Raw genomic sequence first — 56,579 nt, 5'->3', positions numbered from 1 at the left:
TCGCTTCTACTTCCTGGAGACCAATACGCGTCTGCAGGTGGAACATCCGGTCACGGAGTTGACGACCGGGACCGACCTCGTGGCCTGGCAACTGCGTGTCGCGATGGGTGAGCACCTCGATGTCGAGGAGCCCGGTACTCGCGGACACGCGATCGAGGTGCGCCTCTACGCCGAGGACCCTTCTGCGGGATGGCAACCGCAGTCGGGAACCATGCACCGCATCGAGATCGACGCACAGTCGCATTTCGGACCACTCGACCGTCCGGGGGTGCGTGTGGACGCGGGTATCGAATCAGGCTCGGAGATCTCGACGTTCTACGACCCGATGCTGGCCAAGGTCATCAGTTGGGCGCCGACACGTGGTCGTGCCGCTGCGATTCTCGCCAGAACGCTGTCCGACGCCGCGCTACACGGCCCGACGACCAACCGCGACATGCTGGTGAACACCCTGCGGGAGTCGACATTCCTCAGTGGCGACACCGACACCGGATACCTCGAGCAGATCGGCCTCGACGTCTTGTCGACGCCGCTGGCCGACGAGTCGACGGTGACGCTGGCCGCCGTAGCAGCCACGCTGGCGGAGGTGGCCGTCAACCGGGAACGCGCCCGCGTTCAACGAAGTCTGCCCGCAGGCTGGCGGAACATGCCGTCGCAATACTCGCGCAAGATCTTCCGCACCGACGACGACGTCGAGCACGAGGTCCGATACCGGTGCACGCGTAGTGGTGGCGTCGAGCTTCCCGACCTTGCCGACGCCGAGGTGGTGTCGGCGAGCACAGGGCAGGTCGTGCTCTCCCACAACGGGATTCGACGGACCTTCGACGTCGCGCGATACGGCGACGACGTCTACGTCGACACAGCCGGGGCGTCGGTGCACTTCCGGCGGCCACCGCGCTTCGTCGATCCCAGCGCAGTTGCGCGACCGGGTTCGCTCCTCGCGCCGATGCCGGGTTCGGTGATCCGCGTTGCGGTTTCCGAGGGCGACCGGGTCACAGCCGGTCAGCCGTTGATCTGGCTCGAGGCGATGAAGATGGAGCACACCGTCGCGGCGCCCGCCGACGGTGTTGTCAGCACGCTCGCCGTCGAACCGGGACGCCAGCTCGCCGTCGGCGACGTGCTCGCGATCATCACCGATGAGGCCGACAGCGACAGCGCCACAGAGCATTCCAGCACACTCACACCTCAGGAGACATCCGCATGAGTTTCGTCGAAACGGCCGAACGGGCCGATCTGCGCGCCTCGGTGGCCGCACTGGCCACCAAGTACGGGCAGGACTACTTCCGCGAGTGCGCCCGAGAGGGCCGAAAGACCGACGAGTTGTGGTCGGAGGCAGGCAAGCTGGGCTTCATCGGGGTGAATCTCCCCGAGGAGTACGGCGGTGGCGGCGCAGGCATGTACGAGTTGTCGATCGTGATGGAGGAGATCGCAGCGGCGGGCACCGGCCTGCTGATGCTGGTTGTCTCACCGGCCATCTGTGGCAACATCATTGCGCGGTTCGGCACCGACGAGCAGCGCGACCGGTGGCTGCCGGGGCTTGCCGACGGATCGATCACCATGGCCTTCGGTATCACCGAGCCCGACGCCGGATCGAACTCGCACCAGATCACCACCACGGCGTCGCGCGACGGATCGGACTGGGTTCTCAACGGGCGCAAGGTGTACATCTCCGGAGTCGATCAGGCAGATGCTGTGCTCATCGTCGGTCGGAGCGAGGATGCGAAGACCGGCAAGTTGCGGCCCGCGCTGTTCATCGTGCCCACGGACGCACCGGGGTTCGAGTACAAGATGATCGACATGGAACTGGTGAACCCGGAGAAGCAGTTCGGGCTCTACCTCGACGATGTGCGCCTACCTGCTGACGCACTCGTCGGCTCTCCGGACGTGGCACTCAGCCAACTCTTCGCCGGGCTGAACCCCGAACGCATCATGGCGGCGGCGTCTGCGGTGGGGATGGGACGCTTCGCGCTGGGCAAGGCCGTCGACTACGTGAAGGAGCGCACGGTCTGGAAGACCCCGATCGGCGCGCACCAGGCCATCGCACATCCGCTGGCGCAGGGGAAGATTGAACTCGAGATGGCCAAGCTCATGATGCAGAAGGCCGCCACACTCTACGACGCGGGTGACGACTGGGGCGCTGCCGAGCCGGCCAACATGGCGAAGTATGCGGCCGCCGAGGCGTGCGTCAAGATCGTCGACCAGGCTGTTCAGTCAATGGGTGGCAACGGTCTGACAACCGAATACGGTGTGGCGCCGCTGCTTTCGCTCGCACGGATTGCGCGTGTGGCACCGGTCAGTCGCGAGATGGTGCTGAACTTCGTTGCGCAGACCAGCCTCGGACTGCCGAAGTCGTACTGACACCTCCATTCCGATCCGTCATTCACGTCAGACCAAACTCTGACCGAGCACCACAGGAAGGCGCAGGTCGATGACCGCCACAGACAGCGAAGTCGTACACATCGGGATCGACGCCGGCGTCATGACGCTCACACTCGACTCGCCGGGCAACCGCAATGCGTTGAGTCGCGCGCTCGTGACCCAACTGTCGTCGGGGCTGACGAGGGCGGCGACCGACGAGGACGTGCGGGCCGTCGTGCTGACACATGCGGGCGGAACCTTCTGTGCGGGCGCTGATCTCGGCGAGGCGCTCAAGCGTGGCGCCTCTGCCGAGGAGGCGTCTGCCGAGGCGACGTCGTCGATGGTCGAGTTGATGCGCACGATCCTCGAGCTGCCCAAACCGGTGATCGCACACGTGGACGGGCATGTCAGGGCAGGAGGTTTCGGCCTGCTCGGTGCCACCGACATCGCACTCGCCGGACCGAAGAGCACCTTCGCGCTGACCGAGACACGGCTCGGCCTTGCACCATCGGTGATCTCGCTCGTGCTGGTACCGAAGATGACGGCTCGAGGTGCTGGTCGATACTTCCTGACCGGCGAGAAGTTCGACGCCTCGATCGCGGCGTCGATCGGAGTCGTCACTCAAGCCTGTGACAGCACAGAGGCTCTCGCGCAGTCACTGGGGGAGATCCTCGACGGCATCCGACGTGCGTCGCCGGTCGGACTCGCCGCGTCGAAGGAACTCACCACCGCGACGGTGCGCGACGAGTTCGCGCGGTTGGCGCAGCGTCGTGCGCAGGAATCGGCGGCATTGTTCTCGGGTGACGACGCACGGGCGGGGATGGAAGCGTTTCTGTCGAAGCGTCGGCCGCCGTGGGATCTGACCGTCACGCAAGCCGATACCCGAGCAACGAGAACATGACGTCTCCGCGTACGACGGCAAACCGTGAACCCCAGCAGGAGCGCTCGCGCCAAACGCGGGAACGGCTGCTGCGCTCGGCGATACAGGTTCTGGCTCACGAGGGATGGGCGTCGGCCACGGTGGCCGCGGTCGCCCAGCGCGCGGGGGTGTCCAGAGGTGCTGCGCAGCACCACTTTCCCACACGCGAGGCATTGATCTCGGCGACGCTCGAGCAGATCTTCGACGACCTCACCCTCAACGCCGACACGCTGATCCGGCCCGACGCGGACGAGTCACGGCGCGTGCGAATCGCTGTCGAACAGGCCGTGAGCATCTACACCGGGACCGAATTCAAGGCTTCGTTGCAGATCTGGGCGGCGGCCGCGTCGGATCCCGCGCTGCGCGAACTGATTCTGCCGATGGAGGCCAAGTTCGCCCGAGCGGCGCATCGGGTGACTGTTGCCGCGCTCGACCCCGATGGCACGAATCCGCGGGCGCACCGTGCTGCACAGGTGACACTCGACCTCGCCCGCGGTCTCGGACTCGCGGACACGCTGTCGGACGATTCACGACGCCGCGCGCAGGTGGTCGACACCTGGGTGGAGATGGTCACCGATGCGCTCGACGTCGACTCTCAGGACAGGTGAGATCAGCGGACCGGCTCGTCGTGCAGTCGGTTGCTCGTGCCGCGTGTGCCGAGCCAGTACACGCCCGCTGAGAGTGCGGTCATCCCGATGAACACGACGACCACGCCGAGCGTCATCGACAGGTACCCCTGGCTTCGTGGATCGATGAACGGGTACGGGTACCAGTCGACGATGGGACCTCGCGTCAAGGTGTAGATGCCATAGAAGAGTGGAAAAGCCAGCCACGTCAACCAGGACAGGGCGGGCAGCGACCTGGGTCGGAAGAGTGCCCAGTCGAGGAGCAGAACGAGCGGGATCAGGCGGTGCAGCACGGTGTTGGTCCACTCGCCGGAGAGATTGACGTCGATGTCCGACAACAGAAGTGCGTAGACGATCGCGGTGATCAGCATCGCGGTGGTGACGCCGCCGCGAAACCACTGCCACCACAACCCGGTTGGTGCCAACAGTGCACCGCCGAGGAGCACGATCGCCGCGGCCACGTTGCTCAGGATTGTGAAGTAGCTGAAGTAGTTGGCGAAGCCGAAACCGTCGGACGCGGTGACCGGGACGTACGCGATCGCAGCGATGCCAACGGCAGCGGCCACGAAGCGAAGGATACGGATCCACAGCTGACGGTCACCTCTGCTCACACAACGCATTGTGCCAGTCGGGCTTTCTGTATCGGACGGGAGATGCAGCTAGATTCGTTACATGATTCGCAACGTGGTGGTGGGTCGGCTGCGGTCAGCGGACGGCGATGCGGCCGAGAGCGATCGCAGGCAACTCGACGAGGGGCTGGCCGGAATCGGTGCGCTGCAATTACCGGGCCTGCTGGCGAACCGTGTCGGCTTGGATGTGGGATTACGTGCTGGCGGTTGGAGTTTCGCGATCACCAACGACTGGGTCGACACCGATGCCTATCGGCGCTACGACGCTGATCCCGAACACAACCGCTACCGCGCGATGATCGTGGAGGTCTGCGAGCAGGTCGCCCGCGTGCAGTTCGAGATCTAGTCGCTCGGTGTCGATGCGCGACGCCGCGTGCTGCGCTGTGCGAGCGCGCCGTCGACCTGTGCTGTGATCGCGTCGCGGATGTCGAAGTCGGCGGAGTGGCCGGCCCAGTCGGGTAGTAGTCGGCTGACCGCCGGAAACTCGGTCAGGTCGCTGTCGTCGATCGATTGGTGCCATGACACCTCGTCGGGAGACCGCCTGGAAAGCGTGTCCTGCCACTGCAATTCCGAGGCGACGAGGTACCAGACGGCTCGCCAGGTGTCCAGCGCTGCGCCGTCGTCGAGCCCGAGTTCGGATGCGGCCGAGAGGAAGGAGTCGGCGAGGGCGAGTGCAGGCGTGCCGACGATGATGCCCTCGCGCAGGATCGACACGACCCACCCTATGCTGCGCATCTTCTCGTACATGTCGACCGCAACTGCGATCATGCGGTCACGAGGAGCGCCCGTCGGTTCGGCCCACGGGATGCGCGCCGCGACGTCGTTGAGTGCCAGACCGAGCAGTGCTGCCTTGTTCGGAACGTAGTTGTAGAGCGTCATCGGCTTGGTGCCCATGTCGGAGGCAAGGCGTCGCATGCTCAACGACTGCGGACCGTCCTGCTCGAGGATGCGGATGGCTGCCTCGACAATCTCGTCGAGTTGGAGGGACCGGGCTGCAGGCATCGTCCCATCATCCCATCGCCGTGCTCTTGGCGAGGTGCCGCTGAGACGCTACGATCACGTACTAGTACGTAAACGTACACGTACGCGAACAGATCCGAGCCGCGGGAAGAGGCGAATCAATGGCAGATCAGGAGACGGCTCGGGTTGCACATGGTCGTGTTGCGCAGGGTCGCGGTGCACTCATGGCCACCGTGTTCCTGCTGCAATTCCTTGTGGCGATGGACATTTCGCTCGTCAACATCGCGTTGCCCGCCATGCGCGCCGATCTCGGATTCACCGACGCGGGTTTGCAGTGGGTGGTCACCGCGTACCTGTTGACCTTCGCAGGGTTCATGCTCCTCGGCGGGAGGATCGGCGATCTGTGGGGGCGTCGAACCTCGGTTCTCGTCGGGTTGTCCGTCTTCGCGGTGGCGAGCATCGTCGGCGGATGTGCCGGGAGCGCAGGGGTTCTCGTCGCTGCGCGGGCGGTGCAGGGTGTCGCGGGAGCGCTGTTGGCTCCGGCGTCGTTGGCGCTGGTGGCCACCATCGACGACCCAGCCGTTCGCGCACGTGCGATGGGCCTGTGGGGTGGTGCCGGTGCAGCGGGAGGTGCGCTGGGCGTGGTGCTCAGTGGTGTACTCACGCAGTGGTGGTCGTGGCGAGCGGTTCTCCTCGTCAACGTCCCGATCATCGTGATCGCGATGGTCGCTGCGCTGCGCGGAATCTCGCGTCGCGACGTCGGACGTACTGCGCGGCTCGATGTTCCCGGCGCGGTCACCGTGACCCTCGGCGTTGCTGCCCTTGTCTATGCCGTGAGCGCTGGTGGCGATCGCGGGTGGGGATCGTGGCAGGCAGTCGGCGGATTCGTCGCGGCTGCAGTGCTATTGGCGATCTTCGTGGCGATCGAGCGATCGGCGTCGCATCCGTTAATGCCCCCGGGCCTGATGCGAAAACGAAGCGTGCTGGGCGCCAACGTGTTCGGATTCATGGTCGCCGCGGGGCAGCTCGCAGCCTTCTACTTCTGCTCGCTCTACATCCAAACCGTTTGGGGTGTCGAGAGTGCGCTGACGGGAGTGCTCTTCCTACCGTTCTGTGTCTTCGTCGTCGTGGGAATCTCGGTGGCACAACGACTTTCCGCGCGCATCGGAGCGCGGATGGCGATCGTGGCTTTCGGTGTTGTTGCCGCCATTGGCCTCGGGCTGTTCGCGACGATGCCTGCTCACTTCGACTTCTGGCTCGGAATCTTGCTGCCGTCCGCGGTGACGGCTGTCGGGATCGGCGGCTCGATGGTGCTGATCGGAGCGGTCGCAACCGAAGGGGTGTCACCCGACGACGTCGGCGTGGCCTCGGGCGTGGTGAACAGTTCGCGGCAACTCGGCGGCACCATCGGACTGGCGGTCCTGGTGGCCGTGGCCAGCGGGTACGCGTTGCCACGCGAGGGTTTTCAGGCGGGCTTCCTGCTCGGCGCGGTCCTGCTGGTGGTCGGAAGCCTTGCGGCGTGGCTCATCCTGCCGCGGCGTCGGAGACGCGATTCCGCGGGAGCGTCGGCGTAGCGCACGGTCGGCGTTCTAGAGCGCCCAGTCGACGCTCTCGAGCGCCCAGTCGACGGTTCGGAGCGCACGGTCGAAGCTCTTGAGCGCACAGTCGACGGTTTGGAGCGCCCAGTCGACGCCCTGAGGCGCCCAGTCGATGCGGGTATCAGTTCTTCCGCGCGGCGATGACGCGGGCGGTGGCGGCGGGGTCGGGGCGGTGTCCCACGGACTCGGGGACGCGTACGAGTTCGGCGCCGCTGATCGCTTCGGCCAGGCGTGGCGCGGCCGCTTCGAGGAGCGGGAAGGTGTCGGAGCCGAGGAGGATCGTGACCGGCATGGTGACGGTGAGCATCTGCGGCGTCGGTTGCGAGAGGTCGCGGGCGAGCGTCGCGTCGTAGACCACCGACTGTGCGATCGCCACCAGGCCGTCGAACATCGGACTGTCCCGGATCTGCTCGACGATCGCGGGTGGGAGGCCGACGCCTTCGAGTTGGAACGTCGTCACGGCGTCGGCGCGCCGGCCCTCGTCGACCATCTGTTGGAGCCTGTCGGGGAGGTCGGTTGCGGGGTCGTCCTCGCCGAATCGGAACGGAGGTTCGGAGAGGAAGAGGTGGTTGATCGGTACGCCGCGCGACGCGGCGAACAGTGCGAGGATCGCGCCCGACGAGTGCCCGAGCACAGCGGCCGTGCCGCCTGTTGCGGAGATGACGGCGGCCAGATCCTCGGCCTCGCGATCCGGAGAGTACGGCCGGGTGTCGCCACTGTCTCCGCGGGCGCGTCGATCGAAGACGACGCCGGTGAAGCCCGCGTCGGCGAGTGCCTGCGCCAGCGGCGCGGCGTCGGACGCTTTCGACATCGCACCGTTGACCACGACGACCACGGGGCCGGTGCCAATCGTGTCGTACGCGATGGGTGTGCCGTCTTCAGATGTGACGTGGGCCATATCACCATTCAACCAAAATCAGCCCCGCTCGACGTCGAGGAGATACTCGCGGAGACGATCGCGGTGCCTGCTCACCCACCAGACCCCGAACCGATGTGCGCCGTACCAGATCGCTGCGGTGACCAGGACAGCCAGCATCGCGCACAGCGCGAACTCGGTGTCGGTCTGTGCGGTGTCCCATCCCTGGCGGTTCGTGAGCTTCCAGATGGCGACCGGGGCGACGACGATCAGGGCGAACGCGAGCGGGAAGATCAGATTCGGCATGGCGATCAACAGCCCCCAGCGGACGATCACCTGACGGAAACGCCGCCTGTTCTGCCAGCGCCACCGGAGAGAGCGCTGATGGTAGGGAAACGTGACGCCGACGAGGCCGCTCACCGCGAGCGCACCGAAAGGCACCACCGCGACCGCGAGTATGACCTCGATGGCGAACCGCCAGTGCGTGTGTTGCGTCAGCGCGATTGCCACCGCGATAACGGTGCACAGCGGACCGATGATCAACCAGACGGCCAGTACCTTCGCGCGCAGCAGTGCGGTGAGTTCGGCGGGATCGTCGATCGCGGCGAGAGCTCGTTCCGGGTCGCTGGTCAGCACGTTGGTGACGAACGCGTCGGTGTACATCCATCCCGCGAGCGCATACGGCAGACCCTCAGGACCGGTGAAGGTGAAGAACCACGATCGGGGAACGACGTACCAGAGGAACAGCACGATCGCTGCGCTCGACGCCACGGACAACAGGAGATCGCCGGGATGCCGCACGATATGCGTGACTTCGGCTCGGATCGCGGCACGCGTGGTGGGTGTGACCGCCTGCATGCGGTGAGGATAGTTGGTCGAGCTGCGAATTTCCGGCGGCCGTCTCAGGTTCCGTCGGCCGCGGGAATGCCCACATCACCGTCGGCGTCGGGTTCACCGGAATCGACGTCCCCAGCAGCGCTGCGATGAGTGCGGATGACTTCCACCGACTTGACCGTCGCCGCGAGAAGTGGGGCTCCGAGGACCATGCCGAGCAACCCGGCGGCGGTGCCTGCCACCATCGTCGCGAGCAATACGGCCATCGGGTGAAGCTGCAACGACGAGCCGAGTGCCCACGAACTGACGGCGCTCTGCACGGTGCCGTTGGAGATGACGAAGGTGATGGCGAGAATCAGTGCGGCAGTGGGGCCGTTGGAACCCAGTGCGATCAACACCACGAACGCCCCGGTGATCCAGGCGCCGACGAACGGGATGAAGGATAGGAAGAAGTAGAGCACGAAGATCGGAATTGCCAGCGGCACACCAAGAATCACCAGCGGGACCATGAAGATCGGTGCCGTCAGCACAGCCGTGAGCGCTGTGCCCCTGAAGTAGCCGCGAACCGATTGTCGGGTCACGGTGACGACCCCGTTGATCTCGGCCGGATCCGCGCCGGTCATGCGTGCCAGGAATGCGGGAAAACGGTCGGCATCGCGCAGCGCGAAGAAGAGGAAGAAGAGTGCGAAGAAGATGCCGATCAGCAGCGTGATGGCGCCATAGAACGTACTACTGAGCGATGCGAGAGCACCGAGCCCCACCTCGCGTGTGTGACTCTCGAGCGCGGTGCGCGCGTCCTCGAGCCACCGCGGGTCGATGTCGAGTTCGCCTACCCAGTGTGTGAACGAGCGCCAGCCGAGCAGCGCTTGACCGTAGATGTCCGACCACTGGTCGACGACGCCCCAGATCACGATCGTGATCGTCCCGGCGCCGACGAGGATCGCGACGAGCAGCGCGAGGAAGACCGCGACTGTGGATGGCACGCCCATGCGGGTCAGTCGAGCGACGAGCGGTTCGAGTACCACGCTGATGATCACCGCGACGACGAGCGGGATCAGGATTCCACTCACCGCACCCAGCGCAAGCGAAACGACGACTACGAGGGCAATGATGCCGAGTACGCACCAACTGGCCACCCCGATACGACGCAGATTCAGCGTCGCCTTCGGACCGGGATTCGCAGTAGCTGACGTGGCAGATGGCTCTTTCACCCCAGCAGGCTATCGGCAGCGCGCCGAATCGGCGCCTCAAATGGAACGGCCCGGCCGCGTCGGGGTGTCCGTCGCGGCCGGGCCGGGTAGGGGGTGGAGTCACGGCGGGGCGAGCCCGTGACACCAGGGGGGTGATCAGTCGTCGTGGATGATCACACCGCGAATGTTCTTGCCGTCGCGCAGATCCTGGTAACCCTCGTTGACCTGCTCGAGTGTGTAGGTCTGGGTGACCAGTTCGTCGAGCTTGAGCTGGCCGGCGTCGTAAAGGCGGAGCAGGCGGACGATGTCGTACTGCGGATTGGCCGAACCGAACAACGAGCCCTTGATGGTCTTCTCGTTGAGGGTGAGGTCGATGCCAGGCCAATGCACCGTGAACTTCGCGGGACTCGAGAGTCCGACGATCACGACCTGGCCGCCCTTGCCGATGGAGCCGATCGCCGCGGACACCACGTCTTCGTCGACGGTGCCGACGGTGACGATCGCGGCGTCTGCACCCTGACCCCAGGACAGTTCGGTGATCTTCTCCTGAGCCTCTGCTGCAGATGCGAAAGCGTGTGTGGCGCCGAACTTCACGGCGGTGTCACGTTTGAACGCGACAGGGTCGACGACGACGACGTACTTGGCTCCGGCGTGCACAGCGCCCTGCACCGCGTTGATTCCGATGCCGCCGATGCCGTAGATGACCACGATGTCGCCCGCGCGGACGTTGCCCGCGTAGACCGCCGAACCCCACCCGGTCGGCACACCGCAGCCGACGAGGACGGCCTTGTCCAGCGGCAGCCAGTCGTCGACCTTGACCACGGAGTGCTCGCTGATGGTCGCGCGCTCGCTGAACGTGCCCAGCATGCACATGCCGCCGAAGTCCTGGCCGCCGCCGTGGAAGCGGAACGTACCGTCGGGCAGCATGCCTTCGAGGATGGTGGCGCCCATGTCGCACAACGACTGTCGGCCCGTCGAGCAGTAGCGGCATGTGCCGCAACTCGGTACGAACGAGCAGACCACGTGATCGCCCGGCTTGACCTTGGTGACGCCGGGCCCGATCTCCTCGATGATGCCCGACCCCTCGTGGCCGCCGACCATCGGATAGCGCGGCGGCAGGTCGCCATCGGTGAGGTGCAGGTCGGAGTGGCACAGGCCAGCGGCGGTGTACTTGATCAGTACCTCGCCTTCCTTCGGGCCGTCGAGGTCGAGTTCCATGATCTCGAACGGCTTGCCCGCGTCGAGCAGTACGGCGGCTTTGGTTTTCACGGCTATATCTCCTTGTGAATCAGTGGTGGATCAGGGTGTCGAATCAGAGCGCGACGTTGACGGCCTTGGTCTGGGTGTAGAGCTCGATGGCCGACTGTCCCAGCTCGCGTCCCCAGCCCGATTGCTTGTAGCCGCCGAACGGCATTGCGGTGTCGAAGCCGTTGTACTGGTTGACCCACACCGAACCCGCCTTGAGCTGGCGAGCGGTCTTGTGCGCCTTCGACAGATCGGTGGTCCAGATGCCCGCGGCGAGCCCGTAGATCGAATCATTCGCTGCCGCAGCGACTCCCGTGTCGGCGTCGAACGGCAGTGCCGCGACGACGGGACCGAAGATCTCCTCACGGACGATGGAGAAATCGGGCTCGACGTCGACGAACACCGTGGGCTCGATGAAGAAACCCTCGTCACCCCAACGCTTTCCGCCGGTCAGTGCGCGAGCGCCGTCGGCGAGGCCCGCCGCGAGGTAGCCCGAGACACGGTCGAATTGTTCCTGGCTGACGAGCGGTCCCAGTTCGGTCGTCGGATCGAGGCCCGGCCCGATCTTGGCCTTCGACGCCGCTTCTGCGACGGCGGCGGTGAAGTCGTCGAAGATGGGTCGCTCGACGAACAGCCGCGTTCCGGCGACGCAGCACTGGCCGTGGTTGAACATCCACGCTGCGACCGAACCGGCGACGGCCTGCTCGAAGTCGGCGTCGGCGAAGACGATGTTGGGGCTCTTGCCGCCGAGCTCGAGCGAGACCTTCTTGAGATTGCCCTTCGACGCGTCGACGATCTTCTTGCCGACCTCGGTGGAACCGGTGAAGGCGATCTTGTCGACGTCGTCGTGCGCGGCGAGTGCGGCGCCCGCGTCGCCGAAGCCGGTGACGATGTTGACGACGCCGGGCGGGAAGCCCGCTTCGGTGAAGACTTCGCCGAGCAACAGCGCTGTCAGCGGGGTCTGTTCGGCCGGCTTGAGGATGACGGTGTTGCCCGCCGCGAGCGCCGGGGCCAGCTTGAACGACGCCATCAGGAGCGGGAAGTTCCACGGGACGATCAGGCCGCAGACGCCGACGGGCTCGCGCAGCGTGTAGGCGTGGAACTCGCCGCCCGGCACGAACGGCATCGAGACGTCGACGGTGCTGCCGGTGATCTTGGTTGCCAGACCGGCGTTGTAGCGGAAGATGTCTGCCGACCAGGCGGTGTCGACGGCGGTCGCGATGGTGGCGGCCTTGCCGTTGTCGAGGGCTTCGAGCTGGCCGAACTCCTCGGCGCGCTCGTTGAGGATGTCGCCGACGCGCCAGAGCAGACGCTCACGCTCGTTGGGCTTCATGCGCGACCATGGGCCGTCGTCGAAAGCCTTGCGCGCGGCGCGAACAGCGCGGTCGATGTCGGTGGCGTCGCCGCGGGCGACCGATGTCAGCGTGCGTCCGTTGGCGGGATCGATGGTTTCGAAGGTCTCACCGGATGCGGCGGTGACCCACTCACCTCCGATCAGCATCGGTCGATCGGTCGAGATGAAATCCCGGACCTTGGTTGCCAGTTCGGGTGCGACAGCGGTCATGCGTCCTCCTGCTCGAGCGTGCAGATCGTGATCTGCGTCATAGACGCGGATCTCTCTATAGTTCTGCCACTGCTCGCGCGGGACGAAGTGTCCAGAAACTGAACACCGCGATGAACACACGTCGGGACCGTGCCGACGGGTGACCCGCGAAGAGGGGGCCGGCGCGTCGACCCGTCTAATCGGAGTCGGCCCGCGGCAGGCTGCCCACCGTGTGGAGTGCAATGTCGACGTACTTTTCCGCCACCAACTGCGGGGTCAGCGGCCCGTCGTCGTGAAACCAACGCGGGATCGATTGGCACATGGCGAGAACCGCTCTGGTGGTTTCGGCGACGTCGCTGACGTGCATGACGCCGGTGGCTGTTCCGGTCTGCACGATGTCGAGGACCAGATCTTCGATCCCCTTGCGAAACACGCGATACCGCAACCGGTTCTCGGAGCTCGCATATCGGATCTCGCCTTCGACGGCCGCCAGCCGGACTCGACCCGTCATGACTAGGACGATCGATTCGATGACGTTGGCCAACTCGGTGACCGGGTCTCCCGCTGCAGCAGCCCTGGCAGCGTGGGCTCGCGCGAGCACGTCGCCGGTCGAGTACTCCAGAAGGGCCAGCAGGATGCCCTCTTTGCTCTTGTGGTGGTAGTAGAGGGCAGGGACCGTGACACCGACCTTCGCGGCGATCTGCCGCACGGAGGTGCCATGAAATCCGTTGTCGTAGAACGCCTCGAGCGCTGCCTGCAGGATCGGTGACAGCTCCGGTGGGTCGACGCGACGCCAACCGGGCGACGTCGTGTCAGCATCCGCTCCCGCTGTCGACGCCGTCATGAGGACCCTAACTATCGCTCGATAAGTTCGGGTTCATCGTAGCGCGAGGCGGCCCTCAGATCCCCAGTGCGCGGATGCGCGCGTACAGGGTGGTGCGGCTGATGCCCAGGTCGCGGGCCGCGTGCACCTTGTTGCCGGTGTGCCGGTCGAGTGCCTCGAGAATGGCTGCGCGCTCGGCTTGTTCGCGTCCGGAGAGGTGGGCTGCCCGGCTGGTCGTGCGATGGTCGGCGGGCAGATCGGCGGGTTCGATCGCCCGCGCGCCACGGGCCTCGCACGAGCGCACGGCCCGCCGCAGCACCGAGGACAGTTCGACGAGGTTCCCGGGCCACTCCTGGCAGACGAGGGCCTCCAACGTCGGCGCGCTCACCGAGTGCACTGCGTGTGCACCGGGTGCTGTGCGTGCATCGAGTGCTGTTCCCGGGGCGATGACGGTGAGCATCTCGTCGACGATGTCGGCCAGTTCGGAGGTGCGGTTGCGCAGCGCGGGGACGTCGATACGCGAGGCGCACCTGGCAGTCAGTGCCGCGACGGTGGTTCTCGCCTGATCCGGCGGCCCGGCGACGAGGACGAGCGGGGCTGTCTTGTCCGCCGTGCGGCACGCGGCCGCCAGGATGGTGAGCGACCTGTCGTCGAGCAGGTCGACGCCGTCGACGATCAGCGCGCGTGAGCGGCGTCGTGAATCGCCGATCAGGGCGCCGATGTCCGGCTGGTCGCCGGTGATCAACAGTTCGGCGACGTCGACGGTCATGGCGTCGGGTCCGGCCATCGAGCGAGCTCTGGTGCTGCGCCCGGTTCCGGGTTCGCCGGTGATCGCGGTGGTGGCCTGTCGCGTCGACGGCAGGTCGGTGCGGACCATCGGCCGCGCGGTCGACGCGTTGGGCCGCAGACCGAACAGCGCTGCCCCGCGGGCACCCACGACGGGTGTGGCGAGCACCTCGACGTCGACGCCGGATGCAAGGACCAGTTGCAGGGTGGTCTCCCGTAGTGCGGGATCGGCGGCGACCGCACGTAATGCCGCGATATCGGTCGGCGAGAGTAGTTCTGCCGCACGTGAATTGGTGAGTTGCAGGTCTTCGCTGATCGCTGCGACCGCGACGTCGCGACGGGGTGCCGCGCGCTGGAATGCGTCGAGAACCCGACGCTGCTGGGCGCGCGAGCGGTCGAGGAGTCGGTCGGCGATATCGCCGACGATGCCGGTCACGAGGGGTACGGCAAGAGGGTTCATGCGGTCGGCGATCTCCGTCATGCACAGGATGCCAGCGAGACGTCGGGTTGCCGGATGGATGATGGGCGCGCCAAAGCAGCTGAGCGACTTGAACTGCTCGAGGTAGTGCTCGCGTCCGTTGACGGCCAATCCGCGACGTATCTCGGCGGGCGTGCCCAGCGCCGTGGTGCCGACGGTCTCCTCGCCGAGGTCGACGCCGGGTGTTGCGCCGACTTTGTCGAGTGCACGGTCGACGGTGGTGCCGAGGCAGATGCGGGAGACCATCCGGCACTCATGGTCGACGAGCAGTAGTGACGTGCCCGTGTCTGCGAGGCGTGCGGCGGCGTCGTCGAGAACCGGGCGAGCGGCGTCGAGAAGGACATCCGACCGCGAGGCGTCGTCGACGAGGTCGGGTAGCGGGCTGTCGGGTTGGACGCCGGACAGCGCGGAGCGGCGCCACGACTGCGCGATCACAGCGCGTTGCGGCGCACTCTCCGATGAGGCGAACGATGTGTCGATGGTCACAACATGACACAGAATCGTCGCGAATGAAAGGTTGCGTGCCAGGGTCGTCGCCGGATGCGCGCACCGACCCGTTAATGGCCGAACTGTTCACTACGGTGGGGGAATGGCAACCCCGGCACCTGACGGCGTCCAATCCACTGACGACGTCGAATCCACTGACGACGTCGAGTCCACCGAGATCGCAACCTTCGATGCGCCCTGCGGTCGGGTCGTCGGCACGGTCGACGGTCCAGTCATTCGTGCGCGGGCAATCCCGTACGCCCGTGCCGATCGGTTTGCGGCGCCGGAGCCGGTTGCGCCGTGGACGGTTCCGCACCGCAGCGATGACCCCGCAGCCGCGTGCCCGCAGGTGTCCAGTCCGCTCGTGACGATGATGCTCGGCGGTCCGGCGACCAGTCTCATCGCCGACGAAGACTGTCAGCGGTTGACGATCACGCGGCCCACTCGGGAGTTCGACGCCCCGCTACCGGTGCTGGTGTGGGTGCACGGCGGATCGTATGTGCTCGGCGCGGGCGACGAACCGCACCACGACCCGAGCGCGCTGGTGTCTGAGCACAACGTGATCGTCGTGGCCGTCACCTACCGGCTCGGCGTGCTCGGGTTTCTCGGGGACGGCTCGCAGGAGCGTCCGGCCAACCTGGGGCTACTCGACCTCATCGCGGCGCTGGACTGGGTGCACGAGAACATCGCGGCGTTCGGTGGCGTCCCCGATCAGGTCACCTGCGCCGGGCAATCCGCAGGCGCCGACGCCGTGGCGCACCTGATGACCGTGCCGCGTGCTGCCCGACGTTTTCGACGGGCGATCCTGCAGAGCGCACCCTTCGGTATCCGTTGGAACCGCAGTGACATGGCCCGCGAGGTATTCGCGCGCACAAGCCATTTCGACGCCGAGACGCCTATCGGCGAGATTCTCGCGACACAGCAGAAGCTGATCGTCGACGGACCGCGGTACGGGCTGACGGGAGCGATGCCGTTGGGCGTGCAGTACGGGATGGAGCCGCTCCCCGCGGAGCCCGACGTCGAGGATGCGTGGGCGGCGTCGGCTCCCGACATCGACCTGCTGGTCGGCTGCACCCGCGACGAGATCGAGTTCTTCGTCCCCGGCGTTCCGATCGCCGAGACGGCGTCGCACTTCCCGGTGTTGGGTAGACCGATTCGACGCTTCGCCACCTCACTGATCACCCGCAAGGTCTACACCGCACCGACCGCCGACTTCGCGCGTAAACACGCGGCGGCGGGCGGCAGCGTCGTCGACTATCGGTTGCACTGGCACGCACCGGGGAACGCGCTCGGCGCCGCGCACTGCGTCGATTTGCCCCTGCTCTTCGGCGTCGAGGAACAGTGGGCGGGTGCGCAGTTGCTCGAGGGTGCGACGTGGTCGCAGGTCGACGAGGCCGGCCGGATACTGCGCGCCATCTGGGGTCGCTTCGTCCGTGGTGAGGATCTCGGCGAGCGCCAACCCGACGACGCGCGATCGGTGCTGCGGTATCGGCGGGTGTCGGCGTAGGTCGGCGGCGTCCGGGCACCACGACCTGACTAGCGTGGTGTGTATGCGCGTGGCGACCTGGAACGTGAACTCAGTCAAACAACGCATCCCGCGACTGCTGCCGTGGCTCGACGAACGCTCACCCGACGTGGTCTGCCTGCAGGAGACCAAACTCTCCGACGACGTGTTCGACACCGTCCTCGGACCCGAATTCACCGACCGCGGTTACCAATTCGCGCATGTGGGCCAGGGGCAGTGGAACGGGGTCGCGATCCTGTCGAAGGTCGGACTCGACGACGTCGTCGCCAACTTCGACGGCGCGCCCGGCTTTCCCGACCCGGCGTCGGCGCCGGAGGCTCGCGCTGTCTCGGCGGTGTGCGGGGGAGTGCGCATCTACTCGCTGTACGTACCCAACGGCCGCGAACCCGACTCGGATCACTACCAGTACAAGCTGTCGTGGTTGGAGCGGTTGCGCGAGGTCGTGGCGGCCGGCACGGGCGTCGATGCTCCGTCGAACACGATGCTGTGCGGCGACGTGAACATCGCGCCCGCCAACGCCGACGTCTACGACCCGGCCGCGTTTGCCGGCCACACGCACGTGACGGTCGCCGAGCGGTCGGCGCTCGAGGACATCGAGGGACTCGGACTGCGCGACGTCGTGCGCGACCGTTGGCCCGACGAGCGGGTGTTCAGCTACTGGGACTATCGGGCGGGCATGTTCCACAAGGACCTCGGCATGCGGATCGACCTGATCCTCGCCGGCGCCGACGTGGCCGCCCGGGCGAAGGCCGCGTGGGTCGACCGCGCCGCACGCAAGGGCACCAAACCCAGCGACCACGCCCCGGTCGTCGTCGACCTCGACACCGCTCCGGACGGCGACATCGGCCCGATGGTGCCCCCGCCGTCGAACCCCGCCCGCAAGGGCGCCACCGCCCGCCTCCCGCAGGCGAAGTAGGCGCGGCGACCCGCCCATAACGCGAAATGTGTGTCGTATCGAAAGATGTGGGTACTGCAGCACACAGATCCTTCGATTCGACACACATCTAGCCCGGCCGGGATGGGGCTCGATCAACGGGTGGGCTCGATCAGCGGGCAGAAAGTAGGGGAAACGACGCTGACGCCAGTTATGCCCCGCATCCGTCTACTCGCGCCCGCGTCTGTCGTGGCGTGACAGCATCGGGCCATGACCTCGCAGAGCCGGCCGACCCGACGCACCCCGCGCGCCGAGTGGCGCGGAATTCTCACCAGGCGTCGCGGAGACCCGCTTCCGCCCAGGCGCGCGGCGTCGAGACTGTCGGCCTACGTCTACGGCAACATCATGGTGCTCGCGGCGCTGGTGACGGCGTCGGCTCACGCGGTCGAGAACGGCGATGCGACCTGGCTGGTGCTCGGGACCGGCCTGACCACCTACGTTGCCCACGTCTTTGCCGACCTGGTTGCGGGCAGCAGCATCCCGGAGGCACACGGTCAGGACGCTCAGGCCGACGGTTCGCCAGCTCTCGACGCCCAGGCCCCCGCGCATGAGCGACCGGGCGACGCCGCCCGTCGACACGTGCGCCACGAGCTGCGTGATGCGACGCCGATCATCTCGTCGGCGATCCTCCCCGCGATCGCGCTGGCACTCGGCTGGGCGGATGTGTTGCCGACGGCGTGGGCGCACGGGATCGCGGGAGCGGTCGTGGTGCTGCGCATTGCGAGCGTGCCGATCGTCGTCGCGCGTGTGCGCGGAGAAGAGGTCAGCATGAAGGTGATCGTCGCGGGTCTCCTCACGGCTGCTCTTGCCGCCGTGGTCGTACTGCTCAAGGTTCTTCTCGCGCACTGACGCTGCGGTACCCTCGCGCGTATCGGGTCCCTACCAGCGACGATGCCGGGAACAAGAGGCCGTCGACGGTCGTTGGAAGCCCGTATACGTCACCGTCTGTTCAGCTCCCGGAGAGCTGCAGGTCGGACTGTGGATCCGTTTTTTGACCTGTGGAAATCAGGTCGGTAGAGTGGATCGTCGGTGCCCGGCTGCCCGGGCAACGTCCGCATGCCCTCGCCGGGTTACCGGTGGCGATCGGATCGAGATCATTCTCTCTCAGAGAAGGCCTCGGCACACGCCAGGCGCGCCGGACTACACCAAGCCAGTCCGCTGTCGGGTGCTTGACACGCCCGACCTCGGGGTAGCAATAACTGTACTGACCAGCACAGAAGTGCCGGTGGGGCGAGTTGTGGAAGCAACCAGAATCGGATTTATCCGCTCTGAGCGCTTGCCCGGAGCACAAACCACGACACGACGACAACAGAGGAATGAAACTCACAAGTGCCAACGATTAACCAACTGGTCCGCAAGGGCCGTCACGACAAGACCGCCAAGAAGAAGACGGCGGCCCTCAAGGGAAGCCCGCAGCGTCGTGGCGTGTGCACCCGCGTCTACACCACCACCCCGAAGAAGCCGAACTCCGCGCTCCGTAAGGTCGCCCGCGTGCGCCTGACGAGCTCCGTCGAGGTCACCGCTTACATCCCGGGTGAAGGCCACAACCTCCAGGAGCACTCGATGGTGCTCGTGCGCGGCGGTCGTGTGAAGGACCTCCCCGGTGTTCGCTACCGCATCATCCGCGGCTCGCTCGACACCCAGGGTGTCAAGGACCGCAAGCAGGCTCGCAGCCGCTACGGCGCCAAGAAGGGAAGCTGATAAGCGATGCCACGTAAAGGACCCGCACCCAAGCGCCCCCTCGTCAACGACCCGGTCTACGGCTCGACGCTGGTCACCCAGCTCGTGAACAAGATCCTCCTCGACGGCAAGAAGTCGACTGCCGAGCGCATCGTCTACCAGGCCCTCGAGCAGGCTCGTGAGAAGACCGGCACCGATCCGGTCGTCACCCTCAAGCGCGCGCTCGACAACGTCAAGCCGACCCTCGAGGTCAAGAGCCGCCGCGTCGGCGGTGCCACCTACCAGGTGCCCGTCGAGGTCAAGCCGAACCGCGCCAACACCCTCGCACTGCGTTGGCTGGTGACCTTCAGCCGCCAGCGTCGTGAGAAGACCATGGTCGAGCGCCTGGCCAACGAGCTGCTCGACGCCTCCAACGGCCTCGGCGCTTCGGTCAAGCGTCGCGAGGACACCCACAAGATGGCAGAAGCCAACCGGGCGTTCGCGCACTACCGCTGGTGACGTAACCGCCCACGGGCACTGGCCGCTCGGAGCGGAGCGAAGAGCGGCCAGTCCACCCGAGCTTGCGAGGGTGGGCTGCGCAGCCGCGGCTAGAAACAAGACAGCCTTTAGTCCCAAGATTTCCCGAAGGGAACGGAATGGCACAGGAAGTGCTCAGCGACCTGAAAAAGGTTCGCAACATCGGCATCATGGCCCACATCGATGCCGGCAAGACCACCGCGACCGAGCGAATCCTCTTCTACACCGGTGTCAACTACAAGATCGGTGAAACCCACGACGGTGCTTCGACCACCGACTGGATGGAGCAGGAGAAGGAGCGGGGGATCACCATCACCTCCGCCGCCGTGACGTGCTTCTGGAACGGCAACCAGATCAACATCATCGACACCCCCGGCCACGTCGACTTCACCGTCGAGGTCGAGCGCAGCCTGCGCGTGCTCGACGGTGCCGTTGCCGTCTTCGACGGCAAGGAAGGCGTTGAGCCGCAGTCCGAGCAGGTCTGGCGGCAGGCCGAGAAGTACGACGTCCCGCGTATCTGCTTCGTCAACAAGATGGACAAGCTGGGCGCCGACTTCTTCTTCACCGTGCGCACCATCGAGGAGCGCCTCGGCGCGAAGCCGCTGGTTCTTCAGCTTCCGATCGGCGCCGAGGACAACTTCGACGGCGTCGTCGACCTGATCGAGCAGAAGGCGATCACCTGGCGCGGCACCGTCGAGATCGGTGCAGAGCCGACCATCGAGGAGATCCCCGCTGATCTCGTCGACCAGGCTGCGGAGTACCGCGAGAAGCTGCTCGAGATCGTCGCCGAGAGCGACGAGGCTCTGCTCGAGAAGTACTTCGGTGGTGAGGAGCTCTCGGTCGAGGAGATCAAGGGCGCCATCCGCAAGCTGACGATCGCGCGTGAGTACTACCCGGTCATCTGCGGCTCGGCCTTCAAGAACAAGGGCGTTCAGCCGATGCTCGACGCGATCATCGACTACCTGCCGTCCCCGCTGGACGTGCCGAGCGTCGAGGGTCACGCCGTTGGCAACGAGGAGGAGATCCTCTCTCGTAAGCCCAGCGCAGATGAGCCGTTCTCCGCACTGGCGTTCAAGATCGCCGCGCATCCGTTCTTCGGCAAGCTGACCTTCGTTCGTGTGTACTCCGGCCACATCACGGCGGGCACCCAGGTGCTCAACGCGACCAAGGGCAAGAAGGAGCGCATCGGCAAGCTCTTCCAGATGCATGCCAACAAGGAAATGCCGGTCGAGGACGCCACCGCGGGCCACATCTACGCGATGATCGGTCTCAAGGACACCACCACCGGCGACACCCTGTGCGACCCGAGCGCGCCCATCGTCCTCGAGTCGATGAGCTTCCCGGACCCGGTCATCAACGTCTCGATCGAGCCGAAGACCAAGTCCGACCAGGAGAAGCTCGGTACCGCGATCCAGAAGCTCGCCGAAGAGGACCCGACGTTCTCCGTGCAGCTCGACGACGAGACCGGCCAGACCGTCATCGGCGGTATGGGTGAGCTCCACCTCGACATCCTCGTCGACCGCATGAAGCGCGAGTTCAAGGTCGAGGCCAACGTGGGTAAGCCCCAGGTTGCCTACCGCGAGACGATCCGCAAGGCCGTCGACAAGCACGAGTACACGCACAAGAAGCAGACCGGCGGTTCGGGCCAGTTCGCGAAGGTCATCATCAAGCTCGAGCCCCTCGTGGATGCCGAGGATGGTGCGACCTACGAGTTCGTGAACGCCGTCACCGGTGGTCGCGTCCCGCGCGAGTACATTCCGTCGGTCGACGCCGGCGCGCAGGATGCCATGCAGTACGGTGTCCTCGCCGGCTACCCGCTGGTCAACTTGAAGGTCACGCTGCTCGACGGTCAGTACCACGACGTCGACTCGTCGGAAATGGCCTTCAAGATCGCCGGTTCGCAGGCCCTCAAGGAAGCTGCGAAGATGGCGAGCCCGGTCATCCTGGAGCCGATCATGGCCGTCGAGGTCACGACTCCTGAGGATTACATGGGCGACGTGATCGGCGACCTGAACTCCCGCCGTGGCCAGATCCAGGCCATGGAGGAGCGCAGTGGTGCACGTGTCGTCAAGGCACAGGTGCCGCTGTCGGAGATGTTCGGCTACATCGGCGACCTCCGGTCGCGGACCCAGGGCCGAGCTAACTACTCCATGGTGTTCGACTCGTACGCCGAGGTTCCGGCGAACGTGTCGAAGGAGATCATCGCCAAGGCCACCGGCGAGTAATTCGCCGGCCGGTCTCCGGCTTTGACCGCGCGCCAACGGCGCACGCGTCGTGCGGGCACGCAGTGTGTTCCGCGCGGGCACGCAATGTGACCCGTGCGAGCACGCAATACGGGTGTTCGTACGACGCGGACAACGTAAGAGAAAACCCCTGCTGGGATCCGCCCAGTAGAGCAACACAGTCCAGGAGGACAAACAAGTGGCGAAGGCGAAGTTCGAGCGGACCAAGCCGCACGTGAACATCGGCACCATCGGTCACGTCGACCACGGCAAGACCACCCTGACCGCGGCCATCACCAAGGTCCTGCACGACAAGTATCCGGAGCTCAACAAGGCATCTGCCTTCGACGAGATCGATAAGGCTCCGGAGGAGAAGGCTCGTGGTATCACGATCAACATCTCCCACGTCGAGTACGAGACCGAGAAGCGCCACTACGCGCACGTTGATGCCCCGGGTCACGCCGACTACATCAAGAACATGATCACCGGTGCTGCTCAGATGGACGGCGCGATCCTCGTGGTCGCCGCCACTGACGGCCCGATGCCGCAGACCCGCGAGCACGTGCTGCTGGCCCGCCAGGTCGGTGTTCCTTACATCCTGGTCGCCCTGAACAAGGCCGACATGGTCGACGACGAAGAGATCATCGAGCTCGTCGAGATGGAGGTCCGCGAACTGCTGGCCGCCCAGGACTTCGACGAGGACGCTCCGGTCGTCAAGGTGTCGGCACTCAAGGCTCTCGAGGGCGACGCCGAGTGGGTCAAGTCCGTCGAGGACCTGATGGACGCTGTCGACGAGTCGATCCCGGATCCGGTTCGCGAGACCGACAAGCCGTTCCTGATGCCCGTCGAGGACGTCTTCACGATCACCGGCCGCGGCACCGTGGTCACCGGTCGTGTGGAGCGCGGCGAGGTCAACGTGAACGAGGAAGTCGAGATCGTCGGCATCCGCGAGAAGTCGACCAAGACCACGGTCACCGGTATCGAGATGTTCCACAAGCTGCTCGATTCGGCTCAGGCAGGCGACAACGCCGGTCTGCTGCTCCGCGGCCTCAAGCGTGAGGACGTCGAGCGTGGCCAGGTCATCGTGAAGCCGGGCACCACGACCCCGCACACCGAGTTCGAGGGCCAGGCATACATCCTGTCCAAGGACGAGGGCGGCCGTCACACCCCGTTCTTCAACAACTACCGTCCGCAGTTCTACTTCCGTACCACGGACGTGACCGGCGTCGTTACCCTCCCCGAGGGCACCGAAATGGTCATGCCGGGCGACAACACCGAGATGAGCGTCAAGCTCATCCAGCCTGTCGCCATGGACGAGGGCCTGCGCTTCGCCATCCGCGAGGGTGGCCGCACCGTTGGTGCGGGTCGAGTCACCAAGATCATCAAGTGATTTCGTTTCACCGATGATCTGACTCACTGAGTCAACGAAAGGCGCCCGGTCACGAAAGTGGCCGGGCGCCTTTCATTTTCCTCGGCCCCGCCAGAGGATTCGACGACGCGCTCGGGGTGGCGACCACAGCCCGGTGTCGGTCAGGTGTGCGATGAAACCGGTTGCATCGCGCGAGGATCCGGCCGGCGCCCGCCCGCGTGCCCAGGCGACGAAAGCGTCGTCGAACTGTGTCCCGAGATGTGCACGAGCCTGCGGGAGCCGCCGTGCGACTTCGCCACATCGCTTGCGCAGCAACGCATTTTCCGCTGCCTTCAGACGATCGACGTCGAATCCCGGCGGAGGCGAGCCGCCCGAGACGAGCGCGGTCACCAGAGCGCTCTGGCGTTCGGCGAGCGTCGGCATACCGTCTGGGTGCGATTCGACTGGGTGTGATCCGTCCAAGTGTGATCCGACGGGGTGCGATTCGATGGCGTCGCGCGCGTTCATGACGCGTTCTCCCAGGGGCGATTCCACATCGGCCGGCCGACGCCCGCGGCGTCGGCGATGGCGTTCAACTCGTCGACGAGTTCGGTTGCCGGCGGATAGTGCCCGTCGCGCTCGAGTAGGAACGCACCGGTACGACCTGTTGCCGCGAGTTGCGTGACCAAGGCGAGCACGTCGTCTGGCACCGGGGCCCTGTGGGTGTCGTGGTAGAGCCGCCCATCGGGCTCGCCGCCTGCCACATGGCAGTACGCGACCCGATCGAGGGGGAGTCTTGCGAGGTCCGAGGCCGGATCGGAACCCCGATTGACAGCGCACGCATAGACATTCGCGACGTCGATGAGGAGGTACACGCCGGTGCGCTCGACGAGTTCGGCGAGGAACTCGCCGTCGGTGTACTCGTCGTCGGGCCACTCGAACAGCGACGCGATGTTCTCCACCGCAAGTGGCACGGGTAGGCAGTCCTGGGTGCGTCGAATATTGTCGGTCAGCGTATCGAGGGCCTCGCGACTACGTGGGACCGGGAGGAGGTGTCCCGCCTCGACGCCGCCCGCTCGGACGAAGGCGATGTGTTCGCTGACCAATGGTGCGTTGAGAGTCTCGGCGCAGTGAGCCAGTACTGAGATCCGCTGTGCGGTAACGGGTTCTGCGCCGCCGAGTGAGAGTCCCACTCCGTGCGGGATGATCGGGACTTCCAGCGCCACGAGGTCGGGAAGCCAGGAGCGGGGATCGTCGAGTGCGGGTACCGATTCCGCGATGACCTCGCAGAATCCGAGACCTGAGAGTTGTGCGACGATTCCGGAGATCTCCGGACGCCACCCGATGCCGATTCCGGCAGGCAATTCAAGTGTCATGAGACTGCTCCTTTTCGTGTCGTGATCCGGGTAGGTGGGTGGGACTTGCTCACCCACCGCAGCCTCCGCCACCGCCCCCGCAGCTACTCGACGAACCGCAACTGCTCGACGTACTGCAGCTACTCGTCGAATCGAAACCGCCTCCGAAATAGCCGCCCGTGCCCCACGAGGCTGCGATGTGGCCCCTCGACACTGTCGCGTTCGCTGCAAAGAGGGGGTCGATGAGCTCGACGATGCGAATTCCGAAGAGCGCGACGCCGATCGCTGCGGCCGTCGGACCATACGTGCGTACGGCCGGCCGCAGTTCAGGTCGAAGGTGTCGGTTCCTCGATCTCGCGGCGTCCAGCGCTTTGTCGCCACGGATCGTGCGTCGTTGCTGGAGCCCTGACACGAACATCAGGGACATCATGTCGACGACGAGGACGGCGACCAGCAGGCCGGTCGGCTTTGCGTTACTCAGCCCTGCGAACATCCTGATCACGCCGATGACCATGAAGAGCGCCAACGCAATTCGGACACCTCGGGCCGAGGGATCCGTGAGGTAGCCGCGTACGCGCAGTTCGTTTCGTAGGTCGACGCGGGCAGACCGGGTTGTTCTCGCCACAACTTTGCGCTTTCCCGACTGGTTACGGAGCGGCTCGAGTGTCGTGCGGGACAATTGATCGAGTCGGGATCTCGTGCGTGACGGCGTCGGGTTCGGCTGACCATCGGAGTCAATGTAGCCCTGGGTGAGCAATTGGGTGAGCGCCGCGAGGTAAGCGTTGCGATCGGACACCAGCATGCCGATCTCGGTGGGTGTCAGTCGGTCGATCGGATCGTCGAGGCGGATGCGTCGTGCGCGGTAGATGTCGCAGAGCGCCCAGACCAAGCATGCGACGGAGGCTGTGGCGAAAATGGTGAGGAAGACCGGGCCGGAGATTCCCCAGGTGTTGTGACTGTGCATGTGTTCCACCACCTTTCGTGAAGGGTCGACCATGTGTCGCCAGCGGAGCGGTAACGCGCCATCGCGCACATCCTCGGCGCTGGCAGGTCGATATGTGGGGTGCCCGACGGGCCCCGTGGCGGGGTCGGGCAGATGGGAGTGCGGCGTACCGGGCGTGGCCATCAGCCGTGTCGGGAGTTGTTGCCGCGCTGGATGACCCGTGGACCAGGAAAGGTCAGACAGGAAATGTCAGAACTGGGTCACATGGAAGTGATCGTGTACGTCATCTGTTGTCTCGGTGTCGTTGTTCATGACCACCTCCTTCTTCTTCGTATCGAAGAGCTGCGTGGCGTGGAATATTCACCGCGCCAGGTCATCTCAGTATCGGGGTGGCGTCGCAAATCGCCACTTCTCGGCGCACTTCGTCACCGATTCGTGACCGTCGACCAACTGTTTCGACGACACGCTGTCGAGCGCGTGAACGACTACACGCCCCACCCGTAGACGTAATCGGCGAGTCCGGTTCCGTGGGCTGGTGAGACGCCCGGAAGATTCGGTGTGCTGTTGAGGACGTAGTACGTGTTGGGCGTGCCGGCGTCGATGACGGCGATCGACTGCGTGTACATCGCCTCGCCCTTGGGGAGTTGCTTGTGCAGGACTCGGAACAGATTCGGCAGCGAGCCCGTGTACTTCACGACGCGGAACTGCGCGCTCGTCTTCGTCTTATGCGGATCATTCACCGGGAGGTTCACGTTGGTCGTGGTCCACCTATCGAGGTTCCGCTGTGGGTTCTTGATCGCCTTGAGCGCCGACACGGTCGCGGGATTGGCCACCGCGAGATGGATGTGAAGCTGATCCTTGCCACGCGCCTCCGCTGAATTCACCCCAATGGCAAGGGGTTTCGCGGGTACCTTGGCGACCCACTTCTGGGCCTCCGCCCACGCGGAGTACCAGAGGTTCAACTGCGAACCGTCCCACAGATACGAGCATTCGATGCCCTTGATGCGATTGGTCGGAACCAGCAGGTAGTCGTCGCCGTGCCCGGGATGATCGCCGCCGAGGCGTATCGCATAACGCTTGGGGTGCTTTTTGTCGGGTTGGTACTTCGCCGCGGGCGTGACGACGTCGAGGTTGCCGGGCTTGAACGGCTTGACGCCCGTCTCACCCTTCACATCGTCCCAGAGCGTGAATCGGGGGTCCGTCTTTCCGGAGTCCGAGTCGAGTCCGCATCCTGCCGGTGGCGGCGCGACCTTGGGTGCGGCGGTGGCGATGCCCCCTCCGAATGCCGTGCTGATGGCGATCGCCGCACCGATGGCGAGTATGGCGAGTCGTCGACTCCCGCTCGTTCGTGGTCGTGGCGTCATCCGAAGCGACGTTCCCGCAATCGAGACTTCATGTCTGGCCTCTCGCCAATTCAGGTCGCCTACTGCGCCGGTTCAGGTGGCCTACGGCGCCGAGCGCGGCGGCTCGTGCGGGAATCATCGTTCCACGTTCAGGCACGGTCCAGCGGTGGAAAAGGGCGAATCCGTGTCCTGCGTTCGGCGGACATCAGCGGTGTTCCGGCGTTGTCGACTCGACTGCAGAGGTGTCACCAAAACTAACCAAGCGAGTAACTCTAATTAACACAAGTCACATCCGCCACTTTGGTAACTGACCGGTCTCAATGTCGGAGACCTGTGGTCACGACGCCCGATTGGCCTGGCCCGGGTGTGGGTGGTCGCAATACGGTTCACCGGTGCGTAGGAGATCGTGGTGGTCCGTCATGTCCGTGCGACGTGTGATCGTTCTGGTGGTGCTCGTGGCGACGGCACTGTGTGTCGGACTGGTCAATGCTGGATCGGCTAATGCCGCATCCTTCGGACGGTTCTATGTCGGCGGCTGCGGGATGCCTGCCACCCCCGTTGACATGTGGACGCGTGCGGGCAATTACAAGACGGTCATCGCGCTCGACGGACTGCGCGCCACGAGCGATATGAGTGGATGGCGCCACGAGACGCACATCCAGCGCATGGCGGATTCGGGAGTGAATGTCATCCAGCCGGTCGGCGGCCTCGCGAGCTTCTACTCCGACTGGGAGGCCAAGAGCCCGGGAAGCAAGATCGCCTACCGGTACCGCTGGACGTGCCGCCTCGACAGCATCATCCGCGCACTCGACGCACGCGGTCTCGCGGTGGGTCCGAAGCAGAAGTACGCCATGATGGGGATCTCGATGGGCGGCAACGCCGCGATGATCTACGGCGCCTACCACCGCAACCGCATCTCCGACATCTTCTCGATGTCGGGCTACCTCAACCTCTCCGCGCCGACCATGCGCGAGGCGATTCGCGTCGCGCTCATCGACGCCGGTGTCGAGGCGGGCGTCGGACCGCTGAGCGCGGACGCAATGTGGGGTCCGCCGTGGAATCCGCGTTGGGAGCGCAACGACCCTCTCGTCCAGCTACCCAGAATGCGAGGGATGAAGATCCGCATCGCCTCGGGTTCGGCAACGTGGGGGCGCCACAACACCGATGCGGTGTCGTCGATCAAGGGAACCCCGCTAGAGGTAGCGGCGCTGGCGCAGACGCGCGCCTTCGAGGTCGCCGCTGCCCTACAGAAGATCCCCGTCACAACCGACTTCCCGAGTACCGGCACCCATACGTGGGCGTACTGGGAAGACATGGTCTGGCGGGCCAAGAACAGCAGGTGGTTCCACGACAGGTGACCGATGCTTCCGCGCGTTTTCAGGGGATGCGACGCGCGGATCGGTCAGAGTCTCGTGGACGTCCTGTGCGACGCCGATGTCACGCCCGTGACCGAGGATGGGGAGCGGTTGCCCGTCACACCAACGCGGCCGCGGGCGTGACATCGACGATCTGCGATGTGGACGTTCGGCAATGTGGACGATCCGCAAAGTGCACGATCGGCAAAGTGGACGATCGGCAAAGTGGACGATCCGTCATACCGACAATCCGCAACACAGACGATCGGCAACACCGACGATCCGTCATACCGACAATCCGTCATACCGGCAATCGGCGACCGACACCGAAGCCGGCGTCACCAATCGGCGAGGTCGACGTAGCCGTCCTGGATGGCCCGGACGAACAGCGCGGCCTTCGACGGGGCGGGCCTGCCGACGGCGGTGTACTTCGCCCGGATTCGGGAGATGTGGGTGTTGACGGTCGTCGCACCCAGATACAGCCGTCGAGCGGCCTCCTCTTTGGACTCCGAGTGCAGCCACGCCACGAGCACCTCGACCTCGCGCGCGGACAGGCGCGCGCGCAACGGCATCGGGGCGGCAGCATCGGCATCGATCTGACGGAGAGGTACTGGTCGATTCTGGACTGACGGTGTCTTGTGCATGGACTCCCTGCGTTCACGCCGAGTGCGAATGGGCGCCGTGAGGTCGACGGTGATTGTGCGACCAAGGTGTCGTCTCAACGGTTGAATTATCTTCACCGCACTGCTTCCGACGCGGTGTCTGTGGCGCGTCCGTACGCCAAGTCGATACGACTGTCGATACGCTGACCTGCACAAAAGCGCAGGAGGTTTGATGAGGCCGGAGTCGGTGACGACGCGCGACGAACTCGGTCGCGCACTCACGGAACTGCGTGTGCGTGCGGGTCTGAGTGTGCGTGATGTCGCGGCCGACGCCGACGCATTACTGGGGACCGTCGCCGGTTGGTTCGCGGGGCAGCACGCCCCGACCCGTGCGAGCCGGCAGATGTTCGAGAGGGTTCTCGGCGTCTGCGGTGTCACGGACCCCGACGATGTTGCCGCCTGGTGGGAGGCCGTCGAGCGCAGCGCGCGGAGGACCGGCCGTCGACGCACACGGCCCGACTCCCCGTACCGCGGATTCGCGACGTTCGACGCTGCCGACGATCGCTACTTCTTCGGGCGCGACGTCCTCGTGGCCAGACTCGTCGATCTCATCGTCGCGACGCGCAGCGCCGATCGCGAAGCCAGCGATATGGCGCGCGGTGTGATGGTTGTCGGAATGTCGGGTGTCGGAAAGTCGTCGCTCGTCCGTGCGGGTCTGCTTGCACAGGTCGTCCACGAGGGGCCGCTCGCCGGTTGGCGGTGCACGGTGATGACGCCGGGCGACGACGCGTTGGCGGCCCTCGACGCCGCGATGGACGAGCTGGCCGCGCACGATCACACCGACCGGCCCGCGCTGCTCGTGATCGACCAGTTCGAGGAGATGTGGACGCAGAACTCCGACGACGTGCGCAAGCAGGCGATCACGCGCATTCTCGACGCCGCGCAGTTGCCTGGCTCCGACATCGTCCCCGTCGGGGTGTTGCGTGCCGATTTCTACGGACGCGTCGTGCCGTGGGTGCCCAAGACGCTGGAGAACTCGCAGTTGGTGGTTCCGCCGATGCAGCGTGAGCAGTTGCGCGAGGTCATCGTCGGACCAGCGCGCGTCGCCGACGTCGAGGTCGAGCCCGACCTCGTCGACATGCTCCTCGACGACGCCGTACCCGCGGCGGGGTCGACGGCAGCCGGTGATCTGCCCCTGCTCTCCTACGCGCTGCTCGCGACCTGGGACCAATCCGACGGTCGGCGGATGACGGTGCGCGACTACCTCGCGACCGGGCGCATCGGTGGCGCGGTTGAGCAGGCGGCGGAGAAGGTATACGGAGAGCTGTCCGCGGACGAGCAACAGATCGCGCGACGCATGCTGCTCGCGATGGTCAACGTCGACGAGGACGGGGTGACCCGACGTCGGGTTCCGCTCGACGAACTGACCGCGGACGGGGATTCGCCCGCCGCGCACGTGCTGGAGAACTATGCGGCGTCTCGCCTCGTGACGGTGTCGTCGTCGCATGCGCAGGTCACCCACGAGGCGTTGCTGACCGCGTGGCCGCGGTTGCGCGAGTGGATCGACGACGACCGGGAACAACTCCTGTTGCGTCGGAGATTGCGTGCGTACTCCGAACCGTGGGACGCCGACGGCAGGCCGGACGACATGCTGATCGGTGGGCCGCGATTGGAGGTCTTCGATCATCTGGCGCAGGAGTCCGACGGCGATCCGATCGACCCGGTCAGCAGCGAGTTTCTGGCCGCCGCGACTGCTCGACGGTCCGCAGAGGCAGACCGCGAGAGGCGTCGATCCTCTCAGTTGCGGCGCGTGGCACTGTTTGCCGCGGTGTTCGGGGTCGTCGCGGTGATCGGTGCCGTCGCCGCCGTGGCAGCGGGTGTGAATGCGGTCCATCAGCGTGAGGCTGCCGAGAATGCGAGAAACGAGGCACTGAGCCGCCAGTTGTCGGTGCAGTCGGCAGAACTCGGCGAGCGCGATCCGTTCATGGCGGCGCAACTGGCGATGATCGCCTACGAGGCATCACCGACGCTGGAGGCACGATCGCGACTGATCGATGCGACGGGCCGCGGCGTGCCGACCCGATATCTCGGTGACCCGGGCTCGGTACTGATGTCGCGCGTCGGCCCACTGATCGCGGCCGCGGGCGCGGGCGGTCAGGTCCGCCTCTTCAGAGTCGACGACGACGGGGTGCAGTCGAAGGTCGCCGAGTTCCGTGCGCCCGGCGGTGGCGGGCGGTTGGCAGGTGTCGCACTGATGCCCGACGCCCGCACGCTGCTACTCGGCGGACGCGGAACGATCACCGCCTGGGACATCGCCGATCCCGCACATCCGGTGCGGCGCTACGACTTTCCCGACGTCGGTGGAGACATCAACCGACTCACCGTCAGTCCGGACGGCCGTTTTGTCGTCGCGTCGGTTCCGGACAGGGGCGTCGAGGCGTGGGTGGCCCAGGGGCAGACGTGGCGGTCGCTTCCGTTGCCCCCGAAGGTCGCGGGAGTCGCGGGGGCGGCAGCGTTCAGTGCGGACGGGAAGTCGCTCGCCACAAGCAGCGCGAATCGTCGGGTTGATCTCTGGCGGGTCGACGGTGACGCGCTCGTTCCGACGGGCGAGATCCCACTCGACGAATGGCGTGACAACGAACTCGCGCAGGGACTCGTCTACACCCGCGACGGGACGCGACTCCTCGCGGGGCTGCGGAGTCGGGTGATCCAGGAGTTCGACGTCGCGAATCCCGCAGCACCACGCTCGGTCGCGCGTTTCGGCGGCTTCAACAGCTACGTCAATGCGGTGGCGCTGGACGGTGACGATACGAAAGTCGTTGGCGCGGGTGCCGACAACACGATTCGGGTGTTCGACCGCACCAATCCGGCTGCGGCACCTCGAGTGTTGACCGGGTCGTCGAACTCGGTGTCAGTGGTCTTCGCGGGCGATCACATCGTCTCGTCTAGCGAGGACGGGCGGGTCCAGGACTGGCCTCCGGTCCTCGGCATGACGTCGGTCGGTTCCAACAGCGTCTACCAGATACCGGCGAACCGCGACGCGACGACGATCGTCGCGGCGGACACGGGCACCGACGGTCGGATCACGCAGTGGCGTGTCGAGCCATCCGCGATCGTGCGCGGCGGGCCAGACCTGATCCCCGCCGAGGGACTCGTGTACTCGGGAGCGGTGGTGATGTCTCCGTCGGGTCGCGTGGTCACCACCGGAACGGTCACCGGGACAGTACAGTTCGCCGACTACTCCGACCCCCGGCAGCCACGCGTCGTCGGCAGTGTCGCAGCACAACCGACGCTCAACGAGACCGTCGACTACAGCGAGAAGTCGGGCCTGGCGATCACTGGCGCCACCGACGGCAACAGTCTGACGGTCATCGACGCCACGACGTTGTCGGCGCCGCGTGTCGTCGCCAGGTTCGATGCCGGAGGCGGGATCGCGTGGGCGTCTTTGAGTCCCGACGGGCGTACGGCTGCCGTGGCAACGGTCACCGGGCCGGTGCGACTCATCGATCTCTCCAATCCCGCTGCGCCGCAGGCATATCCCGATCCGATCAGGTTCAAGGCCTCGGCGCTCTCGGTACGCTTCGACGCCGCGGGCACCTCGATCGTCGCGACGTCGGAGGAGCGCAACGTCGAGGTGGCCGACATCTCCGACAAACGCCATCCGCGCAGGACGATCGAGCTTTCCGGACCTGCGGGACAGCTCTACAGTGCCGGATTCTCCGCGGACGGCAAGCGGGTGATCGCGGGCGGAAGCAACTCGGAGGTGTGGGTGTGGAACCTCGCCGACGGTCAGGCCGATGTGGTGCTGCGGTCGTATCCCGGACGCGTGTACGACGTCCGCTTCCTCCCCGGTGACCGCATCGTCGCGGCAGGGCAGGGAGGCTTCATGGAGACCTGGACGCTGGGCCCGGCGCAGATCATCGACGAACAGTGCGCTCACGGCGCCGACCCGATCACGCCGGAGGAGTGGCGGACCTATATCCGCGGGCTCGACTACACCTCGCCGTGTAGGCGGTGACCGGCCGCCCGCAGGTCTGTGGCACGCCTCGTGACTACTCTTGGTAGACGTGCGTACTTTCCGACGGCCCCGCATCGACACCGATACGACGTCCGGAGCTACCACGTCCGGACACACGACATCCGGAGCGCAATCGCTCGCCGTCGAGGTGTCGGGGTCACTCGACGACGGCGTGCCGGTGGTCCTGGTGCATGGCATGGCCTCCGACCACACCACCTGGCGGACGTTCGCCAAGTCACTACGACGCCGCGGCCGCGCTGTGGTGTCGATGGATCTGCGCGGGCACGGCGTGAGCAGTCGCGAGCAGGCATACGGGCTCAATGACTTTCGGTCCGACGTCGCGTTCGTCCTCGACGAACTCGGCCTCGACACCGTCGACCTCGGCGGGCACTCCCTCGGTGCGCACACCGCGCTGCGTGTCGCGATGGACCAACCCGAGCGAGTCCGACGCCTCGTGCTCGAAGAGGTCCCGCCGATGCCCCGCGACGACGCCGACCTCGCCGAGGAGATCGCGGTCGACGCGACACTGGGCGAACGCATACGCGGCCTGGGGCAGTTGCTCGCCGATCCGCGGCCGTTCCTGCGGTACGACCGGTCGGTCACCGACCAGGTCAATGCCGAGTTCGCGGTCGCCGCGCCGCAGTGGTGGGCCGCACTCGACGACGTGAGTGCGCGCACGCTGGTGATCTCCGGTGGCGAACGGAGTTTCCTTCCGCCACGGCATCTTCGGTCGCTGAGCGAGCGAATTCCCGACGGCTCGTTCGAGATCATCGACGCGGGTCACTCGGTTCACCGCGATCAGAGCTCGCGGTTCGTGAGTCTGGCAGGCGACTTCCTCTCGGCGGAAACATGAACGGCAGGGACATGGACGGCGGGGACATGACGGCCACAGATGCCGCCACGAGCGGGCCGCGGCTGCCCCCGGTCGACGAGATCCTCGAGACCGCACGGGTTGTCGCGTTGCCGATGCGGACACGGTTCCGAGGTATCACCCGCCGCGAGGCGCTGATCTTTCGTGGACCGGCGGGATGGGGCGAGTTCGGCCCGTTCGTCGAGTACGACGACGAGGAGTCGGCGGCATGGCTTGCGGCCGGTATCGAGGCCGCCTACCTCGGGCCTCCTGCAGCACAACGGGATTCCGTCCCGCTGAACGCGACGGTGCCTGCCGTCGCGGCCGATCAGGTTGCCGACATCCTGGCGCGCTATCCGGGAGCGACGACGGCCAAGGTCAAGGTGGCCGAGCCCGGGCAGTCGCTGTCCGACGATGTCGACCGTGTGGCTGCTGCGCGTGCGGTGATACCCCGGGTCCGGATCGACGCCAACGGTAAGTGGACTGTGGCGCAAGCGATCTCGTCGATCCGCGCGATCGGCGACGTCGAGTATGCGGAGCAGCCGTGCGCAACCGTCGACGAGTTGGCCCAGGTGCGTCGGGCGGTCGACGTACCGATCGCCGCCGACGAGTCGATCCGTAAGGCCTCCGACCCGATGCGTGTTGTCGCCGCGGACGCGGCCGACGTCGCGGTGCTCAAGGTGGCACCCCTCGGCGGCATGCGTGCCGTACTGCGGTTGGCCGACGAGATCGGACTGCCCGTCGTGGTGTCGAGCGCACTCGACACCGCGGTGGGGATGGCCGCGGGAGTGGCCGCCGCGGCGGCGCTCGACCGACTCGACCTCGCGTGCGGACTCGGCACCGGCTCGTTGTTCACCGTCGACGTGGCCGAGCCGTTCCTGCCGGAACATGGCGTCGTCGCCCCGCGGTGGTTCGGCCCCGACGTCGAACTCTTATCCGGCGGAGACACGAACGCCGCCGCCGATCCCGAGCGGGTCGCGTGGTGGCACGACCGTCTGCGCCGGTGCCACGACGTGCTGCGTCGACGCGGAGTCGACGCAGACTTCGCGAAACCGTAGAGACATTTGCGCCGATCTGTTCCAATGAGGTGAGAGCTGGATCACATCGGCTGCGGGTTTTCCGTGTAAGTGCGGGTCGGTTGTATTGCTGGTCCACCTGCTCTGATCCACCTGGACGGAAGGCTGCGACATGACGATCATCGCTCCGGCGCCTGCGGGAAGTGGACTGCGTGCGGTGCCGTGTGCCGACCGCAACGGAATGCTCGAGGTGCTGTCGATGCGCCGTGACCCGTTCGGCTACTCGGCTGCGCGTCGCGCGACATACGGTCCGATCTACGGGATCAACGCACTCGGGCTGAGAGTGGTGGTCGCATCCGGAGCCGACGCCGCCGACGAGATCCTGCGCAACCGCGACCGCGCCTTCGCCAACGGACCCGCATGGAGTTACTTCATCGGCCCGTTCTTCAATCGCGGTCTGATGCTGCTCGACTTCGACGAGCACCGCCACCACCGGCTGCTCATGCAGCAGGTCTTCTCCAACACGGCACTCAAGGGTTACATGCAGGAGATGTCGCCCATGATCAGCGATCGCATGCAGCGGTTCCCCACGGGAAAAGTGCTGTTGGCCAACGAGTTCAAAGCACTGACGCTCGACGTCGCGCTCGAGGTGTTCCTCGGCGTCGAACTGCCTCGCGACGAGGCCGATCGCCTCAACAAGGCGTTCATCGAGACGGTGCGCGCGGGAGTCGCGCTGGTGCGTAAACCCGTTCCCGGGGGTCGCTGGTGGAAGGGCCTGCGATCGCGTCGAGTTCTCGAAGAATTCTTCTCGTCCGCGATCGCCGACAAACGGGTGCGGGAGACACCCGACCTGTTCTCGGTGCTGTGCCACGCCGAAACCGAAGAGGGGCAACGCTTCACCGACGACGACGTGGTCAACCACATGATCTTTGTGCTGATGGCCGCACACGACACCTCGACGATCACCATGACCCAGATGGCGTACCACCTGGCCCGCCACCCCGAGTGGCAACAGCGTGCACGCGACGAATCCGACGAGCTGCCAAGCGAACTCGGTTATGACGATCTCGGCTCGATGACCACCCTCGACCTCGTGATGAAGGAATCGTTGCGGCTGTGTCCGCCGGTGCCGTCCCAGCCGCGCGCGGCCATCGCCGACACCCGCATCGGCGACTTCTTCATCCCTGAGGGCACGATGGTCTCGATCTCGCAACTGACCAATCATCGCGACCCTGAGATCTATTCGGAGCCAGACAGATTCGACCCCGAGCGGTTCGGGCCCGACCGTGCCGAGGACAAACAGCACCGCATGGCGTGGGCGCCCTTCGGTGGCGGTGTGCACAAGTGCATCGGCCTGTACTTCGGACAGATGGAGATCAAGACGATCATGCACCAACTGCTGCGCGGCTACGAGTGGTCGGTGCCCGGCGATTATCGGATGCCGATGGACTACAGCGCATTACCGGTTCCCAAGGACCGGCTGCCCGTTACGTTGTGGCGGCGATGACCGGTCCGCGGGAGGCGGCGTCGAACACTGCCGAGATTCTGGGAGGGACCGCCGGGTCGGGGCAGCCGACCCGCGACCTCCGGCAGCGCAAGCGGCGCAACACCCGCAGTCCCGCGGATCAGGAGGCGGCGATCCTCGTCGCCGCGGCCGACGAGTTCACGGTTGCCGGGATCGCGCAGGCGAACGTCGATGCGGTGGCCGCGCGCGCCGGGGTCAGCAGAAGCACGCTGTATCGCCGGTTCCCGAACAAGGACGCTCTGCTGCACGCGGTCGCGGCCGACCGGTACGAGCGCGGGATGCGCACGCTCGACGCCGCGGTGGCCGGACTCGGACCGTCCGACGCCGTCGTCGAGGCGTTCTATCGGGGCGCCCAGATGATCTCCGACGATCCGCTCCTGAACCGGTTAATTCTCGCCGATCATGGCGTGAAGCGACTGACCGCCGAACTCGGGGCGCTCTTCGTCGAGGTCGCTACGGCGCGTATCGCTGCTGTGCTGCGTGACGCGGGCGCGCAGATGCCCGCCGACGATCTTGCTCAAGCTGTGGAAATTCATGTGCGACTGGTCATCTCGTATCTGGAGATGCCGTCGTCGGACGATTCGCGGCGCGAGCCGAGCAGTGTGCGTCACTTCGCGGCGACGTTCCTCGCTCCGATGATCTGGTGAGAGTGCATTCGCACGCCCTAGGGTGGATGCGACGTTGCATCGGCGGGTTCAGTGGACGAGGAACTGAGCCGGCAGTGCGGCTCTACACACGCAGTACGAGACAGGGAGGGTGTGCGTCATGACGCGGCGCGCGGGTTCGGGTTCGTCGACGGGAGGTGTGTCCGTCGACGGGTCCGTGGTGAGCGATCGGACGCTCCTCGAGAACGAGCGCGGTGCGCGTGCGGAATTGAGCAGCGCGCTCGACGACCTGCTCGACGCCGAGGTCGACGCGGAGCTACGGCCCGGTGTGCGTCGGATCTGGTGGGTGCTCGTCGGGCTGGTGGTGATCGGTGCCGTCGTCGCTGCGGGCGTCGGCGTGGCCGCGTGGGTGCGGGCGGCGCATGCCTACACCGACGAGGACTACCGGCACACCGCCACCGAGGTCGCGTCGCTGTTGTTGTCGGCCGACCCTGCCGACCCCGCCCGCGCACGCCGCATCCTCGACCGCGCCACGGGCGGATTCCACGACGAATTCGCCCAGTCCGCGAGCAGTTACACCGAGTACGTGCGACGCACCGGAACAGTCGGAGATGCGACGGTCGACGCGTCGGGGGTCTCGGCGCGCTCGGGCGACGACGCGACGGTCCTCGTGTCGGCCGCCGTCAGCTATCGCGGTCAGCAGCAGACGCCTGTGCGAGAGTTCCGGTTGACGATGCTGGTCGTGCCCGACGACGGGGCGCTCAAGGTTAGCGCCGTCAAGTACCTGCCATGAGTGCCGGGAACGTGAGTGCTGGGAACATGAGTGCTGGGGACACGACCTCAGGGGATTCTCGGGAGCCAACGAGTGAGGCTCGCCGACAACGGATCACCGGAACCCGGATCATCGGAACCCGACGTGCCGTCGTCCTCGTGCTGTGTGCCGCGCTTCTGCTCATCGCCGTGGCGGCGGGCGTCGTGGTGGCGTCGCGCGCGGTGACACACAACAGTGCCGTCGAGCAGACGCGCACCGAGCTGCGTGAGCAGGCTGGGTCGACGGTGGCGGAGGTCTTCACCGTGCACTCGGCGACGTGGCAGGCCGACCGTGCCCGCGCCCGCAGTCTCGTCGCCGGCGACTTCGCGGAAGGTTTTGCCGCGCAACTCGGTCGCGCACCCGACGGCGGCGTGACGGCCGTCGAATGGCGGCCCGGCGACGTCGCGGTGTCGAGTGCGCAGGCAGACTGCGGAACGGTGCTGATGACCGCAACGGTCACCACGACTCGTGCAGATGCCGCTCCGGTCACCGAGAAGCGAACGGTCAGTGCATCATTCGTCGAGATCGACGGTCGCTGGCTCGTGACCGGAGTCGAGGTGCTCGCGTGAGCGACATCAAGAAATCCGAGAACGTGAGACCGGACGAGCCGGGATCGTCGGAGAACGAGCGCGTTCTGGCGGCTGCCTCTCGCGTCGACGAGGCAACTCGGACGGCACGACGCGCGCGGATCGCCGCGGCGGATGCGCTACGCGCGCGTGCCCGACGCCGGTCTCGCTCGCTGCGTATCGGATTGGCCTGTGCCGCAGTGCTCATCGTCTGCGGACTGGTGGCGATCGCCGTCCTCGCAGTGGTCGATCACCGGCAGGATGAACGCGCGGCCGGGCAGCGTGACGCGCTGAACGCCGCACGCGGAGCGGTGACGGCGATGCTCACCGCGACGCCGAAGGACGCGACCGGATACGCCGACCGGATCATCGCGAACAGTACTGGTGCAGAGCATGATCGGCTCAGCAAGGCACGAGATGCACTCGTCGCCGCGGTGTCCTCCACCGAAACCGGGATGTCGGGCTGGGTGATCGCGGCGGGCTTGATCAGCGACCCGACGTCGACGTCGGACGGGGCGCGTGCCGACGCGCTCGTCACCGCTCAGGCCTCCGATCCCGCTCTGCTCGGCGCGGACCCGGACACCGACGTGCTCACGGTGCGCCTGTCGCTGCAACGCGTCGGCGGGACGTGGAAGACCGCCGAGGTGGTGGTGAAATGAGCGCTGGTGCCCGCATGAGACCGCTCGTCGTCCACCACAGGCTGCCGCGTCGTGCGCGCAGAGTGCTTCTCGCGGCGTCGCTGATCGTCGTCGTGGCGTTGGTTGTCGCGGTGGTGTCGTGGACCCGTGCGTACACAGACAGGCCATCACCGGACGACGCGGCGCGCTCGGCGCTGCTGACGGCCACCGAACGGATCGTCGAACAGACGTTGCGTGTGGCACCGAATGCGTCGGAGAAGCAACGAGACACGGTGGCCGCCGGGCTGACCGATCCACTCGCGACCCGGTACGCAGTCCGTGGTCCCGACGCCGTGCTGCCCGGCGCCGTCGCGGGCGGGCTGACCGTCGGAGCCGACGTCGTCGATGCGGGTGTTGCGTCGTACACCACGTCGGCCGCGCGTGTCCTGGTCTTCGTCGACGAGACGCTCGGGAACTCTGCCCGGTCGAGCGACGAGAATTCGCCGACCAGAACCCCTATTGCTCGGTGGGCGCACATGCGTAATGTCGACGGGAACTGGTTACTGGCCGACCTCACACCCGTCGGGGACATCACTCGCTGATGCAGAGGCATCGCCTGGACGCGAGGCATCATTCGCCGACGGCCGTCTATCGGGAAGTGTGATCGTGCCGAACGAGAGGATCTCATGAGCGCAACAGCGGGTGTCGTGATCGTCGGGGCGGGACTCGGAGCGATTCGCGTGGCCGAAAACCTCCGCGCCGCCGGGTACGACAAGCCGATCACGCTGATCGGTGCCGAACCGCACCCGCCGTATGATCGTCCGCCGCTGTCGAAGTCGGTGCTGCTGGGCAAGGACGACCGGGTCGACCTCAAACCGGCTGCCTTCTATACCGATTCCGATATCACGCTGCGTCTCGGTACCACCGTCGACTCCGTTGACACCGACGCGAAGACCGTGACGGTGGTCGACGAGGCGGGCGAGCGCGGCGTCGTCGAATACGAGACATTGGTGCTCGCGACAGGACTGCGGCCGCGTGCGTTCCCGGGCACCGATGAGATGTCGGGTGTGCACACCCTGCGCACGTTCGCCGATGCGCTCGCGGTGCGATCGGCCATCGATGCGGCGCAGAACGCGGTGGTGATCGGCGCGGGATTCATCGGCTGCGAGGTGGCGGCGAGTCTCTCGTCGCAGGGAATCGATGTCACCATCGTCGAGCCGGCACCCACGCCGCTCGCACTTGCGCTGGGGCCACGGATCGGAGCGCTCGTCACGCGGATGCACGAGGCCAACGGGGTCACGGTACGAACGGGGGTTGGCGTCGCCGAGATCGTGGCGGGCGAGGGCGGCGCGGTCCGCGAGATCAGGCTCGACGACGGGTCGGTCCTGCCCGCCGACCTCGTCGTCGCCGGGATCGGGTCCACACCGGTGACCGATTACCTCGACGGTTCGAATATCGACCTCGCGCCCCGCGAGGTCGGCGGCGGAATCGCTTGCGACGCACAGGGTCGCACGTCTGTGCCGGGCGTGTATGCGGTCGGCGACGTCGCCAACTGGCTCGACGACGGGGGCGATCCACGCCGCGTCGAACACTGGAACCACACGGTCGAGCAGGCCGCGGTCGTGGCCGCAGGCATCACCGGTGGAGAAGGGGTGACGGCCGCCGTGCCGTACTTCTGGAGCGATCAGTTCGACCTCAAGATCCAGGTACTCGGCGATCCGCGAGCAGACGACGAGGTCCACGTCGTCTCCGACGACGGCAAGAAGTTCCTCGCCTACTACAGCAGGGACGGCATGCTCACCGCGGTCGTCGGCGCGGGCAAGGTCGGCGCCGTGATGAAGACACGTCCGAAACTGCAGACACCGACGCCGATTTCGGAGCTTGTGACCGACGCGTGAGGCATGCCGTCGAAGCGTCGGGAGGCTCGGATGGCTGACGTGGGAGGGTCCGCAGAGGACGTGATCGCCGCGGTCGACGCACTGGCCGATCCGGAGCGCGCCGCGTCGATGGCGTCGTACTTCCAGGCGCATCCGGGCGGCTACGGCGGCGACGATGAGTTTCTCGGTGTCCGCGTGCCCCAACTGCGGGCGATCGCCAAGCGGTTCCGCGGGATCAGTCGCGGCGAGGTCCGTACTCTGCTCACCTCGCGTCTCCACGAGGTGCGACTGGCCGGATTGTTCTGCGCGCGTGACGGATTCGACCGTGCCGATGCCGCGGAGGCCGACCTGTGGGTCGCGGACTACCTGGCGGCGGTGGCCGCGGGGGCTGTGAACAACTGGGACCTCGTCGACTCGTCAGCCGATCCGATACTCGGTGAATGGTCGTGGCAGCACGGCGATGTCGATGTGCTAGTGGATTTTGCTGCGCGAGATGATCTGTGGGAGAAGCGGATCGGCATCATCGGGACCTTCGCATGGATCAAACACGGTGATGCGCAGGCGCTTGCGGCGGTTGCGCCGCTGGTGATCGACGACCGCCGCCCGCTGATCCAGAAGGCATTCGGGTGGATGCTGCGCGAGATGGGCAAGCGCGTCGACGCCACGGCGCTCACGTCCTATCTCGACGACCACGCCGCCCACATGGGCCGTACCGCACTGGGATACGCCGTCGAACACCTCGATCCGGAGGCGCGGGCCCACTACCGGTCACTGCGCTGAGCGCACGGTTGCTGCTGCGCTGAGCGCACGGGCTGCTACTGCGTTGAGGGTGGATGCTTGGCCGCTTTGTCGGCTCGTAGCATGCGTTCGCGGAGGTCGTCGTAGATCGGTGGGCTGCGGACGAGCGAGGCGATCACGACGGCACCGGCGCCGGCAGCGAGCATCGGGAGGGCGGCGCTGGTGACCGTCGTCATCTCGATCACCAGGATGATGCCGGTGAACGGGGCTCTGACCACGGAGGCGAACAGGCTCGACATGCCGACCAGTACGAGGGGTAGTGCGAGCTCGGTGGCGAGGGTGGACGAGAAGAGGTTGATCAACCAGGCGAAGAGAAGTCCGGACAGTGCGCCGAGCGCGAGCATCGGTGCGAAGAGTCCTCCCGGTGTGCCTGCCGAGTAGGAGAGCGGGCCTGCGATGAACCGGATGGCCAGAAATCCGAGGAGTGACAGGATCGCGATCCGGTGGCCGTCGAGGATGCGTTGGGTGAGTGAGTCGCCGCCACCGGCCAGGTCGGGTGAGATCAGCAGCAGTGCGCCGATGGTCGCGCCGATTGCCGCGGCCTTCACAACCGCCGGAATGCGGTGCAGCGCTTCGAACCACGACAGGCATGCTCTGATCAGCCAGTTGTAGCCGACACCGAGGAGTCCGACGAGGACGCCGAAGACGATGAAGAGCGGCAACGTAGCCAGCGCAGGAGCGGATACGTTCGAGACCTTGAAGTCGGGCATGTCACCGAGGACGACGCGCGAGCACGTGACCGCTGTCGCGACCGCTGCAAGCGTCCACACGACCTCTCGGATGCGGACCTTCTTGGCGACCTCCTCGAAGACGAACATCGCGCCGCCGATCGGTGCGTTGAACGCCACGGCCAGGCCGGCGCCGGACAGGACTGTCTGCAGGCCACGGATCTCGTCGGTCGTCGCGCGTGCGAAACGTCCTGCCGCAGCGCCGATTGCTGCGGCCATGTGCACCGTCGGGCCTTCGCGACCGAGCACGAGGCCACCGACGCCGATCGACAGCAGCCCTCCGACGAAGCGGGCAGGCACGACCATCAACGTGGGTGGCTCGGCCTGTCCACGTTCGACGGCTTCGACGTGTTGGATTCCGCTTCCCGCTGCGCGTGGCACCTTGATGGCGATCCACGTCGCGGCGGCCGCGGCCGCAGCCGAGATGGCCAGCGGGACAAGCCACCCCACAGGTCCGTGATGATCAGACCAGTCGACGACGTCGACCCGCCAGGCGTCGAGTCGGGTGAGCAGCCAGCGGAACGCGCCGCCCACGAAGCCGGCGACCACGCCCGCCGCGGCCGCGACAAGGGTCAGCAGAACCAGCGCCCGCGCGTCGAGGCGGTCGTCGTCGGTGCGGTGAAAGCTGTGGTCGTCGGTGGTCACTTCGAGTGGCGGAAGACTTTCACGGCTGCTGCGATGAGTGGAATCTGAAGGGGGAGTCGGCCTATCGCGATCGCCTTGTACACCGGAGGCTTGTGCCACCACATGCGGACCATGTTGATGTTGGCCGGGTAGACCGCGACGAACAGTGCGGCAGCCGATCCCGCCGCAAGTCGACGGGTCTGCGGCACAAGCAATCCGGCGCCGATGCCGACTTCGGCGACACCCGACGCGTAGGTCAGTGTGCGGGCGTCGGTGCCGAGCGCTCCGGCGATCTCGGGTGGCACGATTTCGTCGAAGGGTTTGGGTGCGGCGAAGTGCAACGCGCCCATTCCGAGCAGCATGCCGCCGAGCACGCGTGCCAGACGGTTGGAGGAGACGTCTGGCGCCATGTCAGAACTCGATTCGCAGTCGGTCGGATGTGGGGTGTGCCTGACAACCCAGGATGTAGCCGTCCTCGATGTCTTCGGGGTCGAGCGCGCCGTCGTTGTCCATCTCGACGCTACCCTCGGTCAATGTGCAGGCGCACGAACCACATTCGCCCTCCTGGCACGAGTACGGGGCGTCGAGCCCGGCGTCGAGCATGATGTCGATGAGCGATCGACTCCGCGGCCAGGTGAGTTCGTGTGTCTCACCGTCGAGTTCGACCTCGACGGTGGCCGCTGCGGCCTGTTCGTCGGCGGAGACCTCGGCGAGCTCGTGGTCGGCGAAGGGATCGCCGGAAAGGGAGTTGTACACCTCGGTGTGAACGTCGTGGTGTGCGAACCCTGCGGTATCGAGAGCGCGGTGTACCGCGTCCATGAACGGGCCGGGACCACACATGTATGCGGTGTGCCCGACATAGGGAGAGAAGATCTCGGCGAGCGCGGCGTCGGTGGGGAGGCCCCTGTCGGTCTCGAGCCAGTGGACGACGGTCAGCCGATCCGCGTTGGCGCCGACGAGTTCGTCGAGTTCCGTCGAGAAGATGACGTCGTCGACGCTGCGGTTGGCATAGAAGAAGACCACCGGGACGCTCGACGACGCGAGGGCGGTCTTGAGGATCGACATCACCGGAGTGACGCCGCTGCCGGCGGCGATGAGGAGTAGCGGGTCGTCGAGAGTGCGCGGAGTGAACACCCCCGACGGTGGGAGTACCTCGATCTGGGTGCCCGCGGCGAGGTTGTCGCACACCCAATTCGAGCCGTAGCCGTCGACGGTCCGCTTCACCGTCACCTTGGGCAGCGCGTCTGTCGCGGGCGAGGAGGCCAGCGAGTAGCAACGTGCCACCGAGCCGGTCTGCTCGCTGGGGATGCGAAGAGTGAGGAACTGGCCCGGCTTGTAGTCGGTGAACGCGTCCTTGTGTTCGTCGGGGATCTCGAACACGATCGAACGCGCATCGGCGGTCTCGTCGATCACGTCGGCCACGGTCAGGATCACACTGCGTGATCCATGCGGGGTCAGTTCTGCCATCTCGCGGACTCTCCTGCGTGCTGTCGTTCTCGACTCATAACGAGAACACGTTCTAGTTCAGGCTAGCGTAGCCGATCGGCCCAGGGTATCGGCTGGACCGTGGGCTCGTCGGGGCAGGACCGTCGGGGAGCGAGAGTCTGGCGCGAACTAGGCGAGTGCCGTCCGCAGGAAGTCGTCCCACGCCGCCCACTGGGCTGCGTTCATCTCGGTGTGGCTACCGGTCCCCAGCACGGTCCGATGGTCGATACCGTTGGCGACGAAGTCGGCTTCCAGCTTGGCGTGCAGCGGCGAGGGGACTGTGAGGTCGAGTGCGTTGAACAGGAGCAGCGTCGGCTTGGTGTACCCCGATGTCGGCACCGCCATGTACCTGTCCAGAGATGCACGCAGTTCCGGAGAACCGAGTGGCTTGGCAAGCAGGCTCCCGAACGCGGTTCCCGCTGGAACCGTCGGGGCCGGGCAGCCGTTGCCGACCTTGTCGACGAGGCTGCGTCCATACGGCGACAGGTAGCTGTTGACGTCGACGGCCGGGTCGGCGACGCGATTGCCCGCCAGGACGGCGAGCAGGTAGCCGTAGGCCTTCTCCAGTACGGCAGGCGCCGGCGGGACGTACGGCCCGAGGAAGGCCATCACCTTCTCGACGTCGGATTCGGGGTCGACGGCAATGGCGCCGCGGAAATCGGTTGGCGCGCCGTACCTGCTCTGCATGTGCGCGGTGGCCAGTGCGGCCTGCCCACCCTGCGACGGACCGGCTACCACCCACTTCTTGGCAAGACTCGGTTCGACGCTGCGTGCCGCATACAGGAGGTCGATGGTTGCCGCGCCCTCGGAGTCGTTGTTCAGGTAGGGGTGCACGCCGGTTTCGAAGCGCCCGAGGCCGACGTAATCGGGCGCGACGACCGCGTAGCCGGACGCCAACAGACGGGACGTGAACCTGTCCGCCTTCGCGTCCGGGCCGCTCTGACCGCCGCAGCCCGGCCCGTAGCCGGACGTGCCGTGGGTGTAGGCGACGACGGGCCAGCCTCCCGCGGGTGCCTTGCCCGCGGGCAGCAGTAGTCCGCCGCTGGCGGGCACAGGCTTGCCGTCTGCCCCGCGCGTCCAGTAGTCGATCGCGACGCCCCTGGCGGCGCCACGCCAACCGTCGGGACGCGCCTGGGTGCCGATAAGCGTTCCGGCGGAACCGGATTGGGATGCGGCCGGCGCTTGCGCGGGAGGAGCGGCGTCGGCGAGCGGCGCCGCCACCGCCAGGCTCAGTGCAGCGGCGGCCGCGGCGAGCGCCGCTCTGGTGGATACGGCGACTCTCACGACTGCGACCTCCGGAAGAACTGTGAATTGTTAGGCCAGCGCAGAATACGGGGCCGGCGCCGAAGAAACACGTGTTTCTGACAGATGCGCAGGAAGCTTTGCTCGCGTCTGTCAGAAACACGTGTATTTGCGCGCGGGGTGGGCGGGTGTATTAGTGCAGAGCGCTCACGCCGTCGGCCAGGGTCTCGCAGCCCGACACGATCAGTGCGGTGAGGTCGGAGTCGGGGTGTGCGAGCCACTGCTCGTAGGCGGCGAGGGTGGTGCCGAGGCACATCCAGCCGATGGTCTGCGGAACGTGGTCGTCGACGTCGAGTCTCAGTCTGCGCGCACAGAATTCGGCTACCACACGACGCCACTCCGCGTACATAAGCATCGAATGTGCCTGCAGCGCGGGTACTCCCAGGAGAAGTGACATTCGACGACGATGGTGTTCGAGGTAGTCGTCGTCGACGGCGTTGAACGAGACCAGAGCGTCGGTCAACGCCGCGGCGATGGGGAGGTCCGCGGGGATCTCGGCGAGTAGGGTGCGCATCTCGTCGAGATGTGCGTCGAAGTCGCCCCAGCAGATCGCGTTCTTCGACGGGTAGTACCGGAACAGCGTGCGCCTGGCGATGCCAGCGGCGTCGGCGATGTCGTCGACGCTGGTGTTCTCGAAGCCCGACTCGGTGAACATGTCGATCGCGATCGTGCTGATCTCGTCGCGCGTCGTGATCGGCCTGCGACCCGGTGACCCTGCGGCTCTGCCGCCTGGAGCGACAGCGCGGGTCGGGGTGGGGTCCGAAGGGTTCATCCTCACCTGTCCATCCGGATAGTTTTCGCTTTCAGGTGTTTTCCTGCACCCGGTGCCATTATAGTGTGGCGTGATCCACTTCACTTCACCAACACAAGGAGGTCTGGATCATGGCAGATCAGTCAGCCAAGTCTGCACAGGATGTTGCGGCAACCACCGGCGTTCCGGCAGATGTCGACGCCGAACTCGTGGGCGAGTCGCTCGTCGAAGAGGTGTCGATCGACGGGATGTGCGGGGTCTACTGATGTCCGCACCGACATCCCTTCCGGTCACCGGGGGTCGCGACGCGGCCACCGGTGATCCGGTACCGACGTCCCACTCGTTCGACCCGACGCAGGCGTGGCAGCTCAACCCGAAGGTCGCGCTGCGGCCCGAGCCGTTCGGCGCGCTGCTCTATCACTTCGGAACCCGCAAGCTCTCGTTCCTCAAGAATCTCGCGGTGGTCGGCATAGTCGAGTCCCTGCGCGATCACGACAGCGCCGACGACGCGCTGCACGCCGCGGGCATCGACAGCGCTTCGCGACCGCTCTACCTCCAGGCCCTCGGCGCGCTCGCGTCGTCGGAGATGATCTGTCGGCGCTGATTTTTCCGACAGTGAATTTCTGACGTGGCCTGAACTCCAGCCCGCAGGAGACCAGCCCTCTTCGTGCCTGCTCGTCCACGCAAGCTTCAAGGAGCCACCATGACCACACTCGAGTTGCCGCCCAGCGCAACTGAACTCGCTGCGACCACCGCGATCGCGACGTCGGCCCGCCCGCCGAAGGTCGGTCGGCTCGTCGACCAGTTCGAGAAGGGCCTCGACGCCCCGATCTGTCTCACCTGGGAACTCACCTACGCCTGCAATCTGGCGTGCGTGCACTGTCTCTCGTCGTCGGGTAAACGCGATCCCCGCGAGCTCTCCACCGAGCAGTGCAAAGCGATCATCGACGAGTTGCAGCGCATGCAGGTCTTCTACGTGAACATCGGCGGCGGCGAACCGACTGTGCGACCGGACTTCTGGGAGCTCGTCGACTATGCCACCAGTCATCAGGTGGGAGTCAAGTTCTCCACCAACGGTTTACGTATCGACAAGGCGGTCGCACAGCGGCTGGCAGCGTCGGACTACGTCGACGTGCAGATCTCGCTCGACGGCGCCACCGCAGAGGTCAACGACGCCGTCCGCGGACCGGGCTCCTTCGACATGGCGGTACGGGCACTCGAGAACTTGTCCGATGCCGGATTCCGCGACGCCAAGATCAGCGTCGTGATGACGCGGCAGAACGTCGCGCAACTCGACGAGTTCAAGGCGCTCGCAGATCGCTATGGCGCCACGCTGCGCATCACGCGGTTGCGTCCGTCGGGTCGCGGCGCCGACGTCTGGGATGACCTGCACCCGTTGCCGTCTCAGCAACGCGAGCTCTACGAATGGCTTGTGGCACATGGTGAGAACGTGCTCACCGGCGACTCGTTCTTTCACCTCTCGGCATTCGGATCAGGTAGCGGTGGGGGTCTGCCCGGCCTGAATCTGTGCGGCGCAGGACGCGTGGTCTGCCTGATCGATCCTGTCGGCGACGTCTACGCGTGTCCTTTCGCGATTCACGAGAACTTCCTCGCGGGCAACATCGTCTCCGACGGTGGGTTCAAGGAGATCTGGCAGAACTCCGACCTCTTCACCGAACTACGCGAGCCGCAAAACGCCGGCGCCTGCACGAAGTGTGCGCACTTCGACGCCTGCCGCGGCGGCTGCATGGCGGCCAAGTTCTTCACGGGTCTGCCGCTCGCGGGTCCCGACCCCGAATGCGTGCAGGGTTTCGGTGAGGAGCTGCTCGCCGGCGAGCGATCCAAACCCACTGCGAACAAAGATCATTCGCGTGGGACACCCCTGACCCTGATGACTCGCAGGCCCGACGGCGACCTGGCGCCGGTCGGCGGCCCGCCGTCGAAGAACTGCGACGAGAACCCGCTCGCGGGTTTCTCGCTGTAACAACCCAGCACGAGCACGCACCCCGCTCGGTCCGACGCCGGGCTTGTCCGAATGTGCCCGCGGCATGATGAAATAGGTAGGAACACAACCATGGTCAGCAATCCCTGGGCGAGAAACCCCTGGTTCGAGACGGTCCAAGAGGCGCAGCGTCGAGCAAAGAAGCGCTTGCCGAAGTCGGTCTATTCGTCGTTGATAGCGGGAACGCAGGGTGGACACACCACCCACGACAACGTCGCCGCGTTCGACGAGATCGAGTACACGCCACATGTTGTCGGTGCCCAACCCGATCGCGAGTTGGCGACGACCGTCATGGGCCAGGAACTCTCGTTCCCGGTGATGATCTCCCCGACGGGCGTGCAGGCCGTCGATCCCGACGGCGAGGTCGCGGTGGCTCGGGCAGCAGCGGCCCGTGGAACCGCAATGGGGTTGAGTAGCTTCGCATCTCACCCGATCGAAGAGGTCACGGCTGTCAACGACAAGATCTTCTTCCAGATCTACTGGCTCGGCAGTCGCGACGACATCCTCGCCCGCGCCATGCGCGCTAAGGAGGCTGGCGCCAAGGGCCTCATCGTCACCACCGACTGGGTGTTCAACATCGGGCGCGACTGGGGGAGCCCGGAGATCCCGGAGAAGGTCGACTTCAAGGCGCTGCTGCGGCTGGCACCGGAGATCGCGGTCAAACCACGCTATGCACTCGACTGGATCCAGGACGGCAAGATCATCATCCCGGACCTGACCGCGCCGAACGTCTCCAAGGGCAAGGGACAGCCGGGACCGACGTTCTTCGGCGCCTACGGCGAGTGGATGAACACCCCGCCGCCCACCTGGGACGACCTGCAGTGGCTGCGCGAGCAGTGGGGCGGACCGTTCATGGTCAAGGGCGTCACGCGGCTCGACGACGCCAAGCGCGCAGTCGACATCGGCGCCACGGCGCTGTCGGTCTCCAACCACGGTGGCAACAACCTCGACGGCACTCCCGCCACGATCCGCCTTCTTCCGGGCATCGCCGACGCCGTCGGAGACCAGATCGAGGTGCTGCTCGACGGCGGTATACGCCGCGGCAGCGACGTCGCCAAGGCCGTTGCCCTCGGCGCTCGCGCGGTGATGGTCGGCCGCGCCTACCTGTGGGGCCTGGCCGCCAACGGCCAGGCCGGCGTCGAGAATGTCCTCGACCTGCTCCGCATGGGACTCGACGGCGTCGTGATGGGCTTGGGCCACAAGAGCGTTCACGAACTCTCGCGCGACGACCTGATCATCCAGCCGGGCTTCGAGCGGTCATTCGGCGACGCCTGACCCTGCACGCGGCGCACCGTCGAGCGCGCACTTCTGCGCGTCGACTGTGCGCTCCGTCGTGCCGACTGTGCGCTTAATACTGCCGACTGTGCGCCGTATTTCGCCGAGCGTGCGCTGCGTTGCGTCGACTGTGCGCCTCTGATCGTCGAGTGGGTACTTATCGACGTCGAGCGTGCGTCGCGGGTCGTCGAGTGGGCGCTTGATCTCGTCGAGTGTGCGCCGGATGTGACCTGCTTGCTGAATAGCCAAGTGGGGGAGCGACGTTCGTCACTCGCTGCGCCGCACAGTCGACCGTCTGCGCCGCACAGTCGACGGTCAGGAGCGCCCAGTCGACGGTCTGGAGCGCCCAGTCGACGGTCTGGAGCGCCCAGTCGACGCTCTTAAGCGCACAGTGGACGTTCTCGAGCGCCCAGTCGACGGTCTCGAGCGCCCAGTCGGCAGTGCGGAGCGCACGCCCGACGCGGCTCAGACCTTTGAATTGCCCATGTCGATCTGGAACTGGGCGCCGGTGACGGCGCGGGCCGACGGTGAGGTCAGGTACAGCACGGCGTCGCTGATGTCGTCGGTGGAGGCGACGGGGAAGTGGTCCATCATCGAGATGAAATACCTTGTGTACTCGCCCATCTCGAAGATCCGCATGGCGGAGGTGTCGGCGATGCCCATGGGCGTGTCGACCGCGTACGGGTGCACGGAGTTGACGCGAACATTCTTGGGCGCCAACTCTTTCGCGGTCGTCTGGGCCAAGCCGGTGAGTGCATACTTCGACGCGCTGTACGCGGCTTGCATCGGCATGGCCTTGAGTCCCGCGACCGACGAGACGACCACGATCGACCGGTTGTCGGCGTCGTTGTCGAGCAGTGCTGGGATGGTGGCGCGCATGGTCTTCCACGTGCCGGTGACGTTGACGTCGAGAACGTCGGCGAACTGCTGCTCCGGTAGTTCCCACGTGAAGCCCCACGACAAGATGCCCGCGTTGGCTACGACATGGTCGAGTCGGCCGAACTGCTCGACGCCGTCGGCGACCAGCTGCTCCTGGAAGGCGAGGTCGCGCGTATCACCCTGGCGGGCAAGGATTTTGCCGCCGACTTCCTCGACGAGCCTTACGGTCTCGGCGAGGTCGGCCTCTGTCGACGGCGGGTAGGTGATGTAGTCGGCAACGGTGTCGGCGATGTCGAGACCGATGATCGATGCGCCCTCACGCGCAAAACGGATGGCGTGGTTACGACCCTGACCGCGCGCGATACCCGTGATGTAGACGACTGTGCCGTCGAACTGTCCCATGGGCAGAACTGTAACACGTTCTAGTTATCGCGCGCGGTCGGATCTGTCGAGTTCAGTCCGTCCAGACGGCGGCGGCGTCGACGGCCTCACGATCGGGGCCACGCGGGGTCGACGGTGCGGTCCGCGAGAACCGTGGAGCCACCTGTGCCTGGCGAACTCCGTCGATCTCCACGAGGTTGGCGCGGGCGGCCATATGCGGATCGTCGGGCGCCTCGGCGAACGTGAGCACCGGTGACACGCAGGCGTCCGTTCCGTCGAAGATCTTGGCCCACTCGTCGCGAGTACGCGACGCAAACGTCTCGGTGAAGATCTGCCTCAGCTTCGGCCAGTTGGCGACGTCGTTCTGCCCGGGAAGATCGGCATCGGTCAGGCCGAGGCCGCGGAGCATCTCCGCGTAGAACTGCGGCTCGATAGCCCCGGCGGCCATGTACTTGCCGTCCGACGTCTCGTAGACCTCGTAGTACGGTGCGCCGGTATCGAGCATGTTCGTGCCCTGCTCGTCGCTCCACAAACCGGTGCCTCGAAACGCCCAGATCATCTGTCCCAGAACGGAAGCGCCGTCGACCATCGCGGCGTCGACAACCTGTCCGCGACCCGACGACGCGCGTTCGACCAGTGCCGCGAGGACACCCATCACCAAGAACATCGAACCGCCGCCGAAGTCGCCGACGAGGTTCATCGGCGGCACCGGACGCTCGCCTGCCCGACCGATTGCGTGCAGCATTCCGGTGAGCGAGATGTAGTTGATGTCGTGACCGGCCTGTGGCGCGCGCGGGCCCTGCTGGCCCCAACCGGTCATGCGTCCGTAGACGAGGCGCTCATTGACCGACTCCAGATCCGACGGACCAAAGCCCAGACGTTCCATGACGCCGGGACGGAAACCCTCGAGCAGAACGTCAGCTTTACCGATGAGTCGCAGGATCTCCTCCCGGTCGGCCGGATCCTTGAGGTTGGCCTCGACGACGCGCCTGCCCCGCAGGAGTGCGTCGGCGTTGCGCGCCGGATCGGGTAGCTGACCTGGCCGCTGGATGCGGATCACGTCGGCTCCGAGGTCGGCCAACATCATCGCGGCGTGCGGGCCGGGACCGATGCCCGCGAACTCGACGACCCGTACACCGTTCAGCGGACCACCTGTACCAACGCTTTTCGACGATGCGCCCGCGTTCGGCTCGCCTGCCGCGTCGGGCGTCGACGGTGCGTTCATGGAATTCCTCCCACTCGAATTGGTGCGTCCACCTGTGTGGTGGGCGTCACGCCGTGGCCTCAGAATGCCATACCGAGCGATCGTTCGGCAGAGCCGGGGGCGATCGTTCGGCAGAGCCGGGGGCGATCGTTCGGCAGAGCCGGGGGCGAACGATCACCGTGGGCGCACGTCCGCAGAACGCCTCGATGCGCACTCAGAAGAAATAGGTCAACAAAGTTTTCGGCGGCGGTTACCTCGCGCGCTTCACATCGGTAAAGTCGACCCAATGACGCGTCCGGCGACTTTGAGTTCGTGCACTTGGCCGGAACTGGAGAATTCTGCGACGACGCTCCTGGTCGCGGTCGGATCGCTCGAACAACACGGGCCACATCTACCGCTCGACACCGACACCCGCATCGCGAGTGCGGTGGTGGCGCGTGTTCACGCGACCCTCGACGACTCGTCGACACTCATCGCGCCGCCCCTGGGCTACGGCGCGAGCGGTGAGCATGAGGGCTTTCCCGGCACCATCTCTCTCGGCCATGACGCGCTGCGCAGTGTGCTCGTCGAGTACGGGCGTAGCGCCTGCCGGTGGGCGCAGCGCATCGTGTTCGTCAACGGCCACGGTGGCAACGCATCGACTCTGGTCGACGCGATCGGTCTGCTCCGCTACGAGGGCCGCGACGTCGCGTGGTATCCGTGCGCCTTCGACGGGGCAGACGCGCACGCGGGTACGACGGAAACATCGGTGCTGCTTCACCTTTCGCCAGATTCTGTACGCCGGGACAGCGTCGTGGTCGGCAATCGTGCGCCCGTTGCGACGCTGCTACCGGCGATGCGTGACGGGGGTGTGGCCTCGGTGAGTGCCAACGGCGTTCTGGGCGATCCGACGACGGCGTCGGCGAACGAGGGTGCCGCGCTGGTCGATGGACTGGTTGGTCGACTCGGTGCCGCGATCCGAGAATGGGACGTCGCCGAGAACGGGCGCCTGCGATGAACGCACCCACCGACGCGCCCGCGGCGCCCGCACCGAGCCGCGACCTTCCGAACGGCTTCCAGGTCCAGATCGATCTGCGATGTGCCCGGCACGGCGATCTGCGCTACCTCGTCGGCGGCTCGCCGACTCGCTTGATGCGGCTCTCCGACGCCGCGCTGGGGATGACATCTGTCGACGGTCGCATCGAGGTGTGCGACGGCCCGACCCGAACGCTGGCCCGACGCCTCCTCGACGCGGGAATGGCCAACCCCCGCCCCATGCACGGACCGTCGACCGACGACGTCACGATCGTTGTTCCGGTGCGCGACAACCAATCCGGCGTCGACCGTCTCCTGAACGCCGTCGGTGGCGTCAAGGTGATCGTCGTCGACGACGGTTCGCGGACTCCCATCGTCGCGCAGGGTCCGCAGGTGCGCGTGCTCCGTTTCGACGAGAACCACGGACCGGCGGCCGCACGAAATGCGGGTGCCGCAGCTGCCGACACCGAGTTCATCGCCTTCCTCGACTCCGACGTGGTCCCGCACAGCGACTGGCTGATGATGCTGCTCGGTCACTTCTCCGATCCGGCAGTGGCGATCGCCGCGCCGCGCATCGTCGGGCTCGACCGCGACGACGAGCGTGGCGACCACCACAAGCGATCACTCGCCGAGCGCTACGAGAACGGCCATTCTTCCCTCGACATGGGGCCCAGCGAGGCGGGTGTCGTCCCGGGAACCCCGATCGCGTACGTGCCGAGTGCGGCAATGTTGGTGCGTGCGAGCGCCTTTGACGGATTCGACGAGTCGCTGCGCGTCGCCGAGGACGTCGACCTGTGCTGGCGGACGCATGAGAACGGCTGGCGTATTCGCTACGACCCGATCGCGACGGTCGCGCACGATCATCGCACCAGCATGCGCACCGTGCTCGGACGACGACGGTTTTACGGCACCGGCGCGGCGTTCCTCGCCGAGCGTCATGGCGAGTCGGTCGCTCCGGTCGTGATGTCGATGTCGATGGCCGCAGCGGTGGCGGCGTTGCTCACGCACACCAGGATCGGTCTCGCGGTGGCGGTGGTGATCCTGCTCCGCGTGGGGCATCGGCTCCGCACACGACTGGGCGAACTGCCGGAGGCCACACGTGTGTCCGCACAGATGACCTCGCGGGCAACCTTCTTCGGACTGCTGCAGGCGGCGGGCGCGGTGTGTCGTCACTATTGGCCCGTCGCGTTGCTGCTGGCGCTGATCTCACCGAGATTCCGACGGATCGTCATCGAGATCGCGATCGCCGAAGGCGTCGTGGAGTGGATTCGCTCCGTCGCCGCGGAACCGGCGGTGGCGCCGACCATGGGGCCGTTCGGCTATCTGCTGTGCCGACGTCTCGACGATCTCGCGTACGGCACCGGGCTCTGGCAAGGGGTGGTCACGCATCGTGACCTCGCGGCGTTGCGTCCGGTACTGACGCCGTAGCGGCGTCGAATTCGACTGTGCCGTGCCCACATCGACTGCGAACCGAGACAGCGTTGATGTCGTGATAGTCGGCGCGGGCAGCGCCGGGTGCGTGCTCGCCGAACGACTGTCACGTCACGAGAAGCGATCGGTGCTCGTGCTCGAGCAGGGACCGTCGGAGTGGCCGGGTACCGACGTCCTCGACCTGCGCAGGTTGCCGATCGGCGACGGCGAGCGCTATGTCACCCAACATCGTGAGTCGTCCGGATTGCCGGTGGTCCGCGGGCGTGGGCTCGGCGGATCGTCGGCCGTCAACGGCGCCTACTTCATGCGCTTTCATCGTGACGACTTCGACGCCTGGCAGGGGCCGTGGACACCCGATGTCATCGACAAGGCGTACGCCGAAGTCGACGAGAAGATGGGGGTGCATCCCTTCCCCGACGCTGATCTCGCCCCCACCGCGCTCGCGTTCGAGAAATATTGGGGAGAAACATATTCGACCCGCCAGCTCCACGACCCGTGGCCGCTGGTCGGGGTCAATCGAGTGCGCTCGAACAGCGTCGACGGGATTCGACGGACCGCCGCGGACGCCTATCTGCGTCCGCACATGAACCGGCCGAATCTGCGGGTCCGTACGGGCGTGAAGGTCGAGCGGGTGTTGCTCGCCGATGCGAAGGCTGTCGGTGTGGTGTGCGACGGTCGCGACATCCGCGCACGCGAGGTGATCCTGTGCGCCGGAACCCTCGGCAGCGCCGCGGTGTTGTTGAGGTCGGGCGTCGCAGGCGAGCGCATGCGCGTACACGAGCACCGCGAGGTGCTCGTCGGATATCGCCTCCGCGAGCAACCCGAACCGGGCCCGTTGCTGCCGACGGTCGTGCATACCGGCGATGGTCTCGAGATCCGCTGTTACCGAGACGATTTCGCGCGGTACGTCGGAGGTCTCACGCTATCCGGTCCAGCTGTCGGAGTGGCGGCGATGTCGCCCGGTGCGCCGGGCGAGGTGTATCTCGACGGCGTGGACGCCGGCGTTCGGCTCGACCGGCCGGAAGATCGAGTACTGCGCGATATGGCGCGAACCGCGCACGAGGTGGTCGAGATGTTGAGGTCGTCGGAGTTCGGTGGGCTCGTCGTCGCCGACTCGATCGCCATCGACCCCGTGCTGCGCACCTCACAACATGCCTGGGGGTCGATGCCGATGGGCGGGCGCACCGACTGGCTCGGCGCGGTGCGAGGGGTCGGGCACCTGCGGGTTGTCGACGGTTCCATCCTCCCGTCTGCAGGCCGTAGCGGACCTCATGCCACCACGATGATGGTCGCAGCGGTGATCGGGGACGTCGTCGCCGCGAAGTGAGCCGCAAACATGGGATGTTAGGATGTGCTCATGTCTGAGGTCATCGAGCGTCCCAAGCGCACCAGTGAACTGGTGGTGGAGCGGATGGAGCGGCTCATCCGCGACGGCGTCTGGCCCGTGGGAGCGTGTATCCCGGCAGAGCCCGAGTTGGTCCGTGATTTCGGAGTGGGGCGCAACACGATTCGCGAGGCTGTGCGCGCGCTGGAGCATTCCGGCATGCTCGTGCCGCGCCGCGGCGATGGCACGTATGTCCGCAGCGCCAACACATTTGCCGCTGCGATGACCCGCACGGCGACGTCGGAGATGCTCGACCTGTTACAGGTTCGTCGTGCACTGGAGTCG

At 66.2% G+C, this 56,579-nt stretch carries 54 protein-coding genes and 1 pseudogene (2 of these 55 cut by a window edge); 33 read left to right on the top strand and 22 right to left on the bottom strand.

All coding sequences use genetic code 11. The features are described 5' to 3' along the window. From ACRVY7_RS06620 to ACRVY7_RS06605, 4 genes are all read left to right on the top strand, one after another. Positions 1–1,201, top strand: the 3' portion of a protein-coding gene (locus ACRVY7_RS06620; RefSeq protein ID WP_431816474.1) for an acetyl/propionyl/methylcrotonyl-CoA carboxylase subunit alpha. The gene continues 845 nt to the left of window position 1, outside the view; only the last 1,201 of its 2,046 coding nucleotides appear in the window; its start codon lies beyond the left edge, outside the window; it ends in the stop codon at positions 1,199–1,201. Then, the gene (locus tag ACRVY7_RS06615; protein ID WP_431816473.1) at positions 1,198–2,355 is read left to right on the top strand and encodes an acyl-CoA dehydrogenase family protein; all 1,158 of its coding nucleotides are present in this window, start codon (positions 1,198–1,200) and stop codon (positions 2,353–2,355) included. The genes ACRVY7_RS06620 and ACRVY7_RS06615 overlap by 4 nt, the downstream gene beginning before the upstream one ends. A gap of 70 nt (positions 2,356–2,425) precedes the next feature. Further along, the gene (locus tag ACRVY7_RS06610; RefSeq protein ID WP_431816472.1) at positions 2,426–3,256 is read left to right on the top strand and encodes an enoyl-CoA hydratase family protein; all 831 of its coding nucleotides are present in this window, start codon (positions 2,426–2,428) and stop codon (positions 3,254–3,256) included. Then, positions 3,253–3,882: a TetR/AcrR family transcriptional regulator gene (locus ACRVY7_RS06605; protein ID WP_270483763.1), complete on the top strand. Its 630-nt coding sequence runs from the start codon at positions 3,253–3,255 to the stop codon at positions 3,880–3,882. Before ACRVY7_RS06610 ends, ACRVY7_RS06605 begins: the two co-directional genes overlap by 4 nt. A 2-nt stretch (positions 3,883–3,884) precedes the next feature. Here the strand turns inward: ACRVY7_RS06605 and ACRVY7_RS06600 are convergent, their stop codons facing one another. Beyond that, complete coding sequence (locus ACRVY7_RS06600) at positions 3,885–4,520, bottom strand: Pr6Pr family membrane protein (protein WP_431816471.1); 636 nt, start codon at positions 4,518–4,520, stop codon at positions 3,885–3,887. Between the two features lie 52 nt (positions 4,521–4,572). Here ACRVY7_RS06600 and ACRVY7_RS06595 point away from each other — a divergent pair, with 52 nt between their 5' ends. Beyond that, positions 4,573–4,875: a Dabb family protein gene (locus tag ACRVY7_RS06595; RefSeq protein WP_049698778.1), complete on the top strand. Its 303-nt coding sequence runs from the start codon at positions 4,573–4,575 to the stop codon at positions 4,873–4,875. Here the strand turns inward: ACRVY7_RS06595 and ACRVY7_RS06590 are convergent. Continuing rightward, positions 4,872–5,531 (bottom strand): TetR/AcrR family transcriptional regulator, encoded by a 660-nt coding sequence (locus ACRVY7_RS06590; protein ID WP_431816470.1) that lies wholly within the window; start codon positions 5,529–5,531, stop codon positions 4,872–4,874. The genes ACRVY7_RS06595 and ACRVY7_RS06590 overlap by 4 nt on opposite strands. Before the next feature lie 119 nt (positions 5,532–5,650). Here ACRVY7_RS06590 and ACRVY7_RS06585 point away from each other — a divergent pair, with 119 nt between their 5' ends. Next, positions 5,651–7,063 carry an MFS transporter gene (locus ACRVY7_RS06585; protein WP_431816469.1) on the top strand — a complete coding sequence of 471 codons (1,413 nt, stop codon included), beginning with the start codon at positions 5,651–5,653 and terminating at the stop codon, positions 7,061–7,063. 145 nt (positions 7,064–7,208) lie between these two features. On the opposite strand, the gene ACRVY7_RS06580 is transcribed toward ACRVY7_RS06585, so the two are convergent. The 7 genes from ACRVY7_RS06580 to ACRVY7_RS06550 all read right to left on the bottom strand — a co-directional run bounded on the left by ACRVY7_RS06580 (position 7,209) and on the right by ACRVY7_RS06550 (position 15,328). Then, positions 7,209–7,985 carry an alpha/beta fold hydrolase gene (locus ACRVY7_RS06580; RefSeq protein WP_431816468.1) on the bottom strand — a complete coding sequence of 259 codons (777 nt, stop codon included), beginning with the start codon at positions 7,983–7,985 and terminating at the stop codon, positions 7,209–7,211. A gap of 18 nt (positions 7,986–8,003) precedes the next feature. After that, positions 8,004–8,801, bottom strand: coding sequence for a hypothetical protein (locus tag ACRVY7_RS06575; RefSeq protein ID WP_049698782.1), 798 nt, complete (start codon positions 8,799–8,801; stop codon positions 8,004–8,006). A gap of 44 nt (positions 8,802–8,845) precedes the next feature. After that, complete coding sequence (locus ACRVY7_RS06570) at positions 8,846–9,988, bottom strand: AI-2E family transporter (protein ID WP_431816467.1); 1,143 nt, start codon at positions 9,986–9,988, stop codon at positions 8,846–8,848. A 135-nt stretch (positions 9,989–10,123) separates the two neighbouring features. Continuing rightward, positions 10,124–11,236: an NDMA-dependent alcohol dehydrogenase gene (locus ACRVY7_RS06565; protein ID WP_049698784.1), complete on the bottom strand. Its 1,113-nt coding sequence runs from the start codon at positions 11,234–11,236 to the stop codon at positions 10,124–10,126. A gap of 43 nt (positions 11,237–11,279) precedes the next feature. Then, complete coding sequence (locus tag ACRVY7_RS06560) at positions 11,280–12,776, bottom strand: aldehyde dehydrogenase family protein (protein WP_431816466.1); 1,497 nt, start codon at positions 12,774–12,776, stop codon at positions 11,280–11,282. 175 nt (positions 12,777–12,951) lie between these two features. Beyond that, on the bottom strand, positions 12,952–13,599 hold the full coding sequence (locus ACRVY7_RS06555) for a TetR/AcrR family transcriptional regulator (protein WP_431816465.1): 648 nt from the start codon (positions 13,597–13,599) through the stop codon (positions 12,952–12,954). A 55-nt stretch (positions 13,600–13,654) separates the two neighbouring features. Then, positions 13,655–15,328 (bottom strand): sigma-54-dependent Fis family transcriptional regulator, encoded by a 1,674-nt coding sequence (locus tag ACRVY7_RS06550; protein ID WP_431816464.1) that lies wholly within the window; start codon positions 15,326–15,328, stop codon positions 13,655–13,657. A gap of 103 nt (positions 15,329–15,431) precedes the next feature. Between ACRVY7_RS06550 and ACRVY7_RS06545 the strand changes: the two genes are divergently transcribed. The 7 genes from ACRVY7_RS06545 (at position 15,432) to tuf (ending at position 23,595) form a co-directional block, all read left to right on the top strand. After that, positions 15,432–16,835: a carboxylesterase family protein gene (locus ACRVY7_RS06545; RefSeq protein WP_431816463.1), complete on the top strand. Its 1,404-nt coding sequence runs from the start codon at positions 15,432–15,434 to the stop codon at positions 16,833–16,835. A 43-nt stretch (positions 16,836–16,878) separates the two neighbouring features. Next, positions 16,879–17,769, top strand: a complete 891-nt coding sequence (locus ACRVY7_RS06540; protein ID WP_431816462.1) for an exodeoxyribonuclease III — start codon at positions 16,879–16,881, stop codon at positions 17,767–17,769. A gap of 228 nt (positions 17,770–17,997) precedes the next feature. Beyond that, positions 17,998–18,636 carry a hypothetical protein gene (locus ACRVY7_RS06535; RefSeq protein WP_431816461.1) on the top strand — a complete coding sequence of 213 codons (639 nt, stop codon included), beginning with the start codon at positions 17,998–18,000 and terminating at the stop codon, positions 18,634–18,636. 480 nt (positions 18,637–19,116) lie between these two features. After that, positions 19,117–19,488: a 30S ribosomal protein S12 gene (gene rpsL / locus ACRVY7_RS06530; protein ID WP_005170078.1), complete on the top strand. Its 372-nt coding sequence runs from the start codon at positions 19,117–19,119 to the stop codon at positions 19,486–19,488. A 6-nt stretch (positions 19,489–19,494) separates the two neighbouring features. Then, positions 19,495–19,965, top strand: coding sequence for a 30S ribosomal protein S7 (gene rpsG, locus ACRVY7_RS06525; protein ID WP_005170081.1), 471 nt, complete (start codon positions 19,495–19,497; stop codon positions 19,963–19,965). Between the two features lie 137 nt (positions 19,966–20,102). Then, complete coding sequence (gene fusA / locus ACRVY7_RS06520) at positions 20,103–22,208, top strand: elongation factor G (protein ID WP_049698790.1); 2,106 nt, start codon at positions 20,103–20,105, stop codon at positions 22,206–22,208. Between the two features lie 196 nt (positions 22,209–22,404). Next, a complete protein-coding gene (gene tuf, locus ACRVY7_RS06515) occupies positions 22,405–23,595 on the top strand; it encodes an elongation factor Tu (protein WP_049698791.1) in 1,191 nt (396 codons plus the stop codon). A gap of 72 nt (positions 23,596–23,667) precedes the next feature. On the opposite strand, the gene ACRVY7_RS06510 is transcribed toward tuf, so the two are convergent. The 4 genes from ACRVY7_RS06510 to ACRVY7_RS06495 form a co-directional block, all read right to left on the bottom strand. After that, positions 23,668–23,997 carry an SCO6045 C-terminal-like domain-containing protein gene (locus ACRVY7_RS06510; RefSeq protein ID WP_431816460.1) on the bottom strand — a complete coding sequence of 110 codons (330 nt, stop codon included), beginning with the start codon at positions 23,995–23,997 and terminating at the stop codon, positions 23,668–23,670. Positions 23,998–24,077: 80 nt separating this feature from the next. Continuing rightward, positions 24,078–24,929 carry an MbnB/TglH/ChrH family RiPP precursor modification enzyme gene (locus ACRVY7_RS06505; RefSeq protein WP_431816459.1) on the bottom strand — a complete coding sequence of 284 codons (852 nt, stop codon included), beginning with the start codon at positions 24,927–24,929 and terminating at the stop codon, positions 24,078–24,080. Positions 24,930–24,978: 49 nt separating this feature from the next. Further along, entirely contained in the window at positions 24,979–25,872 is an 894-nt protein-coding gene (locus ACRVY7_RS06500) for a TIGR04222 domain-containing membrane protein (RefSeq protein ID WP_431816458.1), read from the bottom strand. 464 nt (positions 25,873–26,336) lie between these two features. After that, entirely contained in the window at positions 26,337–27,215 is an 879-nt protein-coding gene (locus ACRVY7_RS06495; protein WP_431816457.1) for a CDP-diacylglycerol diphosphatase, read from the bottom strand. 398 nt (positions 27,216–27,613) lie between these two features. Here ACRVY7_RS06495 and ACRVY7_RS06490 point away from each other — a divergent pair, with 398 nt between their 5' ends. Then, positions 27,614–28,552, top strand: coding sequence for an alpha/beta hydrolase (locus tag ACRVY7_RS06490; protein ID WP_431816456.1), 939 nt, complete (start codon positions 27,614–27,616; stop codon positions 28,550–28,552). Positions 28,553–28,887: 335 nt separating this feature from the next. On the opposite strand, the gene ACRVY7_RS06485 is transcribed toward ACRVY7_RS06490, so the two are convergent. Further along, positions 28,888–29,193, bottom strand: coding sequence for a LuxR C-terminal-related transcriptional regulator (locus ACRVY7_RS06485; protein WP_064862761.1), 306 nt, complete (start codon positions 29,191–29,193; stop codon positions 28,888–28,890). Positions 29,194–29,383: 190 nt separating this feature from the next. Between ACRVY7_RS06485 and ACRVY7_RS06480 the strand changes: the two genes are divergently transcribed. From ACRVY7_RS06480 to ACRVY7_RS06430, 11 genes are all read left to right on the top strand, one after another. Next, positions 29,384–33,169: an nSTAND1 domain-containing NTPase gene (locus tag ACRVY7_RS06480; protein ID WP_431816455.1), complete on the top strand. Its 3,786-nt coding sequence runs from the start codon at positions 29,384–29,386 to the stop codon at positions 33,167–33,169. A 49-nt stretch (positions 33,170–33,218) separates the two neighbouring features. Next, positions 33,219–34,022, top strand: coding sequence for an alpha/beta fold hydrolase (locus ACRVY7_RS06475; protein WP_431816454.1), 804 nt, complete (start codon positions 33,219–33,221; stop codon positions 34,020–34,022). A gap of 26 nt (positions 34,023–34,048) precedes the next feature. Next, a complete protein-coding gene (locus tag ACRVY7_RS06470; RefSeq protein WP_431816453.1) occupies positions 34,049–35,077 on the top strand; it encodes an o-succinylbenzoate synthase in 1,029 nt (342 codons plus the stop codon). A 130-nt stretch (positions 35,078–35,207) separates the two neighbouring features. After that, positions 35,208–36,542, top strand: a complete 1,335-nt coding sequence (locus tag ACRVY7_RS06465) for a cytochrome P450 (RefSeq protein ID WP_431816452.1) — start codon at positions 35,208–35,210, stop codon at positions 36,540–36,542. Then, complete coding sequence (locus ACRVY7_RS06460) at positions 36,539–37,207, top strand: TetR/AcrR family transcriptional regulator (RefSeq protein ID WP_431816451.1); 669 nt, start codon at positions 36,539–36,541, stop codon at positions 37,205–37,207. Before ACRVY7_RS06465 ends, ACRVY7_RS06460 begins: the two co-directional genes overlap by 4 nt. A 118-nt stretch (positions 37,208–37,325) precedes the next feature. Further along, the gene (locus tag ACRVY7_RS06455; protein ID WP_431816450.1) at positions 37,326–37,958 is read left to right on the top strand and encodes an Rv1363c family protein; all 633 of its coding nucleotides are present in this window, start codon (positions 37,326–37,328) and stop codon (positions 37,956–37,958) included. Between the two features lie 26 nt (positions 37,959–37,984). Next, a complete protein-coding gene (locus ACRVY7_RS06450) occupies positions 37,985–38,545 on the top strand; it encodes a hypothetical protein (RefSeq protein ID WP_431816449.1) in 561 nt (186 codons plus the stop codon). Continuing rightward, positions 38,542–39,201 carry a hypothetical protein gene (locus ACRVY7_RS06445; RefSeq protein ID WP_431816448.1) on the top strand — a complete coding sequence of 220 codons (660 nt, stop codon included), beginning with the start codon at positions 38,542–38,544 and terminating at the stop codon, positions 39,199–39,201. The genes ACRVY7_RS06450 and ACRVY7_RS06445 overlap by 4 nt, the downstream gene beginning before the upstream one ends. Next, complete coding sequence (locus tag ACRVY7_RS06440; protein WP_431816447.1) at positions 39,198–39,761, top strand: hypothetical protein; 564 nt, start codon at positions 39,198–39,200, stop codon at positions 39,759–39,761. The genes ACRVY7_RS06445 and ACRVY7_RS06440 overlap by 4 nt, the downstream gene beginning before the upstream one ends. 84 nt (positions 39,762–39,845) lie before the next feature. Continuing rightward, positions 39,846–41,057 carry an NAD(P)/FAD-dependent oxidoreductase gene (locus ACRVY7_RS06435; RefSeq protein ID WP_431816446.1) on the top strand — a complete coding sequence of 404 codons (1,212 nt, stop codon included), beginning with the start codon at positions 39,846–39,848 and terminating at the stop codon, positions 41,055–41,057. Positions 41,058–41,087: 30 nt separating this feature from the next. Then, on the top strand, positions 41,088–41,816 hold the full coding sequence (locus ACRVY7_RS06430) for a DNA alkylation repair protein (RefSeq protein WP_431816445.1): 729 nt from the start codon (positions 41,088–41,090) through the stop codon (positions 41,814–41,816). Positions 41,817–41,851: 35 nt separating this feature from the next. Here ACRVY7_RS06430 and ACRVY7_RS06425 read toward each other — a convergent pair whose 3' ends face one another. From ACRVY7_RS06425 to mftR, 5 genes are all read right to left on the bottom strand, one after another. After that, positions 41,852–43,207: a chloride channel protein gene (locus ACRVY7_RS06425; protein WP_431816444.1), complete on the bottom strand. Its 1,356-nt coding sequence runs from the start codon at positions 43,205–43,207 to the stop codon at positions 41,852–41,854. Further along, a complete protein-coding gene (locus ACRVY7_RS06420) occupies positions 43,204–43,596 on the bottom strand; it encodes a DoxX family protein (protein WP_049698804.1) in 393 nt (130 codons plus the stop codon). The genes ACRVY7_RS06425 and ACRVY7_RS06420 overlap by 4 nt, the downstream gene beginning before the upstream one ends. Position 43,597: 1 nt before the next feature. Continuing rightward, on the bottom strand, positions 43,598–44,653 hold the full coding sequence (locus tag ACRVY7_RS06415) for a ferredoxin--NADP reductase (protein ID WP_049698805.1): 1,056 nt from the start codon (positions 44,651–44,653) through the stop codon (positions 43,598–43,600). A gap of 147 nt (positions 44,654–44,800) precedes the next feature. Beyond that, entirely contained in the window at positions 44,801–45,955 is a 1,155-nt protein-coding gene (locus ACRVY7_RS06410) for a lipase family protein (RefSeq protein WP_431816443.1), read from the bottom strand. Between the two features lie 151 nt (positions 45,956–46,106). Next, a complete protein-coding gene (mftR, locus tag ACRVY7_RS06405) occupies positions 46,107–46,745 on the bottom strand; it encodes a mycofactocin system transcriptional regulator MftR (protein WP_431816442.1) in 639 nt (212 codons plus the stop codon). Positions 46,746–46,915: 170 nt separating this feature from the next. On the opposite strand from mftR, the pseudogene mftA reads away from it, so the two are divergent. The 4 genes and pseudogenes from mftA to mftD all read left to right on the top strand — a co-directional run. Further along, a pseudogene (gene mftA, locus ACRVY7_RS06400) lies at positions 46,916–46,990 on the top strand (mycofactocin precursor MftA); the annotation flags it as partial. Next, complete coding sequence (mftB, locus tag ACRVY7_RS06395; RefSeq protein WP_431816441.1) at positions 46,990–47,328, top strand: mycofactocin biosynthesis chaperone MftB; 339 nt, start codon at positions 46,990–46,992, stop codon at positions 47,326–47,328. The pseudogene mftA and the gene mftB, both read left to right, overlap by 1 nt. Positions 47,329–47,427: 99 nt before the next feature. Next, positions 47,428–48,708, top strand: coding sequence for a mycofactocin radical SAM maturase (mftC, locus tag ACRVY7_RS06390; protein WP_049698809.1), 1,281 nt, complete (start codon positions 47,428–47,430; stop codon positions 48,706–48,708). Between the two features lie 90 nt (positions 48,709–48,798). Further along, positions 48,799–50,001, top strand: a complete 1,203-nt coding sequence (gene mftD / locus ACRVY7_RS06385) for a pre-mycofactocin synthase MftD (protein WP_005203889.1) — start codon at positions 48,799–48,801, stop codon at positions 49,999–50,001. On the opposite strand, the gene ACRVY7_RS06380 is transcribed toward mftD, so the two are convergent. The 3 genes from ACRVY7_RS06380 to ACRVY7_RS06370 form a co-directional block, all read right to left on the bottom strand. After that, the gene (locus ACRVY7_RS06380) at positions 49,984–50,250 is read right to left on the bottom strand and encodes a hypothetical protein (RefSeq protein WP_431816440.1); all 267 of its coding nucleotides are present in this window, start codon (positions 50,248–50,250) and stop codon (positions 49,984–49,986) included. The genes mftD and ACRVY7_RS06380 overlap by 18 nt on opposite strands. A gap of 216 nt (positions 50,251–50,466) precedes the next feature. Next, positions 50,467–51,282, bottom strand: coding sequence for a mycofactocin-coupled SDR family oxidoreductase (locus tag ACRVY7_RS06375; RefSeq protein WP_431816439.1), 816 nt, complete (start codon positions 51,280–51,282; stop codon positions 50,467–50,469). A gap of 52 nt (positions 51,283–51,334) precedes the next feature. Next, positions 51,335–52,486, bottom strand: a complete 1,152-nt coding sequence (locus tag ACRVY7_RS06370) for a CaiB/BaiF CoA transferase family protein (protein WP_431816438.1) — start codon at positions 52,484–52,486, stop codon at positions 51,335–51,337. 265 nt (positions 52,487–52,751) lie between these two features. On the opposite strand from ACRVY7_RS06370, the gene mftE reads away from it, so the two are divergent. The 4 genes from mftE to ACRVY7_RS06350 all read left to right on the top strand — a co-directional run. Next, complete coding sequence (mftE, locus tag ACRVY7_RS06365) at positions 52,752–53,462, top strand: mycofactocin biosynthesis peptidyl-dipeptidase MftE (protein WP_431816437.1); 711 nt, start codon at positions 52,752–52,754, stop codon at positions 53,460–53,462. Continuing rightward, entirely contained in the window at positions 53,459–54,907 is a 1,449-nt protein-coding gene (gene mftF / locus ACRVY7_RS06360) for a mycofactocin biosynthesis glycosyltransferase MftF (RefSeq protein WP_064870184.1), read from the top strand. Before mftE ends, mftF begins: the two co-directional genes overlap by 4 nt. 61 nt (positions 54,908–54,968) lie before the next feature. Further along, on the top strand, positions 54,969–56,237 hold the full coding sequence (gene mftG / locus ACRVY7_RS06355; RefSeq protein WP_431816436.1) for a mycofactocin system GMC family oxidoreductase MftG: 1,269 nt from the start codon (positions 54,969–54,971) through the stop codon (positions 56,235–56,237). A gap of 30 nt (positions 56,238–56,267) precedes the next feature. Continuing rightward, positions 56,268–56,579: the beginning of a FadR/GntR family transcriptional regulator gene (locus ACRVY7_RS06350; RefSeq protein ID WP_431816435.1), read on the top strand. Its footprint extends 366 nt past the window's final position; the window shows 312 of its 678 coding nt (coding positions 1–312); the start codon lies at positions 56,268–56,270; the stop codon falls past the right edge of the window.

The sequence above is a fragment of the Gordonia jacobaea genome (genome assembly GCF_965344965.1).
Classification (GTDB): Bacteria; Actinomycetota; Actinomycetes; order Mycobacteriales; family Mycobacteriaceae; genus Gordonia; species Gordonia jacobaea.
This window is presented reverse-complemented; position numbering and strand designations above follow the sequence as displayed.

Excerpts from the sequence above, each read along its gene's own strand:
- ACRVY7_RS06615 (WP_431816473.1), top strand. The coding sequence starts at position 1,198 with ATGAGTTTCGTCGAAACGGCCGAACGGGCCGATCTGCGCGCCTCGGTG.
- ACRVY7_RS06610 (WP_431816472.1), top strand. The coding sequence starts at position 2,426 with ATGACCGCCACAGACAGCGAAGTCGTACACATCGGGATCGACGCCGGC.
- ACRVY7_RS06605 (WP_270483763.1), top strand. The coding sequence starts at position 3,253 with ATGACGTCTCCGCGTACGACGGCAAACCGTGAACCCCAGCAGGAGCGC.
- ACRVY7_RS06600 (WP_431816471.1), bottom strand. The coding sequence starts at position 4,520 with ATGCGTTGTGTGAGCAGAGGTGACCGTCAGCTGTGGATCCGTATCCTT.
- ACRVY7_RS06595 (WP_049698778.1), top strand. The coding sequence starts at position 4,573 with ATGATTCGCAACGTGGTGGTGGGTCGGCTGCGGTCAGCGGACGGCGAT.
- ACRVY7_RS06590 (WP_431816470.1), bottom strand. The coding sequence starts at position 5,531 with ATGCCTGCAGCCCGGTCCCTCCAACTCGACGAGATTGTCGAGGCAGCC.
- ACRVY7_RS06585 (WP_431816469.1), top strand. The coding sequence starts at position 5,651 with ATGGCAGATCAGGAGACGGCTCGGGTTGCACATGGTCGTGTTGCGCAG.
- ACRVY7_RS06580 (WP_431816468.1), bottom strand. The coding sequence starts at position 7,985 with ATGGCCCACGTCACATCTGAAGACGGCACACCCATCGCGTACGACACG.
- ACRVY7_RS06575 (WP_049698782.1), bottom strand. The coding sequence starts at position 8,801 with ATGCAGGCGGTCACACCCACCACGCGTGCCGCGATCCGAGCCGAAGTC.
- ACRVY7_RS06560 (WP_431816466.1), bottom strand. The coding sequence starts at position 12,776 with ATGACCGCTGTCGCACCCGAACTGGCAACCAAGGTCCGGGATTTCATC.
- ACRVY7_RS06555 (WP_431816465.1), bottom strand. The coding sequence starts at position 13,599 with ATGACGGCGTCGACAGCGGGAGCGGATGCTGACACGACGTCGCCCGGT.
- ACRVY7_RS06545 (WP_431816463.1), top strand. The coding sequence starts at position 15,432 with ATGGCAACCCCGGCACCTGACGGCGTCCAATCCACTGACGACGTCGAA.
- ACRVY7_RS06540 (WP_431816462.1), top strand. The coding sequence starts at position 16,879 with ATGCGCGTGGCGACCTGGAACGTGAACTCAGTCAAACAACGCATCCCG.
- ACRVY7_RS06535 (WP_431816461.1), top strand. The coding sequence starts at position 17,998 with ATGACCTCGCAGAGCCGGCCGACCCGACGCACCCCGCGCGCCGAGTGG.
- rpsG (WP_005170081.1), top strand. The coding sequence starts at position 19,495 with ATGCCACGTAAAGGACCCGCACCCAAGCGCCCCCTCGTCAACGACCCG.
- fusA (WP_049698790.1), top strand. The coding sequence starts at position 20,103 with ATGGCACAGGAAGTGCTCAGCGACCTGAAAAAGGTTCGCAACATCGGC.
- ACRVY7_RS06510 (WP_431816460.1), bottom strand. The coding sequence starts at position 23,997 with ATGCCGACGCTCGCCGAACGCCAGAGCGCTCTGGTGACCGCGCTCGTC.
- ACRVY7_RS06505 (WP_431816459.1), bottom strand. The coding sequence starts at position 24,929 with ATGACACTTGAATTGCCTGCCGGAATCGGCATCGGGTGGCGTCCGGAG.
- ACRVY7_RS06500 (WP_431816458.1), bottom strand. The coding sequence starts at position 25,872 with ATGCACAGTCACAACACCTGGGGAATCTCCGGCCCGGTCTTCCTCACC.
- ACRVY7_RS06495 (WP_431816457.1), bottom strand. The coding sequence starts at position 27,215 with ATGACGCCACGACCACGAACGAGCGGGAGTCGACGACTCGCCATACTC.
- ACRVY7_RS06490 (WP_431816456.1), top strand. The coding sequence starts at position 27,614 with ATGTCCGTGCGACGTGTGATCGTTCTGGTGGTGCTCGTGGCGACGGCA.
- ACRVY7_RS06485 (WP_064862761.1), bottom strand. The coding sequence starts at position 29,193 with ATGCACAAGACACCGTCAGTCCAGAATCGACCAGTACCTCTCCGTCAG.
- ACRVY7_RS06480 (WP_431816455.1), top strand. The coding sequence starts at position 29,384 with ATGAGGCCGGAGTCGGTGACGACGCGCGACGAACTCGGTCGCGCACTC.
- ACRVY7_RS06470 (WP_431816453.1), top strand. The coding sequence starts at position 34,049 with ATGACGGCCACAGATGCCGCCACGAGCGGGCCGCGGCTGCCCCCGGTC.
- ACRVY7_RS06465 (WP_431816452.1), top strand. The coding sequence starts at position 35,208 with ATGACGATCATCGCTCCGGCGCCTGCGGGAAGTGGACTGCGTGCGGTG.
- ACRVY7_RS06460 (WP_431816451.1), top strand. The coding sequence starts at position 36,539 with ATGACCGGTCCGCGGGAGGCGGCGTCGAACACTGCCGAGATTCTGGGA.
- ACRVY7_RS06455 (WP_431816450.1), top strand. The coding sequence starts at position 37,326 with ATGACGCGGCGCGCGGGTTCGGGTTCGTCGACGGGAGGTGTGTCCGTC.
- ACRVY7_RS06450 (WP_431816449.1), top strand. The coding sequence starts at position 37,985 with ATGAGTGCTGGGGACACGACCTCAGGGGATTCTCGGGAGCCAACGAGT.
- ACRVY7_RS06440 (WP_431816447.1), top strand. The coding sequence starts at position 39,198 with ATGAGCGCTGGTGCCCGCATGAGACCGCTCGTCGTCCACCACAGGCTG.
- ACRVY7_RS06435 (WP_431816446.1), top strand. The coding sequence starts at position 39,846 with ATGAGCGCAACAGCGGGTGTCGTGATCGTCGGGGCGGGACTCGGAGCG.
- ACRVY7_RS06430 (WP_431816445.1), top strand. The coding sequence starts at position 41,088 with ATGGCTGACGTGGGAGGGTCCGCAGAGGACGTGATCGCCGCGGTCGAC.
- ACRVY7_RS06420 (WP_049698804.1), bottom strand. The coding sequence starts at position 43,596 with ATGGCGCCAGACGTCTCCTCCAACCGTCTGGCACGCGTGCTCGGCGGC.
- ACRVY7_RS06415 (WP_049698805.1), bottom strand. The coding sequence starts at position 44,653 with ATGGCAGAACTGACCCCGCATGGATCACGCAGTGTGATCCTGACCGTG.
- mftR (WP_431816442.1), bottom strand. The coding sequence starts at position 46,745 with ATGAACCCTTCGGACCCCACCCCGACCCGCGCTGTCGCTCCAGGCGGC.
- mftB (WP_431816441.1), top strand. The coding sequence starts at position 46,990 with ATGTCCGCACCGACATCCCTTCCGGTCACCGGGGGTCGCGACGCGGCC.
- mftC (WP_049698809.1), top strand. The coding sequence starts at position 47,428 with ATGACCACACTCGAGTTGCCGCCCAGCGCAACTGAACTCGCTGCGACC.
- mftD (WP_005203889.1), top strand. The coding sequence starts at position 48,799 with ATGGTCAGCAATCCCTGGGCGAGAAACCCCTGGTTCGAGACGGTCCAA.
- ACRVY7_RS06375 (WP_431816439.1), bottom strand. The coding sequence starts at position 51,282 with ATGGGACAGTTCGACGGCACAGTCGTCTACATCACGGGTATCGCGCGC.
- ACRVY7_RS06370 (WP_431816438.1), bottom strand. The coding sequence starts at position 52,486 with ATGAACGCACCGTCGACGCCCGACGCGGCAGGCGAGCCGAACGCGGGC.
- mftE (WP_431816437.1), top strand. The coding sequence starts at position 52,752 with ATGACGCGTCCGGCGACTTTGAGTTCGTGCACTTGGCCGGAACTGGAG.
- mftF (WP_064870184.1), top strand. The coding sequence starts at position 53,459 with ATGAACGCACCCACCGACGCGCCCGCGGCGCCCGCACCGAGCCGCGAC.